This is a genomic window from Anabaena azotica FACHB-119 (assembly GCF_014697625.1).
GTDB classification, from domain to species: domain Bacteria; phylum Cyanobacteriota; class Cyanobacteriia; order Cyanobacteriales; family Nostocaceae; genus Trichormus; species Trichormus azoticus_A.
Map to the genome: position 1 here is coordinate 1 of NZ_JACJSG010000035.1, position 57,671 is coordinate 57,671.

Genomic DNA, 57,671 nt, shown 5'->3' on the forward strand with positions numbered 1-57,671 from the left:
GGATTTGTGATGGATAGAGATTAGAACGCAGCGATTAACATTCTGAAACTAGCCTTGGGTACTACGGGTCACGTAGGAACCTGGATCTATGATCCGAACGCTTCAGGAGATTCGACCTCTACTCATGCTGGAGAAATCTTGTGTGAGCAAGTTGGGTCTATGAATGAAGAATCTCCGCACTTATAGGGCGGAGAGTGTCAACATAGCTTTTAATCCTTAGCCTCTAGCCTCTCCCCTGAGTAAACCTTTACTGCATTTAAGAGGATGTTTGTCAAGTATTTTCATTAACAGCTTTCCTGTAACCTGTCCCCTATAACCTGTCCCCTATAACCTGCTAGCCTTCAGCTAATGGTAGTACCAAACGACTAACTACGCGATGATCAGGTAATTGGTAAATATCTAATTCTCCCCCTAGTTGCTGCATAAGATGTTGGCAAATCAGCAAATTTAAAATGGGTGATTGTTTAAAGTCAGATAAAGCTAGAACGTCTTTGTGTGTCTTTTGTTGTAACTGGGTGAGTAATTGGGTTTCAATCTTACCATGATCAGTAATTGACACTTCCAAAAATCCCTCATCTAAACGACGACACCAAATATCAATTCTGTCACCTTTGGGGGAACGATAACAGGCGGCGAGTAATAATTCGTGGACAATTAATTCAAATTTTATAATGTCGCCTGCGATCGCCATTACTGCTGGGTTAGCTGGGGTGGAAATGCCTTTGAGTAATGCAGCACCATTGCTGGCTTCTTTGTCTGTCACGGGTTGTGCCAAACCGTGGACACCAACCCATAGCCTTTGTTGTCTGACTAAATAGTCTACACGTTCGAGCGATCGCTTGAGCAAGCTGGCTATGGGCATAGTTTCGCAGCTGATATGCAATTGCCATTGTTCCTGTTTGACCATTGCTGTCATTGAGGTTGCAGTATGGTCTAACTGTCGCAGCAATAATTGGTAGCGCGTTTGTGTTAAGTCATTGCTGGGAATGCCCAAATCATGAATTTGCCCTAGTAAGCTGGTAGTATTGCGTTGAATTTCTTCTAGACGGCGATGTTTATACCAATTGAGTTGGCGTAATTCCTGAGTTGTGGACTCAAGACGCTGGCTAATTTGTTGTTGACGACGTAACCAAGCCAGTTGATCAATTAAAATTTCCCCAGTATTGAGACTATGTTGTGACCAGTGGCGGTCTTGATGGTCTGCTAACAATACTACTCCAGTCGGTTGATGATCAACTCCAGTGCGTAAAGCCTTCAGCAAAACTTGCCCAATTCCCGCACCATTTAACCATTTGCGTGTTTCTGGAGGTATGTGATCTATACTCACACTTAAGTAACTATTTTCCGCCAGCGCCCACTGAATTAAAGCTTCATACTGAATGGGGATAGCTGTTACCAAAACATCAAATCGACTATCAGCAATTACCCCAGGAATAATTTTTGCTGTAGAATCTCCAGGCGACCAGGAAAATAACAATGCCAAAGGACAATTGAGTACAGATGCTATTTGTTCTAGTGCTGTACATTCCAAGTGATGTTTTCTAATTTCGCTGTTTTCGCTCTCACTTCCTTCTACAAGGCTGAAACATTTTTGGATGCTTTGGAAAACTTGTTGCTGCTGTTCGTTATTTGTTTGTAAACGCCATTGTCGGACAACTACGCCAATTTGTTGCCCAACTACCCACATTAGTTCCTTTTCTTGATTTGTCCAACTACGGGGGTTAGCATGGGTAACAATTAATAATGCTTCCGCTTTATGACCTTGAGTACAATTGCTAATTAACAGCGATCGCACACCCTGTTCTAATAGTAGGGAACGCCAGTTAAAAAAGCGTAAATCTTCTTCTATATTTTCAACTGCCACCGTAACCTTGGCAGTTTTCAACATCTGTCTATCAGTTTCGGTTAATAAACTAAAAGCAGAGGTAACAGGACGGCGGTTATTAGGCTGAGTTTGGTAAATAACTTGATAATTATTTTCGTCTTGGTCATAATGTAGCAGCAAAAAGCGAGTAGCATTTAATCGATTGATTACTCTAGCAGCACAAGTGCGTAGAGTTTCTTTCAGGTCTTGATGAGTGTAAATACTCTGGGCAACTTCGCTAGTTAACTGAGAGTCTGCTTGAATTTGTTTAATAATATCTTCTGTGTTGTCATTAGGAGCTACTAAGGAAATAAACCCCGCCGCACCTTGGACAAAATTCTTATCAGCATCTGTCCATATACGTGGTTCATAACCTTCTACCGCCAGAAAACCCAATAAGTCTTTTTGCCAAATAATTGGTGCGGCTAGGAGCGATCGCACCCGCAAGCGTTGTAACAATTTCGCGGTAAACTGACCTTTGAGGGAACTACGAGCATCACCAATCCAGACTATCTGATTTACAGACAACGCATAATACAAATCATTTAATTCTTGTACCGTCATGCCTGCGGCTGACTGTTCACTGTTATTATCTCGCCCAAGGTTGACTAATTGATTACTCATGCGACACCAAAAATAGCGCCCTTGTCTCTCGAACCAGTAAACATTGGTACGACTAGGACAGACAAAATCATGGGTAGCTTCTACTACCGCTTTTAGCCTTTCTTCTAAATTATTTAAGTTGCGGACATTTTCTAATAATTTTAATAACGGTTCGTCAGGACGTTTGATTTGCTTATGTTGCAAATCTAATTCTTTTTGATAAAGTATTGCCGCCAGTTCACCTAATACAATCATTAAACGAGCTTTGGCATCTTCTGGTAGCAAATAACCCCAGCGTTCCGAACCCAGTACAACCAAACCCATACATTTGTCTTTGTAACGCATGGGCAAAATTATTGTCCCTTGGATGTTAAATTTTGTCCCGAATTCTCGCCATTCCCCAGCCCGCTTTTCGTTACGGATGTCTGCAACTCCCAAGGGAGACTGTTGAATTACTACTTGTTCTAAGAGATCACCCGGTTGCAGAACTAGCCGTTTGCGTAAGAAAGTCAGATCAGAACTAGGCGCTATACCCCCCTGTCCTAATAAAGCGTGCTTGAGGCGATCGTAACAAGCAATCCAAACTAGATTGTAAGTAAATTCCTGTTTAATATAGGCGATAGTGGTGTTAATCAGAACATCTACATTATCTTCTTCCCTGAGACTTTGCAAAACACGTCCCAGGGCCAGAATAGTTTGTTCGGCGGCTATCGGTTTCTGTGGCTGCCCCATCTGATTTTTGATGAACATAACTTGTAATATATAGGATGCCCAATTTACCCTCAGTTATATCTTTTTGGATGTTTATTGACAGTTCGGGATGAAAGGGACTGGGGGGAAGGGGAAAGGGGAAAGGGGAAAGGAGAAAGGGGGAAGGGGAAACGGGAAAGGAAAGAAATGGACTAATGACAACTGATAACTGATAACTGATAACTGATAACTGACAACTGACAATGAACATATATCAATTTACTGTTGGTGCGTTTTTATTTAATTTGCTGAAGGCTGATCCTGAGTGGTTACATCAGCAGACGATGCGGAGTTTTAGCTGGTTGTCACACACCGATCGCACTACTACCAAGTGGGTACATACTACACTACAAAAGTCACTCTGCTTACAAGATTCTCGTCTGGAACAAAATTTGTTCGGTTTACAATTTCCTAACCCTGTGGGTTTAGCGGCTGGGTTTGATAAGGATGGGGTAGCAGCTAAAATTTGGTCTAGTTTGGGTTTTGGTTTTGCAGAACTGGGAACCGTAACTTTTATACCACAGCCTGGTAATCCACCTCCTCGGCTGTTTCGCTTGCCGTTGGATCAAGCTGCTCTTAACCGTATGGGATTTAATAATAGTGGTGCGGCGGCAATGGCAGAACGTTTAGCTCCAGAAAAAGGGCAATTTTCTATACCTATAGGTGTCAATTTGGGCAAGTCTAAGGTGACACCCCTGGAAGCCGCCGCAGAAGATTATTTAAATAGTTTCCGCTTACTTAAGGAGTTGGGAGATTATTTTGTGGTTAATGTTTCTTCCCCCAATACTCCAGGGTTGCGATCGCTCCAAGATGCCTCTATGCTCAGTTCCATCCTAGAGGTATTACAAACAGAAAATAATTCACACAAGCCAATATTTGTCAAGATAGCACCGGATTTAGAATGGGAAGCGATCGCCGACATTATCAGATTAGCTAAGACCTACCAGTTAGCGGGGATTATTGCCACTAACACGACAATTCGCCGTGATGGGTTGAAAACTCAGGTGATTGAGAAAACAGGTAAACCACCCCAAGAGGAAGCGGGAGGAATTAGCGGTGCGCCGGTGCGCGATCGCTCCACGGAAGTAATACGTTTTATTTGGCAGCAAACCCAGGGACAAATACCCATAATTGGGGTTGGTGGTATATTTACCCCGGAGGATGCTTGGGCAAAAATTACTGCTGGAGCCAGCCTGATTCAAGTGTACACAGGCTGGATTTATGAAGGCCCAATGATGGTACGTAGAATTTTAACTGGGTTGCTAGCCAAATTAGAAGAACGTGGATTAAATTCCATCAGCGAAGCTGTAGGTTTAGATTTTATAACAGGGGACAGGGAATAGGGGACAGGGGACAGGCAAGAAAAGCTACTAGCTCATGAGGTTTTTTGATTGATCCATGCCCTAATCTATGTGGCAACTGCTATAAAAGTGGAGAAGTCCATAATCAACAGTCAACAGTCAACAAGCAAATTAACTTTTGCCGTTGATTAACCTTCCTTTTCTTCTAATGGGAAAAATTCCTTAGTTTTTTCGGAAAAAGTCCAAGCAATACCATCAGGATCACGACTGCGAGTCCATTCAGGAAAATCTGGATCATTGCGCCGTTTGTAGACAGTGCTGGAATAAACATTGAGCCGCTTCGCCAATTCTGATTGAATTAGAGAACCGAAAATTAACTGTCTTTCCAGATTTGGCTTAACTTCTTGATGAGTAGCTGGTGGTAATTCAGCTTCAGGTTGTTCTGGTTCAGCTTCTGGTTCCGCCACTACTGCTTCTGGTGGTGGAGGTGGTGCTAGGAGCGATCGCGCTTCTGTCGCCACTGGTTGAGGTGCAAGTTCTCTTACAGGCTCACTACTATCTAGGATGTTGCCCAGAATACTAGCTGTGATGAAATAATAAACTTCACCACCTTCTGCGGCTGGTAGTAAACTTGCACCAAACTCAGAAGCTTTACTATCTAAATAACGTTTTGCCGTCGGGCCAGGGAAATTGCCACGAATTGCCAAATCCATTGGCGTAATTTTGCCTTGGTTTTCCCGAATTAACTGACTGAAAATTGGGTTAACTCGCTGACACCACTGCTGCCATTGATATTCCTGAAAAACTCTGAAACCAATGACCACAACAATAAGCGCCAGCAAAAATCTCCAGGTAGAAACCAGGAAAATCACTAAAAACGATATTGGCAAAAGTAGAACGAGAAACGCCTTCCCGTCACTTTCTAATGTTTTTTCACTCATGCCGATTTTTGCCAAGCGAATTTTTTGGGAAATAATATATTATATTGGCAAAAATCGTGACAGGTTTTTGTATATTTTGGCAAAGTGAAGGAAAAGGCAGGAGCAGGGGTGCAGGGGTGCAGAGGAGCAGAGGAGCAGGGGAGCAGGGGAGCAGGGGAGCAGAGGAGCAGGGGAGCAGGGGAGAATAACAAGTGTCACCTGTCACCTGTCACCTGTCACCTGTCAACTGATAACTGATAACTGATAACTGAATAACTGTTCACTGAGCTAAGGCGTGTTGTTTTAAATCAGCTAGAGAACAGACTTCTAAAGCTCTAGCGTGGGTGGCTGAGAGGATTACAGGTGGTGCAACGCCGGCTTCTAGAGCTTCTTGCCAACGTGCTGCACATAAACACCAGCGATCGCCAGGCTTCAACCCTGGAAAATTATACTCAGGATAGGGCGTACTCAGGTCATTACCACGAGATTTTGTAAACTCCAGAAATTCTGTTGTCACCTGAGCGCAAACAACGTGCATCCCCGTATCATAAGCCCCTGTCTGGCAAAAACCGTCACGATAAAACCCAGTCACGGGTGAAGAACAACAAAGCTCTAAATCTGTCCCAATTACATTTTTCGCTAGTGCCATATTCAACTCCTGTTACCGTGCTGAGTGGATCTATCAGTCAACAGTTAACAGTTAACAGTAAACACAACCTGATAACTGATAACTGATAACTGTACTATCTCCCAAACACACTCCCCAAGGAACGAGTAATATTTTGCGGCTGCATCGCATCCATTGCGGCTGTGGGTTCGTAGCCACAATGAACCATACAATCTGCACACTTGGGATTACCACTGGCGCGGCCGTATTGACTCCAGTCTGTTTCTTCTAACAATTGTTTGAAGCTGCTGTAATGTCCTTCATTCAAAAGATAACAAGGTTTTTGCCAACCGAGAACACTATAACTAGGGCTACCCCAAGGTGTGCATTCATAATCTTTTTCACCCACAAGAAAATCTAAGAATAAGGGGTTATGGTTGAAATTCCAGTTTTTCTTGCCAGTTTTATAGGGCGTGAGGATTTCCCGAAACAGGGCGCGGGTTTGCTCTCGTCTGAGAAAATGGTCTTGATCAGGGGCCCACTCATAACTATAACCGGGAGAAATCATCATGCCATCGGTGTTGAGGGTTTCCAGAAAATCAAAAAACTCCTGCATTTCCTTGGGATCACAACCCTCAAAAATTGTGGTATTGGTGGTGACGCGGAATCCTCTGGCTTTAGCAGCTTTGATGGCTTTGACGGCAATATCAAACACGCCTTTTCTATCTACACATTTATCATGCCATTCTTTCAAGCCATCTAAATGCACACTAAAAGTCAAGTAAGGTGAAGGTTGAAATTTATCTAAACTCTTTTCTAATAACAACCCATTAGTACACAAATAAACATACTTTTTCCGTTCAACTAATCCCCGAACAATCTCGTCAATCTGGGGATGCAGTAGCGGTTCACCCCCAGGAATGGAAACCACAGGCGCACCGCATTCGTCCACGGCGGCAAAGCACTGTTCGGGTGTCAAATTTTGTTTTAATATTTCTGTAGGATGCTGAATTTTCCCACAACCAGAACAAGCCAAATTACAGCGAAACAATGGCTCTAACATTAACACTAAGGGAAATCTCTTGCGTCCTAAAAGACGTTGAGTTACTAAATACTTACCAATATCGATCGCTTGTTGTAAATTAACACCCATTTTTCTGATCACTCCTCATAGTCAGTTGACAGTTGACAGTTGACAGTTGTTCTCCCCTGCTGGGTTCCCCTCCTGGGAGGGGTTAGGGGTGGGTTACTTCTCATCTCCCCCTACTCCCTCATCTCCCTCATCTCCCTCATCTCCCCCATCTCCCCCCACTCCCTCATCTCCTCACTTGACATAACCCTGGGAAATAAACCAATTCACCGCATCTTTCAGGGCGATATCCACTGGAGATTGGGGTAAACCTAATTCTTTGACGGCTTTTGAGGCATCGTAGTACATGGTTTGTTGTGCCATGCGGACACCATCTAGAGGTACTGAGGGGGGTTTGCCTAAAGGTGCGAGAATTTTTTCTTCTATCCAGGCGACGGTTAGGGGTAGCCAGCCTGGGACAGTCCATCTAGGTGCGGGTAAACCTGTGATTTCAGAAAGTTTTTCTAGCAGTTCTTTGAGACTGAGGTTTTGATGTCCTAAGATATAGCGATCGCCACTTTTCCCTTTTTCCAACGCTAGTAAATGTCCCCAAGCTACATCCCGCACATCTATAAGATTGAGTCCGGTGTTGACGTATGCGGGCATTTGTCGCCGGAGGAAGCGTAAAATAATATCCCCGGTAGGCGTAGGTTTGATATCCCAAGGGCCTATGGGGGTGCTGGGGTTGACTATGACGACATCTTGCCCTTTGGCGGCGGCCTGCATAGCTTCCTGTTCTGCTAAAAACTTGGACTTTTTGTAATGTCCAATTAGTTTATGTACAGGACTTTGGTATGTTTCATTGACAACTTCACCAGAGGGATTTACACCTATGGCAGCTACGGAACTGGTATAAACTGTGCGTTCAATTCCGGCTTTTTGGGCTGCTTCCAAAACTTGCAAAGTGCCAAGGACATTATTTTGGTAAAGTAAATCACGGTCTTTTTGCCACAGGGAATATTGGGCGGCGACATGGAACAGGTAGCGACAGCCAGCCATTTGTCGCCAAAGATACTGATTGCTGAAATCGCCTTCGACGATTTCCACATCCAACCCTTTTAAATTACCGATGTTGCTGTGAGGACGGACTAAGGTTTTAACTGTGTATCCTTGTTGCAGTAACAATCGCACTAAATTAGCGCCAACAAAACCCGTCGCCCCTGTGACAAATACCCGCATTAATTCGCCTCCTTTTTGCCAAACCGAGGGAACCAATCGTCCAAAATTGAGTAGACCACGGGTATCACAATCAAACTGAGGATAGTGGAACTAACTAGACCCCCGGCAATAGCCACAGCCATAGGCGATCGCAATTCTGAACCCGCACCCAAACCCAAGGCAATGGGTAACATTCCTAACAGGGTAGAGATGGTGGTAATGATGATGGGACGCAAACGCACCGGGCCTGCTTTGAGAATTGCCTCTGTGCGATTTAAACCAGCTTGACGCAGTTGGTTAATGTAATCTACCAGCACGATCGCATTTTTGTTTGCCAATCCTAGTAAGAAGACAAAACCAATTAGTGAAATCATACCGAAATCACTCTTGGTAAAAAGTAACGACAGCATTGCTCCTACAAGTGCCAAAGGTAAAGAAACGCCGATAACTATGGGGTCTATCCAACTTCTGAACAATAAAATGAGTACGGCAACAATACAAATGGCTGACAACATTAATGTGGAAGCAAAACTACCAAAAACTTCGCTTTGCCTTTCCGAATCTCCTCCCAAATCTAAAGTGACTCCACTGGGTAAAATTGGTTTGGCTTCTGCCATTATCTTATCAGTAGCATCACCTAAAGATAAACCCTGTCCCAAGTTAGCGCTGATATACGCTACCCGTTCATTGTTGAGCCGCTCAATTTGGAAAACCTGACCCTGGACATTGTTTTCACCTGTTACCGTGACATCAGCAAATCCCGGTATTTTCTCAATGCGCTCTTTAATTGTCTTCGCGGTTTTATTGAGAGCTTGTAAATCTTCACCCTTTAACGCCACTTGTAGAGGTTTTTGTCCGCCTGTATCCACAAATTGAATATCTTCCACACTGGTAGTTACACCAGGAAGACTAGGCAAACTTTTACGCAATTCGTCTTGTAACTGGGCAGTGGGGGTTTTTCGGTCTTCCTTCAGTTTGACGTAAAGTGTTCCTTTATTCGGCTCACCCTCACGGGAACCAACTGTAGTAAACACTGTTTCCACATCTGGGTATTTCCTCACCGCCTCTTCTAGTTTTTTGGCTACTTCTAGGGAGTCGTTGAGCGGGTTGGGGATGGGGACTGGGGATTGGGGATTGGAGATTGGGGATTGGGGATTAGTTCGTTGTTGTGCTTGTAGCTGTAAAGCTGCCAAATCGGGAATTTTTGGTAAGGGTGCGGTATAGGTGATATTAAATTCGCCCCGATCTAGTTTGGGAATGAAGCCTTTAGGAATAAAAGGTATCAATGACATACCACCAATAAAGCTGAGTATTGCTAGGGCGACGACTGTTTTACGGTGATTTAAAGACCATTTAAGTAGATTTCTGTAAAATTCGGTAAATCTTACCCAAATGCTTATTTTTCGGCGTTCAGGGGTTTTCGTCGCAGGTACTAACCAGTAGGTAGCTAACACTGGTGATAAAGTACGCGCAACCAAGGTAGAAGCTATATAGGAAGCTGAAACTGTGATTCCAAATGGCTTAAAGAACTGTCCAACTACTCCACCCATCAACCCGATAGGTAAGAAAACTGCCACGGCTGCGGCTGTAGTGGCGACAACTGCCAAACCAATCTCATCTGTTGCTGCATGGGCGGCTTGACGGGGGCTTTCCCCTTCTTCGATGTGCCGCAAGATGTTTTCTACATCAAGGATGGCATCATCGATTACACTCCCAATGACCAATGCTAGCGCCAGTAAGGTGATTGTTTCCAGGTTGAAGCCAAAAATCGCCATGACGATAAACGTCGCTAACAAGGACGTAGGAATCGCCAATGCGGAGATAAAAGTAGCTCGCCAATTCCATAAGAAAGGATAAATCACCACAATCGACAAAACGATCGCTTCTATAAGTGCATCTATAGTTGATTTGGTGGCTTGGCGGATATATTCTGCTTGAGTCGCCGCTAAGGTAAGTTTGATATCCTTTAAGTTAGTCCGCAGTTTCTGCACTTCCGCTTCCACTCGGCTAACAACCTCTAAGGTATTAGCATCACCACGTTTAATCACCTGAAACGCCAGCGCTTGTTGACCGTTGAACCTGACTAATGTACCTGCTCCTTGGGCTAGGGCTGCTAAATCATTATTACCAGCATTTGCCGGAGGTGAGGTAGCAGGAGCGCCCAACAGCGAGACTTTGAGGACTCCTGGTAATTTAGCGATCGCAGGTGTAATCTGGTCTTCGGCTACCTTAGTTAAATCTGCCAAATTCCGAGAATTACTCTCAATGGCGTAACTCACCGCCGCCGACTCGTTCAAGTTCAAGGGTATAACCTTGTAACTTGCGCCTTGAGGAAGCTTTAACTGCTTGAGTGCTGAATCAACTTCGCTTTTCGATGTCTCAAGATTTGTCCCTACGCTAAAAGCCAGACTCACAGCAGCCTGGCCTGGATAACTAGATGAGCGCAAATCATCTAGCCCTTCTAAAGAACGCAGACGCTCCTCTATGGGTATGGTAAGCTTTGCTTCAGTATCTACAGCACTTGGCAAAGGAGCCGTAGCATTTACCACCACTACCGGAAAGGTAATATCTGGGAACAAAGCATACTTAAGAGAACTGAAAGCCAGCGCCCCAGCTACTGCTACAGCTATCCAAAAACTGACAGTCAGCCACGAGTACTCAATCGCCCATCGGGAAAAATTGAAGCGTTGTCGTGCCGATTTTGAGCTGTTTCGCTTTACCATCTTGGAAAATTATCATGCGGAAGACACAATTATTTGTCATGCTACAGTAATCCTTGGCACTTTGCGAGTCTTAGTAGGGGGACAGTGTACAGTGGACAGTGGACAGTGGAAATAACCTGACAACTGATAACTGACAACTGATAACTGATAACTGATAACTGACAACTGACAACTAACAAATTTTGGATTATGGCGGGACATAGTAAATGGGCAAATATTAAGCGCCAAAAGGCGGTAGTAGATGCAAAAAAGGGTAAGACGTTTACTCAGTTATCTAGGGCAATTATTCTGGCGGCTAGAAATGGAATTCCCGACCCAGCAGGCAATTTTCAACTGCGGACAGCTATAGATAAAGCGAAAGCTGCGGGGATTCCCAACGATAATATAGAAAGAGCGATCGCTAAAGGTGCAGGCACTTTTGGCAGTGATAGCTCTAATTTGGAGGAAATTCGCTATGAAGGTTATGGGCCTTGTGGTGTAGCCATTTTAATTGAAGCTCTCACCGATAACCGCAATCGCACGGCTGCTGATTTGCGCGTAGCCTTTAGTAAAAACGGTGGTAATCTGGGGGAAACTGGCTGTGTTAGCTGGATGTTTGCCCAGAAGGGGGTATGTGTCGTCCAAGGTGTGGTGGATGAAGACCAGCTTTTAGAAGCATCCTTGGAAGGTGGGGCGGAAACTTACGAAATGACCGAAGACCAGACAGCAGAGGTGTTTACTGAGATAGCCAATTTAGAAACCCTCAACCAAACACTCAAAGACAAAGGTTTTAAAGTCACAGATGCTGAGTTGCGCTGGATTCCCAGTAATCATGTAGAAATTACGGAACATGACCAAGCGCGATCGCTCCTTAAATTAATTGATACCTTAGAAGGTTTAGATGATGTGCAAAATGTCACCTCTAATTTTGAAATGTCAGAAAATCTCATGGCACTAAGTATCGTCTAAATCTAACTGTACTTCTACCCTGACATAACAGTTACAAGCGGGAAAAACTCATACGTAGATATACAAAGAAGAGTAAAGGCGGGTTTACTCAAATCTTGCACCTTCCTTGTATAACTACGTGGCTCCCTGCACTGCCCACCCTACGAAATAATTGTAATCTACAACACAAATAAACTATGACAATCTCTCTTCCCTAACCCCTACCTTCAGCTAAACAAAATTTTTGTGGCATTTTGGCAACCAAGACTCTGCCGTTGCAGTTTAAATAAGATATCAAGAGGGTAACGGGAAGGTAGAAATTCAACTAAGGGATAAATGTTGTCTACATCACCCTTAGATGCCCACCCTATCGCCAGTTGTTGATTAAATGCTGTAGATTCACTCTACAAGGGGAACAAGTTAAATCTCAGCAATAATCATCGCTTCACTACAACTGGCTAAAATTCCAACAACATACATAAGTGACTGGGGGCTAGGTACTGGGTACTGGAGGAGATCAGGACTTACGCAACCGGCACATATAGTAGTGGACTGTCTAGACTAAAATGTTGCATTATTCCTTTGTTGTAGGATGGGCATCTTGCCCGTCCGGTGCGGGCAAGATGCCCACACTACAAGATTTATTTTTATTGCACTAATTTAGTCCGGTCACGCTAGTAGGGTGCGTCAGATGTGAAAAATCCCTTCATTTGTACGAAATTATTGGGTCTGACGCACCCTACAGTTAGTTTGATGATGACACTTGCGTAAGTCCTAGAGATAAGAAACCTCCGCCTGTCAGTTCCCCACTCAGTACGTTGCTCAACGCCCCCTAATGCTAACAGCAAATTTTAACTAAGTATATTTATTTACTGCCAAGTCTGAAAGAGCAAAATAAAATAAATATAAAGAAACACTAAATAAGCAAACCTATGTGGTCTTCAGAGGGCAAACCAGCTGATACCGAAGCAGATAGACAACAACTCAACCCAAGTCCTACTAATTGGGGACAAGAGTCCGAACGTGAACAAATATTCCAACTAATTGACAGTCTCTTGCCTTTTGAGGTTTGCCTGTATCATCAAATATTACCCCTAAAATTCGAAAATCATCAGCTATCGCTAGGTATGGTTAATCTAGAAGATAGCAGCGCATTAGATTACGTGAATCGCATTTTGTCCTACATCAAAGGTACAATAAAGACTCAAGAAATTACTGCTGACATCCACCGCATCCTACTTTCTACTTACCTCAGCTATAAAAATACATCTCGTTCAGAAGCGAAACTAGCACAACAGCTAGAAGCAGAAGCTCATTTAGTAGAGAATGTAGATACTGTTTGTGTAACTTGCCGTTCAGAAAGTGATTTTCCAACAGCCAAGGATGTTTCAGAAATTCATCCTGTTGAACAAGCGCTAACAGTACCATTGAATGATGTAACTATTTTACAACTACCAGCACTAAATCTGTTCAGCCCTATTGAAACATTAGTAAATTTACCACCTAGAAGACTATGGGAAGAATTATTAGGACGTGTTTTAGGCGGGGGAATTGGTCGTTTATATTTGGAAAGACAACCATATAAAGGAAGAATCATTTGGAGTGACAATGGAGTTTTGCAGTCGATATTAGAAAACTTACCTCTGTCTGTCTTTCAAGGAGTACTTAACGAATTGAAGCGTTTTGCGGCACTTCCTTTAGGCACAGTCACAGAGCCACAACAGATAGAGAAAGAATGTCAATATCAAAACAACCGTTTATTATTACGCATCCGTGTAATGGCAGGAATAAATGGTGAAGAGGCTACAATACAGGTACTTAGAGGCGCAGCTTTAAAATTTTATCAACAGCAACAGTTGGCTCAGATGAGCCGGGATGTCATTGGCATTTCCCAACAACTCAGCTATAAGTTGCACGAACTCCAGCAACGATTACATCTAAATCCACACCTCAAATCTGAGCAATCAGAGGCTTTCGCTACCCTCACTCGCTTAGTCGAAAAGTTAGACCAACAAGTTAAAATACTCACAGCAAATCAAGAGTCAGAATCAGGCAGCAAATTATAGTACTGTCAGTATAACTTCTGATTTCGATTTTTGCCATAATTGTTATGTTGTAATGACAAGCCAGACTATCTTTTAGTAAAGTTCTGGCTAGACATATCAATAGTTGTGTGAGGCACTCATCATGAAAAATACAAAAAATATTTACATCTAAATTTCATAAAGTGTGAAATTTAGATGTAAGATATCTAATTATTTTCTCTTCTAATTGGTCAGAGCTTAGGTGTTATTGATAGTTGTTAATGGTTGACATTTATCAAGACATAACTGTTTATTTAGATTATGGAAACTGATAACATGGTTATCAAAATTTACTATTTTATAAAAAATAGTCGCCATATTTAGTTCTGAAATTTATCATAGATATCCTATTTTCCTATTAACAAATTCACTATTAGTATATATTTCATGCAAACTGAAATTTTTAGTAATATTTTTCCTCTATTGAGTACAGCCAACCCACAAACCTTAGAATGGCTGTTCAATGTTGCAATTGATCACGAATATCCAGCAGGCAGAGCGGTTTTAATGGAAGATGCTTGGGGTAACGCAGTTTATTTTGTTGTGTCTGGATGGGTCAAAGTCCGACGTACTTGTGGAGACGATTCTGTCGCTTTGGCAATTTTAGGCAAGGGTGATTTTTTTGGGGAAATGGCAATTTTAGATGAATCTCCCCGATCTACAGATGTAATTGCTCTCTCGCCAGTCAAATTGCTCAGTGTTTCCAGGGAACGTTTTATTCAAATTCTCTTTAAAGACCCACAGTTACATCATAGAATGCTGCAACTTATGGTGCGGCGATTGCGGCAAATTAACCAACGTTTACAAATTCGTTCTTCACCACCTGCTGTTAAATTAGCCCATACCTTAGTTAGTTTGGGTGAAAGCTATGGTCAGGAATCAAATACAGGTAAGGAAATTTTTAATATTCCGTTTAAGGACTTAGCAGAAGTAACAGAAATTAGTCTTGAAGAAACTACTAAAATTATGCACAAGCTGCATGATAAAGGATGGATCAAAATTGATCATGACAATAATACTATTTATCTGGTAAACTTTAAGCAACTGTCGAATTTAGCTGGAAAAGTCTGATAAAACAGTTGTCAAAATTTATATCTAGTCGCCTTTATTCAATAACCTCTTGCAATTAACTCTCACATAATCCAGTTTTCTAAATTTTTAATTTACCCATGCTTGTGCTTATCGCACGCCATATTAAATCTTGGTTTGATATGACTCCTTGTACAGTTATTGTACTATGAGCCAAACACAAGGGTTAAGGATTCGCAGGCTAAAAGCTAGTATTCAGACTCGTAGGTGCTGGACTATTACAAAAATATTAATTTTTTTATCGAAGTTAATTAATTTTAACTTAACATTTAATTATGTTACGTTTAATTAATAAATGATTTTTGGAAAATACGTTATTGATGCTACGCAATTATACTCCAAAAGAGCAAAACCAAGTTACAACCAGGTCTAGCGAGTTTTCTTTTAGTAGACTGAGTTATGCAGCCTGTGTCGTCGTCAGTAGTATAAATGCACCTCAAAATGCTGAGTCTGCATTGCTTAACTATTGACTATTGACCAGTAACTATTAACTATTAACTATGTATAGTATTGACTTTTGACTGAGAACTTATCACTTTTAACTACAGATGACTGAAGCGACAGCACCTCGTATCGATATTGGCGTTCAGGACACCGTGCCGACGATTAATTATTTGGTGGCAATGCCCCAACCAGAGACGCATCTATTTGAGGTGAGTTTGCAAATCGTAAACTATTCATCACCAATTCTTGACTTAAGAATGCCGGTGTGGACACCAGGATCATATTTGGTGCGCGAGTACGCCAAGAATTTACAAGATTTCACTGCTTTGGCAGGGGATAAAGTTTTACCTTGGCGTAAAATCAGTAAAAACCACTGGCAAATCAATAAAGGGGATGCTTTAGAAGTAACGGTACGCTACCGGATTTTTGCAAACGAACTATCGGTAAGAACAAATCATTTAGATGCTACCCACGGCTATTTTAATGGCGCAGCATTGTTTTTTAGAATACCGGGGTGGGAAAATCTTCCCATCCGTGTTGCTGTAATCCCACCGCGTCCCCAGTGGCGCGTAACTACTGCCTTGCCAACTATAGGTGAGCAATCTAATACTTTCTATGCTGCTGATTTTGATACGCTTGTAGATAGTCCTTTTGAGATTGGTGAACACCAGTCATATCACTTTGAGGTGTTAGGAAAACCTCATGAACTAGCAATCTGGGGACAAGGAAATTTCCAAGTAGAGCGGCTAATTAGCGATACCCAAAAAATTATCCAAGTAGAAGCGCAGATGTTTGGCGGCTTGCCTTATGACCGATACGTCTTTTTGCTGCATCTATTTGCCCAAGCTTACGGAGGTTTGGAACATAAAAATAGCTGTTCTTTAATTTATCAGCGTTTTGGATTTCGCTCTCAAGATAAGTACGAACGCTTCATTCAATTAGTGGCGCATGAGTTCTTCCATTTGTGGAATGTCAAGCGCATCCGTCCGCAAGCGCTGGAGGTATTTAACTATGACCAGGAAAGTTACACGCCTTCTCTGTGGTTCTGCGAGGGAACAACTAGTTATTATGATTTACTGATTCCTTTGCGAGCAGGCATTTACGATGTCAAGACTTATTTAAACTATTGGAGTAAAGAAATAACCAGGTTATTGACAACACCAGGAAGGAAGGTACAAGCACTTTCTGAGTCGAGTTTTGATGCTTGGATTAAACTTTATCGTCCAGATGCAAATACAGGCAATTCACAAGTCTCTTACTATTTAAAGGGGGAGATGATTTCTTTGTTGCTAGATTTGCTAATTAGATTGCGCTATCGCAATCAGCGTTCTTTGGATGATGTGATGCGCCAAATGTGGCAAAAGTTCGGTCAAGCGGAAATTGGCTACACTCCAGAACAGTTACAGGCGGTAATTGAATCGGTGGCTGGTGTAGATTTGACTGATTTCTTTGCACGTTATATTGACGGTACGGAAGAATTACCATTCAACCAGTACTTAGAACCTTTTGGCTTGCATTTGGTAACAGAGCGAGAGGAAGAACCTTATTTGGGGGTGAAGGTGAATACGGAAAATGGCCGGGAGATGATTAAATTTGTCGAGGCTGGTTCGCCTGCACAAATGGCAGGTATTGATGCTGGTGATGAGTTACTAGCGATCGCTGGTATCAGGATTTCATCTCATCAATTGAGCGATCGCCTTAAAGATTATCAACCAAATGATAGCATTCAGGTAACGGTTTTCCACCAGGATGAACTACGTACCTATTCTGTCACTCTCGGTTCACCACGTCCTACAAAGTATCAGTTATTACCTGTGCCAAATCCTGATGCTACGCAGCAAGAAAACTTTGCTGGTTGGCTGGGAGCTTCCATATCTACTGTTGGTTGATAACGATAGCAAAATTCCTATTTCGTGTTCCCTGTGATTCACATTCAGCTGCAGAAGTTAACTAGATACACAGGCGGGGAGATTAGTCAAGTTATACGCGATTAGTCTCCCCTATATGCTTACTAGCGGCCCTAGAATAATCTCATAGTTTGCTTTTTATAACCAGGACTTACGCAAGTGTCACAATTGCTTGTTGGTGCGTGACACTACAAGTCTCATGACTACGTTCAAATATTATCGCCAGTCACACACCCTACAGAAAAAATATGCCAGTTGCGTAAGTCCTAATAACATAAAATTCCGAGGAATTTGTTTGATTTGAGTAAGTAAATCAATACTTACCCTATACGGGCTAAAACATAGTCACGGGTGCGAGAATCGTTAGGGCTGTTAAACATTTTCTTTGTTAAACCAAATTCAACCAACCGACCAATCCGATTTTCATTAAAGTTAAAGAAAGCTGTAAAATCTGAGACGCGGACAACTTGAGGTAAGTTGTGGCTAACTATAACTATTGTCAATTCAGAACGAAAACGTAAACTTTGAATTAAGTTTTCTACCTTCATACTAGCTGTAGGATCAAGACCAAAGCAAGGTTCATCCATTAATAGAACTTTTGGCTTAACAGCTAAAGCACGCGCAATACAGAGTCGCTGTTGTTGACCAATAGAAAGGTCTAACGCTGATTTATATATTTTATGTTTGACTTCATCCCAAATATCAGCGTCTTTAAGTGCAGCTTCGACAATTTCATCTATCTCTACTTTTGGTCGCCAACCAACTATTTTAACTCCATAGGCAACGTTATCATAAACGCTCATGGGGAAAATATTGGGTTTGGAATATACAATACTTACTTGTCGGCGAAGCCGATTCAAATTAACTCGACGCTCATAAATATTTTGATTATAAAATTCTACTCTGCCTTCAACTTGCACTTGGGTTTCTAATTCATTCATGCGATTGAGGCATTTGATAAAGGTAGATTTTCCACAACCACTAGGGCCAATAATTGCCGTTACCTTACTTTCATAGATATCCATAGACACCTCTTCCAGAATTTTTTGGGTGTCATAAGAAAAGCTGAGGTTTTTGACTCTGATTGCTGGAATTAGTTTATTCATGCTCAAAAAGGTTTACCAAAAATATTGACTTGACAAAGTAGTAAAAATCAGTTCTGCTGTTTCACGGTTTGTGAAGCCAATATTGAATAATCATGGTTTCCAATCAGGAATACCAAAATATATTCATTTATAGCTAAGTAGCAGTATTTTTTAGAAAAATATTTGCATCAAAGTTCTTCTCCTCATCAAATAAATGTGGTATGATATCAGATAGTCAAAATCAAGCAATTACTACGTTGGGCAAATTTTTACTTACTTATGAGTTGAATGTGAGGTAATGTTTAGTTCATAGGTTCAAATTTGTCTACTGTTGTACTCTAAGATCAGGAAACACAATACCTCTGTTGAGTATACGCGCCAAAATACAGTGTATACATCGAGTAAATGTAGTTTTTATTGTGGGAAAAGGAAAGAAAACTAACTAAAAATCGAATATATGACACACTACTGGTGTAGTAAATTATATACTCTTCCAAGTCTTAATTTTACACGATATATAACAACTACTATTTAATTATATGTATCAAAAATTTTAATCAAAAGTTCTATCTGTCGGTTTAATGTACCAAGACTGTATAGTCTTGGTACGTAAGGTTTTTGGCTAATAAATTTGTATATTCTTAGAAAATCAGGACTTACGCAAGTGTCACAATTGCTGGTTGGTGCGTGACGCTACAAGTCTCATGACTACGTTCAAATATTATCGCCAGTCACACACCCTACAGAAAAAATCTGCCAGTTGCGTAAGTCCTAAAAATTTATGTAATTAATCATTATGAAGCGCTTATACAGGATTAATTACAACCTTGATTTGTTATCCTGGCTCATGCTGATATGTAAAATTGGCGACAAGCTTTTAACCAAAACGTCCTGAAACATAGTCACGAGTGCGGGGGTCGATGGGGTTGCCGAAGATTTGAGTTGTTGCACCAAATTCGACCATTTGACCAATGCGACTCTCATCAGTGCTAAAAAAAGCGGTGAAATCGGAGACGCGGGTTGCTTGCTGCATATTATGAGTAACGATCGCGATCGTCAATTCTGAGCGTAAACTATGGATTAGTTCTTCAACTTTCATCGTCGCGATGGGGTCAAGTGCAGAACAAGGCTCGTCCATTAACAGGACTTTTGGTTTAATTGCTAAAGCACGCGCAATACAAAGCCGTTGTTGTTGACCTCCAGACAGTCCTAAAGCTGATTTATGGAGTTTATCTTTCACTTCATGCCATAAAGCAGCGCCTTTAAGTGCAGATTCGACAATTTCATCTAAGTCTGCTTGCGGTACTCCACCCGATATTCTCACACCGTAAGCGACATTTTCATAAATGCTCATGGGAAATGGGTTTGGTCTTTGAAAAACCATGCCAATTTGGCGGCGTAGTCTATTAATATTGATACGCGGGTCATAAATGTTTTGACCGAAGAAATCGACAATTCCCTCTACCTTGACAGGGCCTTCTAATTCACTGATGCGATTGAGGGTTTTGATAAAGGTCGATTTACCACAACCACTAGGGCCAATAATTGCAGTTACTTGATTTTGGTAAATATCCATTGAAATTCCTTCAATGGCTTTTGAGGTGTTGTAATAAAAGCTGAGGTTTTTAACTTTAATTGCGGGGATTAATTGTTGACTCATGATAATTGGTTAGGTCGGTGTCAGTAATTGACGTTGTTAGTTGGTAAGTATCTTAGAGGCTAGGGGTTAGATATAACATTTTTTATCGCCTCGTTGTGGGATAGAATATTAGTTTTTTGTGTGAACTTCTAGGTTGCTTTTATTTAATCTTTTTCTTACGAGTAAATAAACGAGAAAGTAAGCTAACACTCAAAACTAAACCGAGTAAAACTATAGATGTTGTCCAGACTAGCTGGTTTCTTTCGGGGTCGGGGTCATTGTAGAGGTTATAAATTAAGACTGGTAAGGAAGCTGTAGGGCCGAATAATCCGGCTGACCAATCTAGACTAAACAAAGCTGTGAAAATTAGGGGTGCTGTTTCGCCAGCAGCACGGGCGACAGCTAGTAATATACCTGTGGTAATTGTGGGTATAGCCGCAGTAACAACGACACGAAAAGTAGTTTGAAAACGTGTCCCGCCTAAAGCGGCTGAGGCGAGGCGTTGGTCGATGGGAACGAGTTTTAAGGCTTCTTCTGTGGTTAAGGCGATGATGGGTAACATGATTGTGGCTAAGGCAAATCCACCTGCGATCGCACTAAATCCTTTAGTCGCCAAAACTATTAAACCATAAGCGAATATCCCCACCACAATCGAAGGCACACCTGTAAGGATACTGATAATAAAACGGACAAAACGAGCTAAGGGACTAGTTTGTCCAAATTCGGCTAAGAATATACCTGTGAATAAACCTACAGGAATACTAAAAACTGAACCAATAGCTACAACTGTAATTGTTCCTAAAATGGCGTTACCAAATCCGTTGTCAATTACCGATTTAACAAACATTTCTGGTTTTAAACCAACAATTCCACGGGAAATAATTTCCCAAATAATTGAGAATAAAGGAATCAAAGCTAAAGCCGAGAATGCAAATGCGATCGCATTCATGCCATAAGTAAATAACAGTCTTCTTGGTGGTAGAGGTCTGATTAATTCTGATGCTACGGCTTTATCTATTTCTGATGGTTGATAATTACTCATATTTAGAGGCGCTTAGGTGAGAGGTTAGAGAATATGAAGGAGGAGAGAAACCACTGATAACTGATAACTGATAACTGATAACTGTTAACTACCTATTTCTCCTACCAACCCACTGCACTAATAACCTTGCGCCAATGTTTACAACTAATGTAACAGCAAATAATATTAAACCTAGATAACATAAAGCACCAATATGTAACCCTGGTTGAGCTTCGGCAAATTCATTAGCTAAAACAGCCGGAATTGTATATGCTGGATCGAGTAGGGATGCACTAATTTGGGCTGAGTTGCCTATTACCATAGTCACAGCCATTGTTTCGCCTAAAGCCCTTCCTAGAGCGAGCATGGCTGCACTGACAATTCCTGAGAATCCAGCAGGTAATAATACCCTAAAAATTGTTTCCCAGCGAGTACTACCCAAGGCCATAGAAGCACTGCGTAATTCTTTAGGTATGGCGAGTAATACATCACGAGTAATTGCGGCCATTGTTGGCAATATCATAATGGCAAGAATAATTCCCGCAGTTAGCATATTCGTACCGACGGGAAATTCTGAATTAAATATTGGGAGCCATTTGAAATTACTTGCTAACCACTGTTGAAGCGGTTCTAAAACCGGAATAAAAACGAAAATTCCCCACAAACCAATGATGACGCTGGGGATAGCAGCAATTAATTCAATGACAAATGCTAATGTTGTTTGGATTGATGGAGGAAGGAATTTTTCACTTGTCACCAAGGCTACTGCTATACTCACAGGCACAGTTAAGATGATAGCGATCGCACTACTTACCAAAGTGCCGTAAATATAGGGTAATGCGCCAAAAATTTCATTAGCTGTATCCCAATCTTTTCCCCAAATAAAACTCAGCCCAAACTTCTCTATGGCTGGTTTGGCTTCTTGGAAAATAATCCAACTCATGACGAATAATACAGCTACGGCGATCGCGGCAAAGGTATAAACTAACCATGTGAATCCTTTGTCTAACCAAAAATTTTTGCCGTCGTTAGCTGTTAATCCGAGATTTTCATGATCAAAACCGGGTGGCGATAAATCTGTCATGCAAATTCAGCAATTACATTATTCAATATTTATACTCGTAAGGGTGGACAAATAGCCCACCCAACTCAGAAAAGCTAGTGTCAGAACACCAGATCAGGACTTACGCATCGAAGTTTTCTGTTGAGGCAGGGTGTAAGGGTGTAAGGGTGTAAGGGTTTGAAAGATTTACACCCCTATACCCCTATACCCCCACACCCTTGCCCAAACGCTTGATTTTTCGTTTTTATGCGTAAGTTTTACAGATTATGGTTTGACATTGCTATTAACTGTTTGCAACACACGATTAGCAACAGAAGCGGGGATTCTGGTGTAATTCAGGTCATCGTTAAATTGTTGACCGTCTTTTAACACCCAATTAATCCATTTCTTCACAGCTTGAGATTTGGCAGCATCTGCATACTGTCTATAAACCATCATCCAGGTGAGTCCCACAATAGGATAACCTTGTCCGGGATCTCCTACAAAAGTACGGAAGTTATCAGGGAAACTTACGGTTGATAGTGCAGCATTAGCTGTTTGCAGAGAAGGAGCAACAAATTCTCCTTTTTTATTTTGGATTTGTGCTGATCTGAGGTTATTTTTGGCTGCGTAGGCATATTCAACATAGCCTATAGAGCCTGGAGTACGAGCTACTAATGCTGCTACACCAGGGTTTCCTTTACCTCTGAGAACGTTGGGTAAAGTCCATTTGGGCGCAGTGTTAGCGCCAATTCTGCCTCGGAAATAAGGGCTAATAGCACTTAAATGGTTGGTGAAAATGAAGGTAGTACCACTACTATCAGCACGGACAGCAAATCTAATTGGTTGGCTTGGTAGGTTTACACCAGGGTTGTCAGCTTTAATTTTGGGATCGTTCCAATTAGTAATTTGACCAGAAAAAATGGCTGGTAATGTACCACGGGATAAGCGGAGATTATTCACACCGGGAACATTGTAAACCACCGAAACAGCACCACCTGCTGTAGGCACAAGAATCACGCCATTCTTGACTTTAGCTATTTCTGCATCGGTCATTGCGGCATCACTTCCGCCGAAGTCAACAGTTCCAGCAATTGTTTGACGAATACCACCACCACTACCAATTCCTTGATAGTTAATTTTCAGTTCTGGATGTTTCTTTCTAACTTCACGCGCATACCGTTCATACAGTGGAGCAGGAAAAGTTGCGCCTGCACCGTTGAGAGTTTGGGCTTGAGCGATCGCACCAAAAAGAGGAGTAACGGCAACAGCAGATGTTACCACAGCAGTAGTAAATACACGCTGTAAAGCGGTGGCAGAAAAATTCATATTACCTCGGAATTTAGAGATTACTTGCAGCGTTCATCACAGCATGACTATGTTAGTTTTATTACTTTTTAAATAGGTTAAAAATAGGTTAATTAAAAGTTAAGATGTATTTAAATCTATGAATTTAATCTTCATTACTTTTCAATAAACTTTAAAATAGAAGTTGATGGAGTAATAATTATTTAAACTTAAAATTCCGGTAAACAAAGTCAAGAATCAACTATTTTAAATAATTACAATAAATAAACCCAGCAGGAAGTAACTCAGCAGTCCACCTGCCAGGAAGGCACGGTATATTCTCGCCATGTTTGATCGGGGTAGTGCTTATTTATTAGAAATAATGCCTATCCGTAATCACAATAGCTGAATTGCTAATCACCCAGGGTTAAGGAAATTCAGTTATATGGTTAATTTAAAGTTAAAAATTGGGGTAGTCAGTAGTCCATTGCGGAGCATGGCTAAGAGGTGCGTAACAACATCCTTTTAGAACTTCTGTGCTGCAACCAGGGGAGATATCAACTCTAGGGTTAATATTTCTTTATAACCCCAGAAAGAGGTAGACAATGTTACTCGTGTGGAAACTTAGATATTAAAGGTGGAAAAATTCACACCTTTGCTTTAGTCACTGAAGGTTCCATGCAAAGCAATTTAGTCATGTTCCCAATTGTTGAGCTGGCAAGGCAGAGTCAGCCGGTAAAGAAAAAAAATGTTACTGAATACGACCGTGTTGAGCAGCAATTTTTATTACTTTTGGCTACTGAAGATTTAGATAATAATTTAGATCAACAAGCTGCTATTGTTAATAATTTTGCAGAGGCGGTTTCCACTGCAATTGCTGCTGCTTATGCAGCTGATAGCGATGAGTTAGCGCATCGGTTTTTGCAACGGATACTCTATCGGATTAATCGGCTGAATTTGTTTTGGTATGATGATTTGCAGCATTATACTAATGAGCGATCGCTTTATTTATCCTCCTGCCGTAATCACATTGAGGCGGCTTGGCAAAAGTGGGAACTTGCACAAGTTAATGTTGCAGCACTACAAAAATTAGATGTTAAACAAGCTTTAATTGACCGTGCTAAGGCTGATTTAGACCCGCCATTGTCAGCAGCTAGTCGTTATATCCGCGAAGAAATGAGCGAAACTGGCTACCGTCATTTGTTGGCGATCGGTTCTTTTGATGGCTTGGTGGAAGGTAGTCGTCTTTCCCGCATTTTGGGCGGTACTGCAAATGAGGTGCAGTGTACCTTGGTACGGGTACTGTTGGAAGAATATGGGAATGGGCGTTTATCCCGCAAGCACTCGACATTTTTCGCGCAGATGTTGGCTGAGTTTGGGATGAATACGGAACCGGAGGGATACTTTGATTTAGTTCCCTGGGAAGTTTTAGCTTGTGCGAACCATAACTTCTTGCTGACAGAACGCAGACGTTATTACTTGCGTTACAGTGGCGGGTTGACATACTTTGAAGTGGCTGGGCCTGCGGCTTATCGCAATTATCTTGCAGCAGCGCAAAGATTAGGATTATCGAATGCGGCGATGGGTTATTGGGAATTGCATATCAAGGAAGATGAACGCCACGGACGTTGGATGTTGGATGACGTGGCTTTACCTTTGGCGGAACGTTACCCCAATGAGGCGTGGGAGTTAGTTTTGGGGTACGACCAAGAGAAATTGATGGGCGATCGCGCGGCTGAAGCTGTTGTCCGTTCCATCCGTCAAGCCGAAGCAGTTAATTAAGAGTTTTCTTATCTTGTCCTAATCACATCATTTCTTTAGTGGTAATCCATCACTAAGGGAAGATTTTTTGTCTAAATTTTCTGCAAACTAACTAAACATTAAGGTTAAAGTTAAATCTCATGAAAGACATCTTCTTTTGTCCTGAAGAATCTAATTTCTACTCAAATTGTCTAGAGAATTTCATTTTGAGAAATTGTGATGATGCCGATTCCATTGTCGAATTTGGTTCAGGGGATGGTAGTCCTGTAATTAATTCATTACTCAGGAATAAATTTGATGGTTTAATACATGGCTTTGAGTTAAATACTTCTGCCTGGAAAGCAGCAAATTTAACAATTGATGAATATCATCTCACAGATAAATATGTAGTAAATAATTCATGTTTATTTGAGTCTTATACACCCAATGCTAACTATCTCATTGCTAATCCTCCATATTTACCAGCACCAGATGATGAAATTTATATGCCCTTATTATTTGGCGGTGAAGATGGTGCAACTATTACCAATGAGCTTTTATCTTTAGGCTACGAAAATGTCTTACTTTTAGTTTCCAGTTTCTCTAATCCTCTAAGTACCATTGAACAAGCACAGGAACATGGATATAACATTAGTAATTTCGTAATTCTCCCGTTAAAGTTTGGTTACTATAGCTCAGAACCAAAAGTAAAAAACCATATAGAAGAATTGCGAAAACATAACATGGCATTCTATTCTGGAGACTATTATTTCTTAGCTGGTGTTCTATTTCAACAAGACAAATCTACAGTTGATTTGTCTAAAGAGTTAACCCAAGTTATGACCAGTTTGTAAGATAAGCTGAAAATCACTGAGGAAAAATGATGGTGGTCGAAGCGTTTACCCATGTGCCGACCAAAATTTGGTAAACCGAAGATAGCAAGTTGATTAAAAAATGATACAATCTTACACTAACTTGATCAGTTAACTGGGCGATCGCCTAACTCTCAAGAAACATAGGCTACAGAAAGAAGAACATAGGGAATAGTTGTGTTTCTTCTATATTTTGCGGGAGCGTTCATCGCGCCCGTGGTAGGCTACCGGCTTCTTATTGACCAAATAACGGGCTGAAAAGCTAATTATATCGTAGGGTGGGCATTGCCCACCAAGTAGTTATTGAGAAGGTGCAAGATTTGAGCTAAGATGGGGCATATTTTATCGCCTTTGTTAGGGTAAGCTGATGATCAATTATTACAGTTTAAATAATTGATACATAAATGACGTTATTGATAGGTATTTTGAGGGTATACTAACTTATTCCGCATCTCCTATTCCTTCTTAAGGGCAAAGTTAGACTCTCTCATGAATCGGTTGGCAAAACTGTTTTTTTCTTTCCTGCTGTTTGTGCTACTACTATTGTATCTAACAGGATTATCTATCCCTTCATTTTCCAACTATGAACAAAAAAGCAGTGTACCAGCTACAACAGAAATTCGTGGAGTTTGGCTAACTAATGTTGCTAGTGGTGTACTATTTGTACCTTGGGGGATTAATCGCGCCATTGAGCAATTATCTGCGCTTAACTTTAATACAATTTACCCTGTAGTTTGGAATCGCGGTTATACCTTTTACAAAAGTGCTAAAGCTAAATCTGTGATAGGTGTTGATACCCAACCTCTGCTAAATTTCATGCAAGGCGGACAAGATGTTTTAGCCAAGTTAATTAAACTTGCCAAACCGAAAAAAATAAGTGTGATTCCTTGGTTTGAGTATGGTTTTATGTCTCCACCAGATTCAATGATAGCCAAGCTTCATCCTGAGTGGTTAACAAATGGTCAGAATGGTGTCATATCTATTAGCGAAATGCTACCAGAAGAAAGTGACAATGACCCAACAAATAAGCTAGTTTGGCTCAATCCTTTGCATCCAGAAGTTCAGCAATTCATTCTATCACTGATTACAGAAGTTGTCAGAAATTATGATGTTCAAGGCATTCAATTTGATGACCATTTCGGGATGCCAGTACAGTTTGGCTATGACCCATACAGTATAGAATTGTATCAACAAGAACATCAAGGTAAAAGCCCTCCTGAAAATGTTTTTGACTCAGAATGGATGAGTTGGCGAGCTAACAAAATTACTCTTTTCATGACAAAAATCACCCAAGTTGTGAGAGAACTTAAACCGAATGCTAAGATATCTCTTTCTCCCAACTCACAATCATTTGCCTATAAATACTATTTACAGGATTGGGCAAATTGGGTAAAAAAAGGTCTAGTAGATGAGTTAATTTTGCAAGTGTATCGTCATGATATAAATAGTTTTGTGAATGAATTAGAACAGTCGGCAGTCAAGTTTGCCCGTACTCAGATTCCCGTAGCTATTGGGATATCTACAGGAATTTTGCGAAAACCTGTTAAGATTGACCAAATCAAAAAACAAGTACAAGCTGTGCGCGATCGCTCTTTTTTTGGGATCTCTTTCTTCTATTGGGAAAGCCTGTGGGGTTACATCACCCCAGAATCACCCCCATACCGCCGAAAAGCTTTTCAAGAAATGTTCACCGCTAAAGCCGCTAGGCCGTTAGCGCCAATTAAGGTAGGCGGAAGATTAGGGGAGATGAGGGTAAAAGGTTAAAGGGGAAAGGGGAAAGGGAAGAATTGAAATCCTTTACCCCTCCCCCTTTCCGCCAATCCCCAATCTCCAGTCCCCAATACCAAGTCCCCAGTCCCTCGATGAAAACACCGTTGAAATTTATCTTGCTATGGATTATCGCTACTTATGGCGGATTTTTGGGTAGTTTGTTCTGGCTGGAAATTGCTGAACAGCGAGAAATTGGCATTTTACAGGCTGCTGTTGGTGGAGTGGCGATCGCACTACCCCAAAGTTTAATCCTCAAAGAGAATATCTCTAGACTCAAGTGGGTTGCGTTCACGCTGTTAGCTTGGGTGATGATGACAGCGATTGGTTTAGGTGCTATTGGTTGGGTTGTACCGCCTACTGCATCTGTTGTGTTACGCCTCCTCAACGGGGTTAGAGCCGGCGTTATCGGCGGTTTTGCTATCGGAATGGCGCAATGGTTAGCAATTCGTCAGCCAACCCCTTGGGCTTGGCAATGGATATTAGTTAATTCTTTAAGTTGGGCGATCGCTATCCCCATAGGTACTACAATAGGTTTTATGTTGCGCCGCCTGACAGGTTTATTCTTAGGCGAACTCGCAGGTTTAGCTATTACTTGGCTAATAGTCGCCATCCTCACAGGTATTAATGCTCGTAGATTATTGAAGTAGTTGACAGTTGACAGTTATCAGTTATCAGTTATCAGTTGTTATTCTCCCCTGCTCCTCTGCTCCTCTGCTCCCTCATCTCCCCCCAATCCCCACTAAAAGTTAAGAAATCATTACTTCATCAAGAAATATGACGTAAATTAATTTATAATTTGAATTGAATTAATTTTATGCAAAAATCTTAAGTAAATCTTAATAATAAATTCAGTAAAATTACCGTAGCCTTCAAAGCTGTTTTAGGCTGCAACTAGCAGTATTTTTTATCATACTGCTATTAACTTTTCTAGATTTCTGGTAAGAAATAAAGAAAGACAAAAATATTATTAGTAAAATCTAACAAAACTCCATTTTAGGCGCTAGAAAGCATTTTATACCATGAAATTCCGAGAGAAAGCGCCTAGATCAGCCAATAAAACCAGACAGGGACTCTCGCATGAATACCAACCCAGTAGACTCAACAATGAAGTTGAAGGAACAGGCGCATCCGCAGATTATTTTTGGGGAAGAGGTAGATGAACAAAGTAGTGGCGAACAGTTGCTACTGAGTATGTATGATTCTGTGCAGACATCTATATTTGTGGTAGATGTACTGGAAGATGGAGATTTTCAGTATGTGGCACTCAATCCTACTCATGAACGATGGGTTGGTATTAAATCGGAAGAGTTGCGAGGCAAAAAACCAGAGGATATTTTAACGCCAATTGATGCGGTGAAGGTACGTCAGCATTATACTGACTGTGTGCGCTTTGGCACAACTATTTCCTATGAGCAATGCTTGCAATTTCAGGGAAAAACTACTTGGTGGACTACAACTCTCACACCACTACGAGATCAGAATTCTAGAATTTATCGCTTGATTGGCACTAGTAGCAATATCACCGCGACGAAACAGTTAGCCCAAGCCAGAGAAATTCAAGCGGAGGGCGCACAAATTCTAGCTGCGATCGCCCAAAAGGTTCACGAATCTTTAGATTTAGACACAATTCTTGAGCAAACAACTGAAGATTTACGGCAGTGTTTAAATTGCGATCGCATCCTCATCTATAAAATTAAGTCCGAGAACAATGGGACAATTGTTGCAGAATCAACAGTATTTTCTGGTGTTTCCCTTTTGGGTAAAAGCTTCCGTGACCCTTGCTTAAACGGCAAATATCAACAAAGCCAAGGGCGATGTTGTCTGGAGATGGTTGAAGATATCTATTGCGCCAGGGTGAAATCTTGTCAAAGAGACTTCCTCGCTTCTATGGGAGTGAGGGCGAATTTAGTCGTACCAATTAGCTTACAAAAAGATTTGTGGGGGCTGTTAATTGCCCAGTATTGCGATGAACCTCATCAATGGCAGCAGATAGAAGTTGATTTAATCAAACAACTATCAAGCCAATTGAGCGTAGCTATCCAACAAACAAAACTACAACAGCAAATAAAACAACTGCAAACTAAATTAGATACTCACAAACAGGAGCAGCAAGCCCAGTTAGAAAAGCACCAACAGTTTCAAGCTCTAGTTTTACATATAACTGAAAAAATTCGTGAACGACCTAATAAAACGCAAGTTTTAGCAACAGTTATTCAAAAATTAGCAACATTATTTCACCTAGAATCTTGCTATATCGAACTTTATAACCCTGACTGCACTTGTGCTAGTGTAGTTGATGAATACCCAACCAGAAAGCCCATATACCAAGGACTAACTAGGAAAGTTGCAGACTTAAGCGAAATATATCAGCCCCTGTTAGAAAAACAACCTTTCCAAAGCATAGAAATAGTTCCAGGTTGGCATCCTCAGTTACTAGTCATCACACAACTAGCTTGCCCAATTTTTGATGAACAGGGTATTATTGGCAACCTATGGCTAATTCGACCAACACAACAAATGTTTGATGAGTCGGAAATCTGTCTAGTAAAAACTTTAGCAAATCATTGTGCGATCGCCATTCGCCAAGCCAGGTTAGACGCAACCAACCAAGCCAGACTACAAAAATTAGAACAACGACAAAACCTCACCAACAAATTTCTCAAACAACTGTCCCAAGAACTGCGGACACCAGTAACTAGTATTAGCCTAGCGGCGCAAACACTGGAAACTGTTCTCTCATCCAACAATACAATAGATGAAGTCATACCGCAACTGTTGCAAATTCTCCATAACGAGTGCGGTAGAGAAAGCCAATTAATTAACGACTTACTAACACTAACTTATCTCCAAGCCCAACCAGAACCCCCTACCCTCATTGCCATCGACCTGCAAACCTGGCTTCCTCCCATCGTGGAGTCCTTCCGCGACCTGACAAATGTTCAGCGACAGCAACTAAACTTGATTATTGAGCCTGGACTACCACGTTTAGAAACGGATATCACCGAACTAGAACGTGTCCTGACCGAATTACTCACCCATACCTGCAAATATACTCCAGCAGGTGAAACAATTACAGTCACAGCCCAACTCACAGACAACGCTGTGCAGTTGAGTATTAGCAATTCTGGGTTAGAAATTTCTGCCGAAATGCGATCGCGCATCTTCGAGCCATTCTATCATATATCTCACAACGACCCCTGGACACATAGCGGTACAGGCTTGGAAATGGCATTGGTCAAGAGAATGGTCAAGCACTTAGGCGGTTATATCTGCGTCGAAAGTAGCGAAGGTCAAACCACCTTCATCATCAAATTCCCCGTATCAGAAATGGGCGGTTAGAAACCGCATCCACAAAGACAAAACCCCCACTTCTTGAGCTTCAGTAACCACCTGTGCGGGTTTACAACCCCATATTTTCCGTTAGTGATTTCGTAGGGTGGGCATTGCCCACCATCAGCTTATTGAGAAGGTACAAGATATGAAGGTATATACTGACCAGATTGAGAGATATTTGAGAGATTGCCCACATTAGCCGGCTGAATCTTGGCAGCCTGGGGAAACTTTGCTAATATCGTAGTTAGTCTGGGTGACTAGCTCAACGGTAGAGCAGTAGACTCTTAATCTATTGGTTGCGGGTTCAAATCCCTCGTCACCCATGCCTTTCAGCCATCAAGCTAATAGCTTTTGACTAAATCTTGCCTAAAATCAATAATTATCCTCCTCAAAACCCTGGATTTTTAGGCTTAAGCAGCAATCGAGTTTTGACTGAATTTAATCAAAACCCTGGTTGCTACTCTAGCCCTAACAGATGCGGCTGTTCCGCCAATAACTTGGCGAATTTTCGTAACTCGTCCCAAGTTCTAGCGTTGGTGTCGAGTTCTTTGTTGTGCTGGTTGGGATGACGATCGCGTTTTCTCAACTCAGTATAAGCCGCGATCGCACCGAGAATTATTTCTTTGCTATTGCCGTGTAACAAGGCTTCTCCCTTGTCTTTAGCCCTGGCATAAGCCATGACATCGGCTTTGAGTGCTACAGGGACACGGATTGTCGTGGTGTCCCCATGTTCCCAAGTGCTACCGCTAGTCCACGTAGTCGAAGTTATTCCACCCTTACCCATGAGAAAATCCTATATTGCCGTGTTACAAGCCATTGTAGTGCAAATCTTAAATAAAGAAAACCCCCTTATTGCCTTGTAACACGGCAATAAGGGGGTTTAAATGAATCATGAATGAAACTCAACTAATACTCATCATCCCGTAGCACAAAGCCGGATTCTTTGTTGAGGAAGCCAGCAAGTTGCTTTATTAAATTACTGAGCCGTTTAAATTTATGTTCTAGTCGATTATCGAAATCGTTTATTCGATAATCGTAATGTTCCTTTTTACCCTCATACTCAGTCGTGTGGACTTTTAGCTCTTTCTCAAGAAGGTAAAGCCTATCGGCTACATTGTCCTTCAATTGATCAATCGCACTTAAAACGCTTGTTTCAACAGCTTTAATCCGAGAATTTATGCTTGCCTCTATTTGGCCCAATCGATATACTGCACCAGCAAGCATAAAAAAGAAAGAAACAACCGTAATAGTATTGTCGTCTATTCTCACAATGATGCCTTGGATATTCCTTCCCACACTTGAACTTTACAATTGCCAACTGGAGTGGCAAGAGTAAATTTAACTTGATAATTGATAATATTTGGAAGCATATAAATCCTCAAAACCTTATTAGGGAGTCTTAGCCAGTTTCCTACTTCAGCTAATCCTAATTGAGTTCTAGATATCTGCGTTAGATATCCAGCGATGTTACTAGGATTGATGTTTGTAGTATCTGCTAAAACAGCAATGGTAGGGTTATTGAATTTATATTGAAAAACTCCAGTTTTGCCAATTACAGTTGTATTTACCCTTGGCATCCATAAGTAGTCTGTATTGAGGTCTTTGCGTCCTTCAGGCGGTTCCATTAATTGGATTTCATCGTGACCTTGTTGATGTTATATTCCTTGCCTGCTACCCAAACCTTTTTTCCGTTAAGTGCGCCGCCATGTGTAACAGAATTGAGTTTATCGGGTTCGCAGAACCTAATTGTAGAGGCAGCTTTTCCCGTGCTATCTGTATAGTTAATCCTGACTTCTGCCGGCCTGGGGCTGTTAGTCCCATAAACTAGTCCTTTATCAGTGTCTTTTGCCAAAACGACACCTAAACCACTAGCGATGTTCTTATACAAGTTCTTCCTGCCCCGCCAAGCCCATCTGACTGCTCCAACGTTGGCAAGTCCTCCTCCAATGTTGATGTAATAAACTTGCGTCTTTGCTTCTGTTGCCATGCTGTTCCCTTAGTAGTTATTCCAAAAAACAGATAAATCAGGGTAAGTAAGGCATATGTAGCTTACTTACCCACAGATTTAGGGCAAATAAGCTACAGGAGTAGCCACCAACTGCCCAGCCGCGCCAATGGTAAAACTAGCTGGGGCTGAAAATGTTATGGACACTGTTCCCCCTTCTGGATCTAGCGCTACCTGAACGTTATTAGGTCGTGCGTCTGCCGGCTGGGATAATTCGGCAAGCTGGACTCGGTTGGCTACCTCGAATAACTGTCCTTCCAAAGTGGTGGCTGTTGTTTGTACTGCTGCTGCCATAGGTCTGTTTGTTTGTTTGATGTTTAGACTTACGTCCTCAGTCTAACCTTCGTAATCCTTACTGTCAGCGGATTCCTCCCATTCTCCCGATTGAGAGTTAAGGCTCAATCGGTTGCCACTTACTCAATTTTGTATAACTTTTTAAACGCTTCAACATCACTCAGGTTTAAATACCACCTGCCTCCACTCTTAAAAGCTCTAATTCTCCGCCTAATAATGTGATATCTAATAGTGCTTTCGTGTAAAAATAGATGCTTAATTGCTTCAGCTAATGATATATAAGTGGAGCCATTGTTCTCAATTTTATTTAATTTATCGGATTGACATCTAATCCTTTTAGGTAGTCTTTGAGTCATGGAAAATCAACCCTCCAGTCAGGTTTCCCATTCTTCTGACCCTGCCCAAAATACCTGCCGTACATCGGCTTAACGACAGTTTGTTTGATTTCTACATTTATCTTTCCGCCCTTGAAATAAGAACCTTCCTTAAATTCTTTAGGAATCCAAGGTTTAATAGCATTTAGAATTTTAATACAATTAGCCTCATCAGCAGCGTTAATGGTAATTTTTGAATTATCAGATAATACATAAATGCCTTCCCAGTTCCCTTTTTTATAAACTGGTAATCTGGGCTTATCGTTTGGGGTTCCTTTCCAGTGAGGAACCGTGATTGGATACATTGCACTTTTGTATTTGAGCTTTCCATCTGTATCTTTATATTGTTCGGCGCATTGTATTACTAACTGCGGAGTTCTCCCCTCATGTCTAATTTGAAAACTCAATGGTAAAGAAGCTATAGCTTCTGTATCTTTATTCCTACTAACGCACATATCTGCAAGTTGTTTAGCATTCTCGAAATGCAGTACAGCTTGCTGTTCAGCTTGTTCTTTAGTGGAAGCAAAAAATTCAAGTGTCTTGTTTTCTATTTTGGCTTCCCATTCCGCCTTTGACTCATTAAATTCACATTTACAAACTGGTACATCAATTTTAAATTTTTGCTCCTTTAAAGTGTCTTGTATTATGCGTTTGATACGAGCATAATCTATATCTTGACTCTGATTGGGACAGCACATACAACAACTTGGGTTAGGTGGTGGGTTTGCCGTAGCGGGACTAGGTGGAGGTAAGGTACAGGCTGAACTGCCAGGTTGATAAAAGAATACCTCTGGATTGGTAAATGTAGATTTTAAATAAGAGATAACATCTGAGGTTTTTGTACCATTTCCTCTTATGCCTATCGTAATAGTTCCACAGATTAATAATTCATTTTCACCACCTCTTGGTCTTTCCCCATTTAAGGTTGTTCTTACAGTTTGAGAAAATCGCACTTCAGTTTCAGGATTATTCGGAAAATCAATTTCCGTAAATCCGGCTCCATCAAATCTGTAATCGTAAAAAGTTGAGGGTTGATAACCTTCTGCCACATTGACCTTGTTTGTGATTTCGAGCCATTCTTGGGCTGGAAATGGCGAATCAATTATACTAATTGGATTGTTCCGATTAGGAATATACACTCTTTTTATGCAGTTAGTTGCATAAATAATAAATCCATTGCACTCAGAGAAATCCTTCTCTTCTAATTGCTCTGTTAGAGTTTTAGGTTTAACAAGGCGGGGTTTCGGAGTAGGTAGAGGTCGTTTAGGCTTTGGGAATGATATTTCAGGGAATTTAAATTCAGGAAATTTAGGTAATTCTATTTCCGGTATTTCTGGGATTTTTATATCTATTTTTATTTGCGGGAGACCAAATTGTGGACGATTATCCCAAAGGTCTTGCAATGCGCGTCCAGCCCTACTTGCTTCCTCCTGGGTAATTCTCCCCATCTGTCTACCTAGTTCATATCCAGCACTGTCGCCAGGTCTCAATCCTTCCTTCATGTTTTCAATTCTAGGATTGGGATTGCTTAGAGGATTTGCCCCACTCACCTGTTGGTAAAAACCTGCAAGAACCATCCCTAGAATCGCCGTACCTTCTACATCAGCCTCCGTAACTCCGGCTGGGTATCTACCATAATTAACACCGTTACTAGGGTTAACCAGTGGATCTTGCCTTGGCGCTCTGTAAGTCCCTGTTAGCGGGTCTTTTTTCATGTCAATTGTTCTATATTCCTGCGGGGTTTTGCCGTTGGCAGGGCTAGAGTTTGGTAAGTCCCTTATGTCCTTTACTGGTTGGGTAGGTGTTACAGGTGATGTGCTGGGTTGTGGCTGTGGTGCTACTCGTGGTGCTGGTGCTACTCGTGGATATGGGGTGTAGGGGACTATGCTAGAGTTCCCTACTGGGGTGGGAGTAAAATTAATCGGCGATGATTTATTAATTGAGTCGGGTATTTTGTAATCAACGGCTGGCATAATTTAAGGGAATAATTGACCAACTGTTTTTGTAATAGTTGGTATAGAGATGGTGGTAGTTACAATTGGTCTGTTACCTATAAATGAGCGAAAGTTCTGAACTCTTGCTGTTTTAAAAAATAAAGAATGGTCATTTCCTCTAAATACCAAAGTTCCTTTAATACCATTCTTGATAGCATAGCTAGGAATAGCTACATTCCCATTGAAACTTGGCATTTAGCCCCCTGTAGTTCTAATTGCTATTCCTGAACTTAAAGCGTTCCCCCAAATATAGGTATAAATCTCTTTATCAGAAACTGGGATTGTATCTCTAATCCGCATTGTGTTCGATGCGGTCACAATCAAATCATTGCAGCTTTCAAGTATCCCGGATGCTCCAGCACTGAGGATACAAAGTGGAAAAATAGAGCGTGCGTCATTATTTCGAGGATTTCCATCTTGCATTTTTGAAAACTGCATATATTCATAATCAAAGGCATTATTGCCAGATGGAGATGTAGTTCCTGCTAATCTACTGCTAGGTGGATTAGTGTTGTACTTTGTCTGAAAGGCGTAAGCAAAATCGTTCTCGTTCCACCAGCTAGGAGCAATACCTTTAGGGCGGATTACTCCTACAACTGATTGAGATGTTCCTTGTTCAATTGTCACTAATTTTGCTTCTGGATGATTGACAGAATAGAATGTTACGGCTGTTGTCCCTGCGGCAAAACCTCCTATACCCACATTAATAGTGCTATTGGTTCCCCCTCTTGCAGTAGGGGATGTGTTCCAACTTTCATGCAATTGATAACCTGTATTGAAACTGCTGTTGCAGCTTATCTGTAGATAGACGGTTCCTTTCGCTGCACTGCTGCTATTTAAAGCTAATATGCGATGTTCCGCTGAACCTACTAAAAAAGTATCAAATGATGTGTAACCAACGCTTATTAAAGCGTCTCTTAGTGCATTTACAAAGCTAACGTTATTGATGTTTCCTGACAGGGTTGTCTGTGTTATTATTGCGTTTGGCATTTTAGATTAATTGAATATAATTAAATGTCATTGTGATATTTTGAGAGCCAGAAGGATTGTTTACAACTAAAAAACAATCGCCAAACGGAAATGCAATAGCAGAGGGCAATACGTCAAGTGCTTTCGTATTGCCAGCAAATACAGACTCATAAATCAATCCATGCGACACAGGTAGACTAGTTCCTATTCCCCTAGAAATATCACTATTACCAAAAGTTTGGTTTAGATAAAGTCTGACTCTAATAGGATTATCAGCTTCAACTTTAGTTAGGGCGAACCCATTAGTCAATGTTAGATTTCCTTGAAAATCTCCATTGACATCCGTGTTCAAGCTGATACTTTTAGCTGCTAAAGTATTTTTTCCCTTAAGTGATGAGAGCCATTCCTGCTCTGTGCCTTCGAAACCATTATTCAAAGCTATTTCATAAGCACTTTTACCATTTACAGCAGTACCTATTAAATCACTAGATTCTATTAGCTTAGTAAGTGGTCTGTTCCCACTGGTGTCAATTATGTAAAGCAAGTCTTTGGCTCTTGCTTTTGTCACCCTTCTAAACTGATTAATGCTCACTGGTATACCTCTAGATAACCTTCTGTAGTAGGAGCTTTTTCAATGACAGTTCCTAGTAAGAGAACCCTATCTTCGTTCATCAGCAATCCATTACCTATATCTGTAAATCCACAGCTAATTACTGTGTCGTTTCCCACGTCAAAAGTGCCAACGTCGGTAAAGAAATTTATCAGGCTAAGGTAGTAGTATGGACGCTGATTAAAAAGAAATGCGTCGGCAACCTTTACCATTGGCGTAATGCTATTTCTAATATAAAGACGTAAGCATTTTTTAGCATTACCATTAAATGTCTCTTGGTTAGCTTGAGCTTGTTCGTCGTCTCCTGCCATGATATCAACAGGAATAGTACGCACTTCCGGTATTGATGTGATATCTACAGTTAACCTAAGTGATGTTAAGAATCCTGAATATCTGAAACTGTTGATAATATCAGTAGGTGAAATTAAACCGGGCTGATATATATCAAATATCTCTGTTTGACTACTAGCATTAAACTCACGAATGATATTTATATTTCTGTAGATGTCAGCCATTAATTAGCCGCTCCTACTATCCCATTCGTAGCGAGTGGAGTCCGCACCGTAATCGAGCCAGTTTGCATCACAAATCCGTTGACGGCAGTTCCTGAACTGGCAGGCGGGAATGCTGCAAGTCTTTCACCTATCAATTGATTAGTGTTTGCTGTGTCTTGGGCTTTTTTGGCCGCCTCTCTTAGCTCAAAAAGTGTCTCTACTACTCCCATCGCAGTTTTGGCGGTCGGATTACTTCCCAGAAATGCTCCTACCCTAATACAAATGCCGTGAGTAGGGTCAACAATAATTGCATTATTAACCCCAATAGCTGTTTCTAGTTGTTGCCAAGTTAAGTCTGTTATCTGAGGCATTGATTTTGATGAGTAACGCTATTTTATTTTCCCCGTTTTGGGTAGCGTTATAACACGCGATCGCAGATGAAAACGCGATCGCCCTTTGGTTAGTCCTCCGCCCTCACCACCCGATGAGCGTAGAATTTTTTCGGTTCAGAAAATTTTTCGTTAACAAGAACCCGAACCCAAACCCACTGTTCGTCACGATGCGACACCACACCCGCTGCCCCTACTGGTTTCTTATCCTGATAGCCGGTCATGCAGAGGACGACTTCATTAGGTTTTAAGTCTGAAGATGGCGAGTCGTGGCAGGAACGCAAATCATCTAGTGCTAATTGAGTTGGCGGGTCGTTTTCACGGAATACCGTGGCGACTGGCTTTTTAAAATTGGCGGCGGTTTGCTCATCTATTCGCAATATCTTTACACGCTGCTGAAGTTGTTCACTCCAGTAATAATGTCCTTCGATAAATTCTGGGGTTTTGGTCAAATCTACGATGCTAGCTGATGTTATGTCCAGTTGATGGTGAACGGGGTCTAAGGCGGTGGTGGAAGTTGCCTCTTCTACTTGTTGCGCTTTCCTAATTTGATGTTTTGCGAATGGGCCTATCGGCTTAACGTGCTGTCCCCGTTTTCTGTTATCCCTGACAAGCCAGCATAAATTGCTAGTGACCGAGCTGATTCTCAAGACCTGTCCTTTGAAGTCTCCGTCTGCTAGCACTTCGACCTTTTGTCCTGGGTAGTAAACGTTGTCTTCAAGGGTTGGTTTCGTCGGTTGTGACTCATCAGCAGGCGGTTCATCTTGGTCGGGAATTGTAACGGAATATAACAACTGATCACAAGTGTCGGAAGTGATCACTTGGGTGTGATCAGATAATTTTGGCTCTGTATCAGGGTTAGCGGTCGATGTGATCATCTGATCACATCGACCGCTAAATTTTTTCTCTTCACAATTTGAGTTTTCAAAATCAGTGATCACTTTGATCATCTGATCAGTTGGGGCTGAAAGTATTGATAATCCGGCATTTTCTATCTGATCAGCCATCTGATCAGTTGTGATCAGTTGATCAGTTGTAATATTGCTTAACAATTCAGTCCTAGCTTTCCTTGTGCCAACGTAGTAAACCAACGCTCGTTTGTTAACCTGGCCTCTACCGGAACTTACCAACCCCTCGGCTACAGCCCGTTTCAAGTCTCGCCTCACAGAATTGATGTTTAATCCTAATGCGTGAGCGATTTCTGAACATTCATAGGGGATGCCGCCATTTTCCTTTAGGTAGTCGATGCACTGGAACATGATCCGGGTACTTTGAGCTTCTGCGCCTGGGGCGATCGCGCTATCTTCTACCCTGCCCTTGAATTTCCAGCCCCAAACATCATCGTCATAAGTGAATTTATAGCTGGCAGGGGCGCGAGAACGAGTTTTATCTATTGTTAGGCAGTTATAAGTTTCAAGTTCTGTTTGGGTTTTGGTAAACTTCCAAACTTCATCAACCGTATTGCGGATTGCTCGACTTCCCCGCATATCGCCATTTGCGTTTGAGTGGTGGATGATCAGGAAGCTGCAACCAAATTCCTTGGCTAAGTGCCTCAGCCGCACTAGGGGACGGGCATACTCAGCTTCATTTTCGGAGTAAAGTGAATCAACGCTGATCGAGGTAAGCGAATCGATGATTACTAGTTTGGGTTGATGCTGTTTAAGCATTGCTTTTAATTTTCCAAATTCACCCACTGACCACTCATCACAAATATGTAGGCGCTGACAGTGTTCACCATCTACTAGCTCTTGCATCTCTAGCAGTTTTGACGTGATACGCGGGCCTTGATCAGTTTCAATTAGCAATGTGTTCATGGGGTCAAATTCTGTCCCCTCATATGCGAACGTCCCCCCCGTGACTGCGCTCTTAGCCAAGCTAAACGCTAATCTGGTTTTTCCTACCCCTCCATCTGCGTAGAGGACAATAACTGACTCGGCTGGAATAAAACCGGGAATGAGCCATTCTTGTTCAGATAAACCGTGTTTTTCAAAGTATTCTTTAGCTGTATATGTTTTACTTTTTGACCTGCTGTCTAACCATTTGGCATGAAAGTCTAAAAGTTCTTTCTTGTTACTAAACTTCCATTTTTTCGCTAGCTTCTTCATTAGCCAATCTCGTTGGGCTGCATTTTCAATTGCCTCAACTTCATCAAGGTCTTTACATAATCTCTCAAAGGCAACGTCATCTATCGCTTGCCAGTAACTTCTTCCTGTTTTAGCGTTCCTTAATTGCGTGACGTTTAATACTTGTTGCTCAATGTTCTCTAAAATCCATGCTAAGGGTTTGTCTTGTTCAAAAGACTGGGATTCTATTTGTGGAACCAGATTTATCAATTGTCGCCTAACAAACTTTTCTGTGAGTAGTTCAGCTAAATAGGTAGCATTGTCAGAATATATGCAGCCCCCGACTAATCGAGACAGCATTGATTGCCCACCTACTTGGGCAAGCAGTTTTTTATCAGCTAAGTAAGAGGTGACGGATAATGTATTGACTGGCTGATGTTGTTTATACAATGCAACGCAAGCCTTATATATTTCTCTGTGAGAATTAGCCGAGAATGCCTCTACCGGTAGAGACTCGGCTACTTGATAAATGACATTGGAATCGAATAGAATGGAACCAAGCAACTCAATTTCTACTTCGATATTGCTTGGTGGAAGTTTATTGTTTGCCTCTAAAATACTCATACATGAAACCTTTTTTTTGGATTGTCTCCAGCCGCTAACTGGAGTTTTTTTTGGATAGGAAATAATCAGTTTTTATGCTGATTATTAATTGTCGTCTGCTGCTTTATATATGCTCGACATTCTGGACAGTCCACGTATTCTGTATGCTGCGTGGTTTCGGAAGGACGCGCCCAGTAACCACAAGCCGCGTGTGTTTGGCGGCGTTCCGGGCTGTAATGTATTAGTCTCTTGGGTTTGCGTTTAGTCATTTGAAAAATTGGTAATTAGTCATTAGTTATTGGGTATTGGGTATTGGGGAGTCACGCCCGTTGCCTGTCAAAAATAAAAGCGGCGACAGACCAGCAGGGTCAATCGCCGCTAATTAAATTCAGCAATGAGGTTACATCTGCCGATCGCGTCTCAAGTCCCACATGACTTTGTCTAGATACCAGTCGTCTGTCCGTCCGGGATTTAATCGCTGCTGCGACTCTATCAACCGATGACCGACCTCCGCGTTGCCATTCAGCAATTCGAGCAATTCTCTTGAAAGTTGTATTTTTTTGCTGACTGGGGGCTTTTCTCGCTCTATCTGCCTTTCTAGTTCTATGCGCTTCCGGTGCGCTTGAGTGAGGACGTTGATTACTTGTTGTTCCTTGGCTTCGAGTTGGCGCAGTTGATACTGTACCGTCTCCTTCTGCCTGGACAAGTCCGATTTCTGTTGTTGCAGTTGAGACAATATCTCTTGTAGTTGCGCTAACTTGCGTTGACTCTCTGTTAAGCTGTGCATAGGAATGGATTGAGAAACACTCCAATCCACCATGCGGGCATAACGCTGATAACAGCATCAGCGAATACCCGCATTTATTTTTAAATTTTTTACTGTTCATCAAGCACCTGTATTGATTTAATAAGGGCGATCGTGCTAACAACCACCCATAAGCAAAGCCGTCTACCCGTAAAGGTGACGGCTTTACTTTTGTTGAGTTTTATCCGGGGATTCTACACTTTCTAATAGATTTGATAGTTGAACTAAACGCTTACGCAGCTTATCAGACCTAGATTCTGATTCCTGTAACTCTTCTAAGGTTTCAGAGATAAGCTGCTTAATTGTTCCCCCAGCAGTATGTCCCCCTGTCCGGCAAGGGACATCTCCCCTCTCGCTATCATCTCGACTACCTCGGAACGGCTGATTTCCAAGGTAGACGCTAATTGATCGAGTCTCTGTAGACTGGTGTCCGAAAGGCTCATGCTGACTGTTCGTTTGACCTCTCCTCTCTGGAGATGCTTGGCTTTGGGCATCTGAGAAAACCATACTTAATTTCCTATTAGGATAGCAGGATTCTATTTGCAAAGATTCTATTAGGATGTTAGTATCATATCCTAACAGGATACTTTAAGCTTAGGCGAAATTAACAGAGATAGCAGCCTGTAGCCACTGAGGCGAAGAAAGACCTGCCAGCGTGAGCGACGTGACCTGTGCAGCGCCGGCTTTACCAACCAAACCGAGGAAATCAACACATGACCGTAACAACTCAACAACTGATACAAAATGCAGTAACCCTAAAACCAGATACGCTGGTTTACGTAGTAGGCACAAGCGGAACGGACTACCCGATCGAGGAAATAGTCTTAGAAGGAGTATTGACTCTCCGCGTTGACGACGAGGGCGACGATGATGAGGAAGGCTCCGAGGAGTAGTTACTAACTCCGTCCTGTGGCTGATGGACTGCCCATCACTGAGTAAAGGAGGTTCCCCACAAACAAATTGAGTTTCTGTATCGTTCCATTCAAGTGCCCGTAGTTGCTATTCGCTACAGGCTTCCCTCCAATAGCCAATACCCAATACCCCAAATCATGCAGAGATAGCAGCCTGTAGCCACTGAGGTAGAGAAAGACCTGCTAGGGGTGACATTTGTAAACTTTCGTAAAAAGCGATAACCATGAACAGATTTGTTGAAATTAGAGAACACAGCGCAGCAAAAATCGTGAACACGTCCGACATTAGCGCTGCGTTCATGGATGGCGGATTGCTGACCCTCTACTTATATGGAGGGCAGACGCTGAAATTCCAGGGGGCATCCGCCGAAAAGCTTTGGAAAATCATGAGCGATTCCAGCTACTTGATACACAGCGATGAAAATGAAAACACTGTAACCCCCCTTCAGGAAGTGCTAGAAGACTTAGACGTTAAGACGAGGGGATGATGTTATCTCAACTGATGGCAGTACAGGAGTGCAGCTAATTTCAAAACGAGGAGTGCGATCGCGCAGTAAAAAGATGAGCCTTAACAATTGCTACGTCCTTCTGATAACGGTATCCAGCCCGGACGAAATTCCTAAGCGAAAGCGCTTACTCATTTATCCAAGCTTGCACGTCCACGGGGATCACTCGGCTAAGTTTGCAAAGTTTCAAGGCAGTTTTCAAGAGTGCCAAGAATACGTCAACGCTCACAGTTTTTAAATTGGGGCAATCGCCCTTTTGGGAGGAGCAAAATGATAGCGTTATTAATCATCAACCCACCTGAACATACCTCTTTGGTGTCCTTCGTCATTCACAATTTGAAGCTTCAATCACTCCCCCGCACGGGGGAAAAATTCAACATCTCCGTACAAAAGGAGTTGGCTGAGGCTTTTGAATTTTTGGAGGACGAGGTAGACGTAGACCTAGTTATCACTGATATCAAGCACATCTACGATGTTGGTGAAGGTGTGGAAGAACACATCATTAAGATCCATGCTTGTATAGATCCGACTTTTTGGGGAACTACTTACGGGGGAGAGATTTTTCGAGTGTGAGAGTGCGATCGCGCCACTATTTTTTATGTTATCCATAGTCCCAATTACGAGTCGAGAAGTAAATCATGCGTAAAAAACAACAAAGAAAAATTTATCCACTACGTCATTACATCGATTTTGAGTCTTACGATGACGAACAATCTGAGTACGAAGAAGATTTTGTACTCCATGAACTTGAGGAAAAATACGGACATTGCCTTGAGGACATGACTAAGTTAGAGAGGCTGTTGTTAATTGCGATGATTGCAAATGATTTATATGTTAATCGATGCGCTAAAGGATATGTCCATGAATGGATAAAGATAAAGCTCAATCCCTTTGAAACTATGGGCAAAATTTCACTTCGTCTGGATACAGAAGAAAAAGAATGCTTGCTAGAAGCATTGATTGATGGGATGGAACACGAAAAATAGGAGACAAGGATGTTCTGGGGAGTATGCAGATGAAATGCCCCGTGGGTTTAATTTGCGAATATTTTGATGAGTGCGATCGCGCCTACTGCAATTCTTTAGTAAGGCCCTGGCCATTGCCTTATTGCATTGACTCTGACGGGCAAAGTGAATGTGAGGTGGAGCTACCCGCGTATAACCACACAATAAATAACGTTGAGGATTTGGAGTATTGGGAACGCTACAACGAATGGGTTCAAAGTATACGTAATGAATATTGGCTTGGCGGCTGGTGGGACGCGGTTCTGCTACCTTATCAATCCCATCCAGCCGGAGGCTTGCTGGTCATTAAGCCCTTAAGGCTAAATAATGACATCGACTTTGCTTGTCATTCGGACTTTGCAAACGGATTCAGTAAGTACATCGATTACTGGGAAGCCTTTGAGCCAGCAGTGCCAATTCATGGCTATCAAAAAATATTTGAACGTTTGCCGCCAACTCCACCACCGGAGGCGCTACTTGTAGACAAATACTGCATCGAAAGGCATCGTAATATTCGTGATTACATAATGCTCTACTTCTCCGACTTCATCGGATGGGAATCTAATAACTTTCTAGAATGGGATTAGACAATAAATGACAATAGATAAGAGACTTAAGGAGGCAAACGGACGGCTTAGAAGTTACAAAGTTGGCATCGAAAAAATAGGCACCAGGCTTTATCTAAGAGCAACAATGCCACCCAAGCCAGAATCAACAAAAACCGACTGGTGTCAGCAAAGAGTTAGTATTGCTTCTGCTACTTCAGAAGGAGTAAAGACAGCCGAAAAGGAGGCGAAACTATTAAGATATAGACTTGACTCTAGGGAATTTAACTGGAGCGATTACACTGACTTTGCAGCGATGAAATCAGCCCCAACGATTGGTGAATTAATCGATGAATTTGAAAGAGAGTACTTTCAGCGTCGAGCTAAAAATTACAAGTCAGCTTCTACGTGGAAAGTTGATTATGTATCAGTTTTCAAAACCTTAGACGTTAACAGTCAATTAACATCAGATATTCTGAAGTCGGCTATTTTATCAACTAAACCGGACACAAGAACACGCAAGAGATTCTGCCTAGCCTTGGGTGCATTAGCTAAATTTGCTGGTTTAGATTTTGACCCTAGCCCATATACAGGTGACTACAGCCCCAAAAGCAGAAAAGTTAGAGATTTACCCACAGACGAAACCATTGTTGAGTGGTACTTCAAGATTCAAGACGCTAAATGGCAGTGGGTTTATGGAGTTCTTGCTACCTATGGGCTGAGGAATCATGAAGTATTTTTTCTCGACTTACAAGCACTGAGGAAGGGAAACAAGGTTTTAACCGTGCTTCAGGGCAAAACGGGACGTAGAACTGTCTGGCCCTATCATCCAGAGTGGTTTGACCAGTTCGGGCTACAAAATGTAAAAATTCCCGACATTATTCTTGATCGCCCTAACTCCGACATCGGCGCAACTGTCAGTCAGAGGTTTCGTCGAAATGACAAGTTGCCGTTCAAAGTCTACGATTTGCGCCACTGCTGGGCAATCAGAACCTTGGAGTACAGGATAGACATCTCGTTAGCCGCCCAGCAGATGGGGCATAGCCTGAGTGTCCATAGTAACCTCTATCACACTTGGATTAACGCTCAACATCATCAACGAGCGTTTGATTTGGCAATGAGCAACAGCGATAGACCACTGCCACCAAAAATTTAAGCCTAGACTCCGGTTGTCTGCGATTTTGTACAAAATCCGAAATGTCCAGTCACTTGTTTAGTGCTGGACATTTTGAGCTACGATAAAGTAAACGGTATGTCTCTTAATCTATTGGTTGCGGGTTCAAATCCCTCGTCACCCATGCCTTTCAGCCATCAAGCTAATAGCTTTTGACTAAATCTTGCCTAAATTGAGCAATTATCCCCCCTCAAAGTCTCAGTTTTTAGGCTTATTGAGTGCTGTAGTTTTGGCTAAATTAATAAAAACCTGTGCGATCGCGTTACTCAATTTAAGCCAAGTAGCTACCATTGTATAATTTTGGGTATTGTACAAGGTAACTGTAATTTGACGCGATCGCCATCTTCCCTTAATGGCTTCAGTTTGTCCTAATGTCAAACTAAAACCATGAAATTATTACTCAAATTTACACCATGCCAGCAAAAGACATCTATCATGATGAAGTCAAAAACGCATTGATTAAAGACGGTTGGACTATCACTGCTGATCCTTACTTAATCAAATATGAGGATGCTGAACTATACGCCGACTTAGCAGCAGAGAAACCAATTGCGGCAGAACGTCAAGGACAGAAAATTGTTGTAGAAATCAAGAGCTTTGTAGGTAAATCACTTATGTATGATTTCCACAATGCTTTAGGGCAGTACATTGTCTATCGCAACTTGATTCAACTTACTGAACCAGAATATATACTTTATTTAGCTATTGATGATGTTGTCTATGAGGAATTTTTTCAACGTAAATCTATACAAGCAGTTGTTAATCAAAATCACCTTTTTTTAATCGTCGTAGATACAGAAAAAGAGGAAATTAAACAATGGATAACCTAGATAAATATCGCATTGTTATCAAAAAGATATTAACTGAGTATTACGAATTGGCTAATGCTCAAGTTATCAGCAGTAGGGAAATTGAGGTAAGCGATCGCTTGGCATTGGATGAAGAAAGGGATCAGTATCTTTGGTTTCGGTTTGGCTGGGATAATAAGAAGCTGATACAGCATATTATCATCTATTTGTGCATCAAAGATGGCAAAGTTTGGGTAGAAGCAGACGCAACTGATTTATGCGTTGTTGATGACTTGCTATCAGCAGGAATACCCCCAAGCGATATTGTTTTAGGCTTTCATCATCCAAATAAGCGAGGTTTTACAGAATTTGCCACAGCCTAAGTAAGCAGGGATGATAGGCTATGGCAAATTGCAAAATGTACATCTATGGCACAAAAATGGCTATCGATTATCGGTATCGGTGAGGATGGAATACCAGGGCTAAGTGCGATCGCTCAATCTCTACTCGCTCAAGCTAACATCATTGTGGGCGGCGATCGCCATCTATCAATGTTACCGCCAAACGACCACCGCGAAAAAATCCTCTGGACTTCACCTATCAGTCACTCAGTAGAGGAAATTATCAGTCGTCGCGGTCAAGCTGTATGTGTGTTAGCCAGTGGTGATCCTCTATGTTACGGTATTGGTGTTACCCTGAAGCGACGCATACCCATATCCGAAATCACAATTATCCCTGCGCCTTCATCCTTTAGCCTCGCCTGTGCCAGATTAGGATGGTCTTTAACCGAAGTAGAAACCCTCAGTTTATGCGGTCGTCCCTCGGCTTTGCTGCAATCTTATATATATCCTGGGGCGCGGTTGTTAATTTTGAGCGAAGGTAAAAATACACCCGGAATTGTCGCCGAAATCCTCACACAGCGAGGTTTTGGTCATAGCCAAATAACAGTATTGGAACGGATGGGTGGCATTCATGAAAGAATATTCACAAGCACAGCCGCAGCTTGGCAGGAAACAGAAATTGCAGACTTGAATGCGATCGCCGTCTATTGTCTTGCTGATTCTGGTATTATACCCTTACCCAGAGTACCAGGATTACCAGATAACGCCTATCACCATGATGGACAACTTACCAAACGGGAAGTGAGAGCCGTTACTCTATCAACTTTAGCACCCAGCCCTGGAGAATTACTTTGGGATGTCGGCGCGGGTTGTGGTTCCATCTCCATAGAATGGATGCGGACTCATCAGCGATGTATTGCGATCGCGATCGAACAAAACGCCGCCAGACTACAATACATTGCAGATAACGCCGCCGCATTAGGTACACCCCACCTGAAAATCATCCCAGGTAAAGCACCATCAGCCCTGCAAGATTTACCTACACCCGATGCCATATTTATTGGTGGTGGAGTCACAGCAGAAGGGTTGTTTGACATTTGTTGGCAAAAACTACGTCCAGGGGGAAGATTAGTTGCTAATGTAGTCACTATAGAAGGTGAGCAAACTTTATTTCAATGGTATGAAAAAGTAGGTGGTAGTTTTACCCGTATCGCTATTCAACGAGCCGAACCAATTGGTAAATTTTTAGGCTGGCGGGCGATGGCTCCTGTAACTCAATGGAGCGCATTCAAACATTAATCTACTGCCATGCAGTAAACTTTACAGGACTTACGCAACTGGCACAATGGTAGGGTGCGTCAGATGTGGAAAATTTCTTAATTTATCCGAAATTATTCGGTCTGACGCACAATACAGTTAGTTTAATTATAACACTTGCGTAAGTCCTACTTTACCTGAAAATGTCACACCAGGGCAAAATTATGGCAGCCGAGCAGAGCTTGATTCTTGATATGACGACTGTTTTAGGAACATCTGCACTGGGAGGATATTTTGCCAATCGACTGCGCCAGCCTGTTCTGCTTGGTTACTTAGTCACTGGCTTACTAGTAGGGCCTTACGGCTTCAAGCTATTAAGTGATGTGCCACGTATTCAATCTTTAGCATCTATTGGCGTTGCTTTTTTATTGTTTGCTCTTGGTGTCGAGTTTTCTTTGACAGAATTAAAACGAGTCAAGGATATTGCTATCAAGGGAAGCTTACTACAAATAGGTTTAACTACAGCTTTTGTCGCAGCTTTAACTATTTGGCTGGGTTGGGTTGAGGGAATAACTCAAGGCATTTTTTTAGGTGCAGTCCTCTCCCTTTCTTCCACGGCTGTAGTGTTGAAATCTCTAGCGGAAACAGGCGAAACGAATACAATTCATGGTCAAGTGATGCTGGCAATTTTAATTGCCCAAGATTTGATGTTAGGCTTGATGTTAGCTATTTTACCCGCTTTAAACCAGCCAGAAAGTATTGGTTTAGCTTTAGGTAGTGCTTTATTAAAAGTGTTGATATTTTTAGCCGCCGCCTTTGCCTTTGGACGCTGGATAGTACCAACTTTAATTAGTAAAGTTGCTGCAACTGAGAATACAGAATTATTTATCCTCGCTGTAATTGCCCTATGTTTAGGAGTAGCGTTAGTTACAGCTAAACTTGGGCTTTCCATTGAAATGGGTGCATTTGTCGCTGGGTTAATGGTGTCGGAAATTGACTATGCAGATCATGCTCTAGCAAAAGTCCTTCCCCTCAGAGATACCTTTGCTTGTTTGTTCTTCGCCTCAATTGGGATGCTAATTGATCCTGGTGTCTTAATTCAAAACATTGGCACAATTCTCGGACTAGTGGCTTTAGTCATGTTGGGTAAAGCTGCTATTATTATGCCCATCATTTTGAGGTTTGGTTACTCGCTCAAAACCGCTATCATTACCAGTTTTGGGATTAATCAAATTGGGGAATTTTCCTTTGTTTTAGCTTTGGCAGGTTTGCAACTGAAACTAATTCCCGAAAGTAAATATTTACTCCTATTAGGGACAACAGCAATTACACTTGTCCTCACGCCTGTATGGCTGAAAATATCCCCTCATTTGGCATCTAGACTCTTGCAAATGCCCTTATTTGCCAATTACCTCCGACAATTTGCCGAACCCAAAATGTTATCTATTCCCGAAACCATCACTGGTCATGTTGTGGTTGCAGGTTATGGCAGAGTCGGACAAGTTATTGTGAAAATTTTACAAAATCAAGGTTATGCAATTATAGTAATTGAAAATAGCGAAGCCGCTATTCAAAGATTGAGAATGGAGCAAATTCCCTACATTTTTGGTGATGCTGATTCAGAATTAGTGCTAGAAAAAGTACATCTAGAAACAGCTAAGGCTTTAGCGATCGCTCTCCCTGATCCTGCCAGTTCTAGATTACTACTACAAAGAGCCTTAGCGATCGCCCCAGCACTAGATATCATCGCCCGCTCCCACCACAACAGTGAAATAGACATTTTGACTCAAATGGGTGCAAAGGAAGTCGTACAACCAGAATTTGAAGCCGCACTAGAGTTAAGCGCCCATTTACTAGCAACCTTGGGAGAACCAGAAAATCAAATCCGCACAGTCATCTCCAACATCCGCACCGATAGATACCGCAGTATTAGAGTGAGTCATTAGTCAACTGACCAATGACTAATGACAATTGGTATAGTCATTTAGGGGGATGTCAACAAATCAAGTTGTCATCTAGCTTGGGAAGGTCAAATGATATATGTAGATGTAGCATGATTCAACCCTTAGCTATTTCCATACCTGAACCACAAATTCCCAACCCGGAACCCAACCCCCTACCCAGTCCTGAACCCACACCAGGGCCAAGTATACCGGAGCCTGTACCCGAAACAGTACCGTCTCCTATTCCCCAAACGGTTCCGGGAACCATCCCCCAAACAGTACCAACTACCATTCCCCAAACAATACCGGGGCCTGTATAGGGTTTATTCCCTGAAAATATAGACAGATATTTCAACTATGCACAAATAACCCAGTCAACTGTGTTATAATTGGCATTGTTCAAAAAGCGTTGATCTTTGGAAAAAGGTGTAAGTCCTGATTTGAAACTGCACAGAGTTAGAATTAGCATAACAACCTGTTTCTGTGTGACAGAAAAATCTCTAAATCAAACAAATTAATACATTTCCAAAAGTAGCTAATCAAATAAGAACGAGAAAACAGGTCAAAAGTAGTCGGGAACTTATCTAGGAATATAGATAAAACCTGGTAGAGCGGCTTGTAGTTAGTCCAGTCAGGGTAAAACCTGACAAAGCTCAAAGTAATAGCCAAAGTAATATTTGTCTATGAAATTAGTAACTATAAACTCAAAATCCTACATCAAAAATGCTAAGAGCCGGAATTGTCGGACTTCCTAACGTCGGAAAATCTACTTTATTTAATGCTGTAGTCGCTAATGCTAAAGCAGAAGCGGCTAATTTCCCGTTCTGTACAATTGAACCTAATGTTGGTGTTGTTGCAGTCCCGGATGAGCGGTTAAATGTGCTTTCGCAAATTGCCAGTTCGGCACAAATTATTCCCGCAAGAGTTGAGTTTGTGGATATTGCCGGCTTAGTGAAAGGCGCAAGCCAAGGTGAAGGATTAGGTAATCAATTTTTATCTCATATTCGAGAAGTTGATGCGATCGTTCATGTGGTACGTTGTTTTGAGAATGATGATATCATTCACGTTGCTGGTTCCGTTGACCCAGTGCGAGATATCGAAATCATCAGCCTAGAACTAGGTCTATCAGATTTAGCCCAAATTGAACGCCGCATTGAGCGCACCCGGAAACAAGCACGCACCAGCAAAGATGCACAATTTGAGGTCACAGTATTAGAAAAGTTAGCTGCGGCTTTAAATGAAGGTAAATCAGCGCGTCAAGTCAGCTTAACCGAAGAAGAAGCAGCCATCATTCAAGGACTGGGACTATTAACAAATAAGCCGATTATTTACGCGGCTAATGTCTCTGAAGATGACCTAGCAACCGGGAATGAATTTGTCGAAAGAGTCCGCCAAGTTGCAGCCCAAGAAAATGCTCAAGTTGTAGTTGTTTCTGCTCAAGTAGAAGCAGAATTAGTGGAACTTCCAGAAGAGGATAAAGCTGATTTTCTGGAATCTTTAGGTGTAAAAGAAGGCGGATTAAAATCCTTAATTCGTGCCACCTACACCTTACTGGGATTGCGGACATATTTTACCAGTGGCCCCAAAGAAACCCGCGCTTGGACAATTCATGCAGGGATGTCCGCACCCCAAGCCGCAGGTGTAATTCACTCCGATTTTGAGCGAGGATTTATTCGTGCGGAAACCGTTGCTTACGATGATTTAGTAGCAACTGGTTCTCTCAATGCTGCGAAGGAAAAAGGCTTGGTTCGCAGTGAAGGAAAAGAGTACATCGTGCAAGAAGGCGATGTCATGTTATTCCGATTTAACGTTTAATTTTCCAGACGCGAAGCATCGCGTCTTTACAAAAAATTATCGCCCAACATATAAACGTAGGCTCCAAAGTTTTCATCATCTGTGCCTGCAACTATACCACCATCTGCGCCAGGAATCAACTCTATCCCTTCAACTTTATGGTAGTTAAAACGGTAGAGGGGAACTAGTTGAGAATTTTGTCGCCAAACAATTTTATTATTACTAAACCGCAACAGTAGTATTTAAAGTAATTTAGTTCTACAATACTATTGACAATTTTTTCTATTAATCTTAACATGATATTCTCATTTGGCATCGAACATGAAGTCGCTTTCCTCGATCAAGAAGGGAAGTTTGCTGATTTTACCTCGACAAAATTTGCAGACTTTAACCAAATTGTAGAAAAATTACCCATATACCCTAATGACCATCTACAATTACACGTAGGCGATGCAGGTATTAGGAAAAAGCGCTGGTATATTGAGGGTTTTGAAAGATTCGCCGATTCAGATGAAGTAATTGATTGTCTGTCAAAGGGGATAGAAATTAGAACCACTATCCACTCTGATATTCAAAGCGCTATCCAAGAATTATCAGATAGCTTTAATTTACTGTGCAATGTTGCGGCTGAATTTGGTTTCTCACCCGTTTTAACTAGTTTTCATCCTTACAGAACCAACTTTGTACCCCATCCGCCATTAAATGAATATGAGCTGCAACAATTGCAAGCTTATCCCGATGAGCTAACAGCTAACATTTACATGGTGTCATACGGGCCTGACTTAAATCTTTCCGTGGCTGATTTACCAATTGAGCGTGTAATTGATATCGGTAAAAAGTTAACCTATTACAGTCCTTATATTGTACCTTTTAGTTACAGTTCGCCTTTTTATGATGGTCAGTTATGGAATGGTTTATCAGTTAGAACATTTATTAGAACGGGAAAAAGACCTGCTACTTTAGTATTTGTTCAGGATAAAGAACAATTAGTTAATATTGTACCATCATTAACCAAAGTTGCCCGCCTACCTGCGGAAATCGGTCGGATAGAGTTTAAAGCTTTTGATAGTTGTGATGACTTCTCTATTTATGCAGGGTTACTAGCATTATTAAAAGGTTTAGTGATAGATGAAACTTTGCCAGGGAGAGCAATTACTCCTGACGCGAATTTGCATCAATGGTCAGCAAAGTTTGGCTTTGATGCAGAAGATATATTAACAAATGCGACAACAATTTTACAAGCGGCTGAAGCTGCATTGAAAGACGACCCAGATGTTAATTTATTAGCGCCATTGAAAGAGATGTTAGCGACGAGGAGAACTACATCTCATATATTAATAGAATTATTTAAGCGTGTAGGTTCCATAGAAGCAGCGTTGAATTTTACTTATAATAGGGGACAGGTGAGTCCAGTCCTGTAGGCGGGTTTCCCGCCGCAGGGAACTGGCGAACCCGGAGGGTGATAGGGGACAGGTGAGACAGCGCTGTAGGAGGGTTTCCCTCCGTAGGCGACTGCGTTCGCCCTTGGCGTGCCGGAGGCATACCCAAAGGGTAACAGGTGCAGAATTACTATAAAGATTTTGTGATTCTTCAATGTCCTAACCTATGTGGCTACTGCTATATTTGTAGGGTGGGCATTGCCCACCAATAAGCTATATTACCTCTTGCATAAGCAGTTTTTATGGGCAAGCCAGTTGCTTTAAGCCTAATCCACAAAATCAGGTCTAGCGCGTTGTGTTGCTTGTAGCTTAGTTTCCAAAACCGGCCAATTTTCCTGTGCAATTAAATCAATTAACTCATCCAGATTACGCCGATATTGTTGCAACGAACCCAACAAAGCTTGACGATTGTATTGTGCCATCATCACCCCTAACTCTGGATTACCGCCACCTACCCGACTAGTATCTCGAAAACCTGAACTAGCTAGATTTTGAGCTAATTGTAAAACTTCAGGATCATTTTCACTCATACAGGCGGCAATTAATGCAGAACTTACCATTACAGGAAGGTGAGAAATCCAACTCACCGCCAGGTCATGCTGTTCGGGCTGACAATAATAGAGATTAGCACCAAGCGATCGCACAATTTCCTCCACAACTGCGATCGCTCTTTTGGGGGTTGTCGCCTCTGGTGTTAATACATAAGGTCTACCCACATATAAATCTTTTTGAGCAGATTCTATCCCACTGTCTGCTTTCCCCGCCATTGGATGACCGCCCACAAAATTTTCCCACAGGGGAGAAATCGCTGCAACTATCGGTGCTTTCACTGAACCAACATCAGTCACCACCGTAGAAGGCGACAGATGATTAATCAACTGCTTGACTTGGGGAACAATAAGACCGATGGGTGTACATATAAATACCACCTCAGCGCCTGTTAACAACTTGATGTTTACAGAGGCTTCATCAACACTACCTAAAGCTACGGCTGTGTCACAAGTAGATTGCTTGCGGCTAACCCCTAACACATGATGACCTTGCGATCGCAAATCATAACCCAATGAACCACCAATTAAGCCTAGACCTAAAATTCCAATTTGCATTTTTGTCATTAGTCATTAGTCATTAGTCATTAGTCATTAGTCAATGGTCATTAGTCAATAGTTATTACGAATTAAATTTATGATGAATGTAGAGGAATTGTTAGCAAAATATGCAAATGGGGTAATTAATTTTATTGGTGTTGACCTGTCGGAAGCGAATTTGAGTGGTGTCAAACTCTGTGGTGTGAATTTTAGTCAAGCTAATTTGAGTGTAATTAACCTGAGTGGAGCAAACTTGAGTGACGCTAACTTCAGCCATGCCAAATTAAATGTAGCTAGACTGAGCGGTGCAAACCTGACAAACGCTATTTTCAATCATTCTAGCCTCAATGTTGCTAATTTAATTCGGGCTGACCTCAGTCGCGCTCAGTTGCGAGGGGCTTCCCTGGTGCGTGCTGAGTTGCTGCGTGCTGAACTGAGTCGGGCTGATTTGTCTGAGGCGAACCTAGAGGGTGCTGATTTGCGGGAAGCCACACTCCGCCATACCAATCTTCGCCGCGCCAATTTGAACAGCGTAATTCTCAGGGGTGCTTCAGTTATCAGTGCGAACTTGAAAATGGCTCATCTCAATGGGGCTGATTTAAGTCGTGCTGATTTAACTAGCGCCAACTTGCGAGATGCTGAACTCAAACAGGTCAATCTTTTCCAGGCTAACCTGAGTGGTGCAGATTTGAGTGGTGCTAACTTGCGTTGGGCTGATTTAAGCGGTGCAAATCTCAGTTGGGCTGATTTAAGTGGTGCAAAATTGAGTGGTGCTAATTTAGTTGGCGCAGACTTGAGTAATGCTAATTTAACCAATGCCAGTTTAGTCCATGCTAATTTAATGCAGGCAAAATTAATTAAAATTGAATGGGTGGGTGCTGACCTTACCAGCGCCGATTTAACTGGTGCTAAACTTTACTCAACCTCAAGATTTGGGTTAAAAACCGAGGGTTTGGTATGTCAGTGGATTGACTTAAGCCCAACAGGCGATCGCACCATGATCCAAAAATTTGACACAGAAGATCCACGGGACTTTTTTAACGAAACCCCGCCAACCATCCAAATCATCGTTGATGCAGCCTTAGAACCAGAAGCCAACTTTGCCTTAGCTGGCGCTTATTACCACATCGCCCAAGAATATAAATTATTGCCACAACCCCCCAGCATGGAAATTGGTCGCCGTCGCACTGTATTTACATTCCGCGTAGAAAACGATGCGGCTTTATTACCTACAGCCTGTATAGCAATACTACCCTTTCAAGATGCTAGCAATACCCAAAAAAATATTCATGCAGTTTTGGCGATGATAGAAAAAGAAAATCTATCCACCTCCAGCATAAAAACAGCCCAACGGGTGAAGCAATTGTCCACAGCGATCGCGCAAACTATAATTCAGGCAAACACCATTAGAAAAATCAAGAAAAACCTACACTTAGCAGCTAAAATCAAATTTTTTCAAACCCCAACCCAAACCATGTTAACCAATTCCAGCGCTCAAACTCTCATCGTCTATGAAAACACCAACTTTGGTAAACGATTTATTAACGCCTCAGATACTATTTTAGCAGATGTATATACTGAATCCACTACAAATACCCTACCCCCATTAAATACACTTATAGATTTTGTCAACAGTTTCCACTATGTGAATGAATAGTAGAAGGGATGAGGATAAGGGAGATGAGGGAGATGAGGGAGATGAGGGAGATGAGGAAGATGAGGAAGAAATTATTAACTTTCCCCCTTCCCCCTTCCCCCTTCCCCTTCCCCTTTCCCCTTCCCCCTTCCCCCTTCCCCTTTCCCCAGTCCCCAGTCCCCAATCCCTATCAAAGGAGGAAGCTTGATGTTTAATAAAATGATGGGTCGGACTCGTTATGTAGTAGCTCGCTTATTTCTGCACTTGAGCGGGTCTGATGTAGCGCCCATTTTGGGAGAATTAAACCGAATTGCCAGAGATGCGATCGATGCAGAAGGCGATATAGAGGCATTAGGGGAAGGATTGGTAGAACTTAGCGAAACCTTACTACGCTATGATGAATATTGGACTTCTGCTGCTAATGAAGGCGATGTATTTTGGAACGAAGGCGAAGCAGGAGATTACGTCAACGATTTATTTAGTGATTCTGCTGCCAGATATGGCGCTGATTTAGAGTTGGATAGCGATGATTTCGATCAGCCCCTGTCTTTACCTGCAACCCGCAACATCATCATCATGATTACAGTTGCTTATGAAGGTGAAGTTCCAGAATTAGAGACAGATTTGGCGAATATTCAAGCCTTAAAGGAAGGATTAAAAGCCTTAATTAATTTACATTACAAACACAAACTCAGAGCTATACAAGTGCATTTCTCACCAGCTAGGTTAGGGGATGAACTGACTAACGATCAGCTATTGCAATATTATCCAGAGTTGATACCTTTATAACTTGTGGGGTTGTCCGTACCTACGACCCATCAGAGAACTTGTTAAGCTCGAAAATAAGATGACAATGCCATGCTCATGACCATACTAAGAAAATTTACAGTGATTGTTTTAGCAGTCAGTTTGTGCTTGACAACCGTAGCCTGTGGAGGAGGAGAACAAACCACCTCCACAAATGGCACTGTGAGACAAACTTCTGCTACTACCAAACTCAATGACGGTCAGTATCAAGTACAACAAGCTACTTATGATGATGCCACCGGGGAATACACCTTATTTTTGCTCAATAGTACGCCCCCGACTTTTTCCACCGAGAATTTACAAATGGCAAGGCTGACCGATGAAGAAATCAAAGAAGGTAAAAAAAGTTACCTGAAAGTAGAAAATGGACAGCCAGCTTTTTACTTAACCGAAGATTTTAAGATTGAATACGTCCACAACGTCACCGAAAATAAAACTAATCCTCAAACTGGACAACAAGAAACAGTTGTAGTTCGCCGGGAAAATAGCTTCTGGACACCTTTTGCTGGTTCTCTTGTTGGTAGCATTGCGGGTCAAGCAATT

59 protein-coding genes and 1 tRNA gene (1 of these 60 running past the window's edge) are annotated in these 57,671 nt (G+C 41.8%); 30 read left to right on the forward strand and 30 right to left on the reverse strand.

The features are described from left to right. Positions 1–334: 334 nt before the first annotated feature. Complete coding sequence (locus H6G83_RS22775; protein WP_242044756.1) at positions 335–3,217, reverse strand: sensor histidine kinase; 2,883 nt, start codon at positions 3,215–3,217, stop codon at positions 335–337. 203 nt (positions 3,218–3,420) lie between these two features. On the opposite strand from H6G83_RS22775, the gene H6G83_RS22780 reads away from it, so the two are divergent. Next, positions 3,421–4,560, forward strand: coding sequence for a quinone-dependent dihydroorotate dehydrogenase (locus tag H6G83_RS22780; RefSeq protein ID WP_190476254.1), 1,140 nt, complete (start codon positions 3,421–3,423; stop codon positions 4,558–4,560). Positions 4,561–4,706: 146 nt separating this feature from the next. Here the strand turns inward: H6G83_RS22780 and H6G83_RS22785 are convergent, their stop codons facing one another. The 5 genes from H6G83_RS22785 to H6G83_RS22805 form a co-directional block, all read right to left on the reverse strand. Beyond that, a complete protein-coding gene (locus H6G83_RS22785; protein ID WP_190476255.1) occupies positions 4,707–5,459 on the reverse strand; it encodes a hypothetical protein in 753 nt (250 codons plus the stop codon). A gap of 259 nt (positions 5,460–5,718) precedes the next feature. After that, positions 5,719–6,087, reverse strand: coding sequence for a DUF2237 family protein (locus H6G83_RS22790; protein ID WP_190476256.1), 369 nt, complete (start codon positions 6,085–6,087; stop codon positions 5,719–5,721). A gap of 94 nt (positions 6,088–6,181) precedes the next feature. Beyond that, positions 6,182–7,198: an adenosyl-hopene transferase HpnH gene (hpnH, locus tag H6G83_RS22795; protein WP_190476257.1), complete on the reverse strand. Its 1,017-nt coding sequence runs from the start codon at positions 7,196–7,198 to the stop codon at positions 6,182–6,184. Positions 7,199–7,369: 171 nt separating this feature from the next. Next, a complete protein-coding gene (gene hpnA, locus H6G83_RS22800; RefSeq protein WP_190476258.1) occupies positions 7,370–8,353 on the reverse strand; it encodes a hopanoid-associated sugar epimerase in 984 nt (327 codons plus the stop codon). Beyond that, positions 8,353–11,055 carry an efflux RND transporter permease subunit gene (locus H6G83_RS22805; protein ID WP_190476259.1) on the reverse strand — a complete coding sequence of 901 codons (2,703 nt, stop codon included), beginning with the start codon at positions 11,053–11,055 and terminating at the stop codon, positions 8,353–8,355. The genes hpnA and H6G83_RS22805 overlap by 1 nt, the downstream gene beginning before the upstream one ends. A gap of 189 nt (positions 11,056–11,244) precedes the next feature. On the opposite strand from H6G83_RS22805, the gene H6G83_RS22810 reads away from it, so the two are divergent. The 4 genes from H6G83_RS22810 to H6G83_RS22825 all read left to right on the forward strand — a co-directional run bounded on the left by H6G83_RS22810 (position 11,245) and on the right by H6G83_RS22825 (position 17,488). Further along, positions 11,245–12,003: a YebC/PmpR family DNA-binding transcriptional regulator gene (locus H6G83_RS22810; protein WP_190476260.1), complete on the forward strand. Its 759-nt coding sequence runs from the start codon at positions 11,245–11,247 to the stop codon at positions 12,001–12,003. 911 nt (positions 12,004–12,914) lie between these two features. Next, the gene (locus tag H6G83_RS22815) at positions 12,915–14,048 is read left to right on the forward strand and encodes a GspE/PulE/PilB domain-containing protein (RefSeq protein ID WP_190476261.1); all 1,134 of its coding nucleotides are present in this window, start codon (positions 12,915–12,917) and stop codon (positions 14,046–14,048) included. Between the two features lie 405 nt (positions 14,049–14,453). Next, entirely contained in the window at positions 14,454–15,137 is a 684-nt protein-coding gene (locus H6G83_RS22820; RefSeq protein WP_190476262.1) for a Crp/Fnr family transcriptional regulator, read from the forward strand. Positions 15,138–15,703: 566 nt separating this feature from the next. After that, a complete protein-coding gene (locus H6G83_RS22825) occupies positions 15,704–17,488 on the forward strand; it encodes a M61 family metallopeptidase (RefSeq protein WP_190476263.1) in 1,785 nt (594 codons plus the stop codon). Positions 17,489–17,826: 338 nt separating this feature from the next. Here H6G83_RS22825 and H6G83_RS22830 read toward each other — a convergent pair whose 3' ends face one another. From H6G83_RS22830 to pstS, 5 genes are all read right to left on the reverse strand, one after another. Further along, positions 17,827–18,612 carry a phosphate ABC transporter ATP-binding protein gene (locus H6G83_RS22830; protein WP_190476264.1) on the reverse strand — a complete coding sequence of 262 codons (786 nt, stop codon included), beginning with the start codon at positions 18,610–18,612 and terminating at the stop codon, positions 17,827–17,829. Positions 18,613–19,468: 856 nt separating this feature from the next. Further along, positions 19,469–20,251 (reverse strand): phosphate ABC transporter ATP-binding protein PstB, encoded by a 783-nt coding sequence (pstB, locus tag H6G83_RS22835; RefSeq protein ID WP_190476265.1) that lies wholly within the window; start codon positions 20,249–20,251, stop codon positions 19,469–19,471. 139 nt (positions 20,252–20,390) lie between these two features. After that, complete coding sequence (gene pstA, locus H6G83_RS22840; RefSeq protein WP_190476266.1) at positions 20,391–21,272, reverse strand: phosphate ABC transporter permease PstA; 882 nt, start codon at positions 21,270–21,272, stop codon at positions 20,391–20,393. A gap of 88 nt (positions 21,273–21,360) precedes the next feature. Then, entirely contained in the window at positions 21,361–22,335 is a 975-nt protein-coding gene (pstC, locus tag H6G83_RS22845; protein ID WP_190476267.1) for a phosphate ABC transporter permease subunit PstC, read from the reverse strand. A 243-nt stretch (positions 22,336–22,578) separates the two neighbouring features. Beyond that, positions 22,579–23,622 (reverse strand): phosphate ABC transporter substrate-binding protein PstS, encoded by a 1,044-nt coding sequence (gene pstS / locus H6G83_RS22850; protein WP_190476268.1) that lies wholly within the window; start codon positions 23,620–23,622, stop codon positions 22,579–22,581. A gap of 636 nt (positions 23,623–24,258) precedes the next feature. Between pstS and H6G83_RS22855 the strand changes: the two genes are divergently transcribed. The 6 genes from H6G83_RS22855 to H6G83_RS22880 all read left to right on the forward strand — a co-directional run bounded on the left by H6G83_RS22855 (position 24,259) and on the right by H6G83_RS22880 (position 31,618). Continuing rightward, a complete protein-coding gene (locus tag H6G83_RS22855) occupies positions 24,259–25,362 on the forward strand; it encodes an iron-containing redox enzyme family protein (protein ID WP_190476269.1) in 1,104 nt (367 codons plus the stop codon). Between the two features lie 119 nt (positions 25,363–25,481). After that, positions 25,482–26,174: a class I SAM-dependent methyltransferase gene (locus H6G83_RS22860; protein WP_190476270.1), complete on the forward strand. Its 693-nt coding sequence runs from the start codon at positions 25,482–25,484 to the stop codon at positions 26,172–26,174. A 507-nt stretch (positions 26,175–26,681) separates the two neighbouring features. After that, positions 26,682–27,956, forward strand: a complete 1,275-nt coding sequence (locus H6G83_RS22865; RefSeq protein WP_190476271.1) for a glycoside hydrolase family 10 protein — start codon at positions 26,682–26,684, stop codon at positions 27,954–27,956. Between the two features lie 98 nt (positions 27,957–28,054). After that, positions 28,055–28,609 carry a hypothetical protein gene (locus H6G83_RS22870; protein ID WP_190476326.1) on the forward strand — a complete coding sequence of 185 codons (555 nt, stop codon included), beginning with the start codon at positions 28,055–28,057 and terminating at the stop codon, positions 28,607–28,609. Between the two features lie 430 nt (positions 28,610–29,039). Then, positions 29,040–31,301, forward strand: coding sequence for a GAF domain-containing sensor histidine kinase (locus H6G83_RS22875; RefSeq protein ID WP_190476272.1), 2,262 nt, complete (start codon positions 29,040–29,042; stop codon positions 31,299–31,301). A gap of 245 nt (positions 31,302–31,546) precedes the next feature. Next, a tRNA-Lys gene (locus H6G83_RS22880) sits at positions 31,547–31,618 on the forward strand. A gap of 134 nt (positions 31,619–31,752) precedes the next feature. Here the strand turns inward: H6G83_RS22880 and H6G83_RS22885 are convergent. From H6G83_RS22885 to H6G83_RS22915, 7 genes are all read right to left on the reverse strand, one after another. Beyond that, positions 31,753–32,079 carry a hypothetical protein gene (locus H6G83_RS22885; RefSeq protein WP_190476273.1) on the reverse strand — a complete coding sequence of 109 codons (327 nt, stop codon included), beginning with the start codon at positions 32,077–32,079 and terminating at the stop codon, positions 31,753–31,755. 122 nt (positions 32,080–32,201) lie between these two features. Beyond that, positions 32,202–32,564 (reverse strand): hypothetical protein, encoded by a 363-nt coding sequence (locus tag H6G83_RS22890; protein WP_313936792.1) that lies wholly within the window; start codon positions 32,562–32,564, stop codon positions 32,202–32,204. Then, positions 32,561–32,920 carry a hypothetical protein gene (locus H6G83_RS22895; protein ID WP_190476274.1) on the reverse strand — a complete coding sequence of 120 codons (360 nt, stop codon included), beginning with the start codon at positions 32,918–32,920 and terminating at the stop codon, positions 32,561–32,563. The genes H6G83_RS22890 and H6G83_RS22895 overlap by 4 nt, the downstream gene beginning before the upstream one ends. Continuing rightward, positions 32,920–33,282 carry a hypothetical protein gene (locus H6G83_RS22900; RefSeq protein ID WP_190476275.1) on the reverse strand — a complete coding sequence of 121 codons (363 nt, stop codon included), beginning with the start codon at positions 33,280–33,282 and terminating at the stop codon, positions 32,920–32,922. The genes H6G83_RS22895 and H6G83_RS22900 overlap by 1 nt, the downstream gene beginning before the upstream one ends. 78 nt (positions 33,283–33,360) lie before the next feature. After that, the gene (locus H6G83_RS22905) at positions 33,361–33,594 is read right to left on the reverse strand and encodes a hypothetical protein (RefSeq protein ID WP_190476276.1); all 234 of its coding nucleotides are present in this window, start codon (positions 33,592–33,594) and stop codon (positions 33,361–33,363) included. Positions 33,595–33,713: 119 nt separating this feature from the next. Continuing rightward, on the reverse strand, positions 33,714–33,950 hold the full coding sequence (locus H6G83_RS36450) for a helix-turn-helix domain-containing protein (RefSeq protein WP_190476277.1): 237 nt from the start codon (positions 33,948–33,950) through the stop codon (positions 33,714–33,716). Continuing rightward, complete coding sequence (locus tag H6G83_RS22915) at positions 33,947–35,545, reverse strand: hypothetical protein (RefSeq protein ID WP_190476278.1); 1,599 nt, start codon at positions 35,543–35,545, stop codon at positions 33,947–33,949. Before H6G83_RS22915 ends, H6G83_RS36450 begins: the two co-directional genes overlap by 4 nt. Before the next feature lie 136 nt (positions 35,546–35,681). On the opposite strand from H6G83_RS22915, the gene H6G83_RS22920 reads away from it, so the two are divergent. After that, entirely contained in the window at positions 35,682–35,846 is a 165-nt protein-coding gene (locus H6G83_RS22920) for a hypothetical protein (RefSeq protein ID WP_190476279.1), read from the forward strand. 98 nt (positions 35,847–35,944) lie between these two features. On the opposite strand, the gene H6G83_RS22925 is transcribed toward H6G83_RS22920, so the two are convergent. From H6G83_RS22925 to H6G83_RS22965, 9 genes are all read right to left on the reverse strand, one after another. Next, entirely contained in the window at positions 35,945–36,157 is a 213-nt protein-coding gene (locus tag H6G83_RS22925; protein WP_190476280.1) for a hypothetical protein, read from the reverse strand. After that, a complete protein-coding gene (locus H6G83_RS22930; RefSeq protein WP_190476281.1) occupies positions 36,158–36,952 on the reverse strand; it encodes a hypothetical protein in 795 nt (264 codons plus the stop codon). It lies immediately after the preceding gene. A 1-nt stretch (position 36,953) separates the two neighbouring features. After that, complete coding sequence (locus H6G83_RS22935; protein WP_190476332.1) at positions 36,954–37,523, reverse strand: hypothetical protein; 570 nt, start codon at positions 37,521–37,523, stop codon at positions 36,954–36,956. Next, positions 37,520–38,056, reverse strand: a complete 537-nt coding sequence (locus H6G83_RS22940; protein ID WP_190476282.1) for a hypothetical protein — start codon at positions 38,054–38,056, stop codon at positions 37,520–37,522. Before H6G83_RS22940 ends, H6G83_RS22935 begins: the two co-directional genes overlap by 4 nt. Next, positions 38,056–38,406, reverse strand: coding sequence for a hypothetical protein (locus H6G83_RS22945; protein ID WP_190476283.1), 351 nt, complete (start codon positions 38,404–38,406; stop codon positions 38,056–38,058). The genes H6G83_RS22940 and H6G83_RS22945 overlap by 1 nt, the downstream gene beginning before the upstream one ends. A gap of 89 nt (positions 38,407–38,495) precedes the next feature. Beyond that, on the reverse strand, positions 38,496–41,111 hold the full coding sequence (locus H6G83_RS22950; RefSeq protein ID WP_190476284.1) for an AAA family ATPase: 2,616 nt from the start codon (positions 41,109–41,111) through the stop codon (positions 38,496–38,498). Positions 41,112–41,176: 65 nt separating this feature from the next. Further along, complete coding sequence (locus H6G83_RS22955; protein ID WP_190476285.1) at positions 41,177–41,359, reverse strand: hypothetical protein; 183 nt, start codon at positions 41,357–41,359, stop codon at positions 41,177–41,179. Positions 41,360–41,490: 131 nt separating this feature from the next. Further along, on the reverse strand, positions 41,491–41,877 hold the full coding sequence (locus H6G83_RS22960; protein WP_190476286.1) for a hypothetical protein: 387 nt from the start codon (positions 41,875–41,877) through the stop codon (positions 41,491–41,493). Positions 41,878–42,060: 183 nt separating this feature from the next. Next, positions 42,061–42,402, reverse strand: a complete 342-nt coding sequence (locus H6G83_RS22965) for a hypothetical protein (protein ID WP_190476287.1) — start codon at positions 42,400–42,402, stop codon at positions 42,061–42,063. A 206-nt stretch (positions 42,403–42,608) separates the two neighbouring features. On the opposite strand from H6G83_RS22965, the gene H6G83_RS22970 reads away from it, so the two are divergent. The 7 genes from H6G83_RS22970 (at position 42,609) to H6G83_RS23000 (ending at position 46,017) form a co-directional block, all read left to right on the forward strand. After that, positions 42,609–42,788 carry a hypothetical protein gene (locus H6G83_RS22970; RefSeq protein WP_190476288.1) on the forward strand — a complete coding sequence of 60 codons (180 nt, stop codon included), beginning with the start codon at positions 42,609–42,611 and terminating at the stop codon, positions 42,786–42,788. A gap of 242 nt (positions 42,789–43,030) precedes the next feature. Then, on the forward strand, positions 43,031–43,294 hold the full coding sequence (locus tag H6G83_RS22975; RefSeq protein WP_190476289.1) for a hypothetical protein: 264 nt from the start codon (positions 43,031–43,033) through the stop codon (positions 43,292–43,294). 28 nt (positions 43,295–43,322) lie between these two features. Further along, the gene (locus H6G83_RS22980; protein ID WP_190476290.1) at positions 43,323–43,550 is read left to right on the forward strand and encodes a hypothetical protein; all 228 of its coding nucleotides are present in this window, start codon (positions 43,323–43,325) and stop codon (positions 43,548–43,550) included. A 32-nt stretch (positions 43,551–43,582) separates the two neighbouring features. Then, complete coding sequence (locus H6G83_RS22985) at positions 43,583–43,885, forward strand: hypothetical protein (RefSeq protein ID WP_190476291.1); 303 nt, start codon at positions 43,583–43,585, stop codon at positions 43,883–43,885. Positions 43,886–43,950: 65 nt separating this feature from the next. Beyond that, the gene (locus H6G83_RS22990) at positions 43,951–44,298 is read left to right on the forward strand and encodes a hypothetical protein (protein WP_190476292.1); all 348 of its coding nucleotides are present in this window, start codon (positions 43,951–43,953) and stop codon (positions 44,296–44,298) included. Between the two features lie 29 nt (positions 44,299–44,327). Further along, entirely contained in the window at positions 44,328–44,903 is a 576-nt protein-coding gene (locus tag H6G83_RS22995; protein WP_190476293.1) for a hypothetical protein, read from the forward strand. 106 nt (positions 44,904–45,009) lie between these two features. Further along, positions 45,010–46,017 (forward strand): site-specific integrase, encoded by a 1,008-nt coding sequence (locus tag H6G83_RS23000; protein ID WP_242044758.1) that lies wholly within the window; start codon positions 45,010–45,012, stop codon positions 46,015–46,017. A 216-nt stretch (positions 46,018–46,233) separates the two neighbouring features. Here the strand turns inward: H6G83_RS23000 and H6G83_RS23005 are convergent, their stop codons facing one another. Beyond that, the gene (locus H6G83_RS23005) at positions 46,234–46,413 is read right to left on the reverse strand and encodes a hypothetical protein (protein ID WP_190476295.1); all 180 of its coding nucleotides are present in this window, start codon (positions 46,411–46,413) and stop codon (positions 46,234–46,236) included. Positions 46,414–46,448: 35 nt separating this feature from the next. Here H6G83_RS23005 and H6G83_RS23010 point away from each other — a divergent pair, with 35 nt between their 5' ends. The 6 genes from H6G83_RS23010 (at position 46,449) to ychF (ending at position 52,179) form a co-directional block, all read left to right on the forward strand. Continuing rightward, positions 46,449–46,865 (forward strand): XisH family protein, encoded by a 417-nt coding sequence (locus tag H6G83_RS23010; RefSeq protein ID WP_190476296.1) that lies wholly within the window; start codon positions 46,449–46,451, stop codon positions 46,863–46,865. Further along, on the forward strand, positions 46,853–47,206 hold the full coding sequence (locus tag H6G83_RS23015) for a XisI protein (protein WP_190476297.1): 354 nt from the start codon (positions 46,853–46,855) through the stop codon (positions 47,204–47,206). The genes H6G83_RS23010 and H6G83_RS23015 overlap by 13 nt, the downstream gene beginning before the upstream one ends. Before the next feature lie 45 nt (positions 47,207–47,251). Continuing rightward, a complete protein-coding gene (gene cbiE, locus H6G83_RS23020; protein ID WP_190476298.1) occupies positions 47,252–48,463 on the forward strand; it encodes a precorrin-6y C5,15-methyltransferase (decarboxylating) subunit CbiE in 1,212 nt (403 codons plus the stop codon). Between the two features lie 182 nt (positions 48,464–48,645). Continuing rightward, on the forward strand, positions 48,646–50,367 hold the full coding sequence (locus H6G83_RS23025; protein WP_190476299.1) for a cation:proton antiporter: 1,722 nt from the start codon (positions 48,646–48,648) through the stop codon (positions 50,365–50,367). Between the two features lie 107 nt (positions 50,368–50,474). Next, positions 50,475–50,684 carry a hypothetical protein gene (locus H6G83_RS23030; protein ID WP_190476328.1) on the forward strand — a complete coding sequence of 70 codons (210 nt, stop codon included), beginning with the start codon at positions 50,475–50,477 and terminating at the stop codon, positions 50,682–50,684. 403 nt (positions 50,685–51,087) lie between these two features. Beyond that, on the forward strand, positions 51,088–52,179 hold the full coding sequence (gene ychF / locus H6G83_RS23035; RefSeq protein ID WP_190476300.1) for a redox-regulated ATPase YchF: 1,092 nt from the start codon (positions 51,088–51,090) through the stop codon (positions 52,177–52,179). Between the two features lie 26 nt (positions 52,180–52,205). Here ychF and H6G83_RS23040 read toward each other — a convergent pair whose 3' ends face one another. Further along, complete coding sequence (locus tag H6G83_RS23040) at positions 52,206–52,391, reverse strand: hypothetical protein (protein ID WP_190476333.1); 186 nt, start codon at positions 52,389–52,391, stop codon at positions 52,206–52,208. 63 nt (positions 52,392–52,454) lie between these two features. Here H6G83_RS23040 and H6G83_RS23045 point away from each other — a divergent pair, with 63 nt between their 5' ends. Next, positions 52,455–53,579: a glutamate--cysteine ligase gene (locus H6G83_RS23045; protein ID WP_190476301.1), complete on the forward strand. Its 1,125-nt coding sequence runs from the start codon at positions 52,455–52,457 to the stop codon at positions 53,577–53,579. A 284-nt stretch (positions 53,580–53,863) separates the two neighbouring features. Here the strand turns inward: H6G83_RS23045 and H6G83_RS23050 are convergent, their stop codons facing one another. Then, positions 53,864–54,703: a prephenate/arogenate dehydrogenase gene (locus H6G83_RS23050; protein WP_190476329.1), complete on the reverse strand. Its 840-nt coding sequence runs from the start codon at positions 54,701–54,703 to the stop codon at positions 53,864–53,866. An 82-nt stretch (positions 54,704–54,785) separates the two neighbouring features. Here H6G83_RS23050 and H6G83_RS23055 point away from each other — a divergent pair, with 82 nt between their 5' ends. From H6G83_RS23055 to H6G83_RS23070, 4 genes are all read left to right on the forward strand, one after another. Next, the gene (locus tag H6G83_RS23055) at positions 54,786–56,342 is read left to right on the forward strand and encodes a pentapeptide repeat-containing protein (protein ID WP_190476330.1); all 1,557 of its coding nucleotides are present in this window, start codon (positions 54,786–54,788) and stop codon (positions 56,340–56,342) included. Next, complete coding sequence (locus H6G83_RS23060) at positions 56,335–56,529, forward strand: histidine kinase (RefSeq protein ID WP_190476302.1); 195 nt, start codon at positions 56,335–56,337, stop codon at positions 56,527–56,529. The genes H6G83_RS23055 and H6G83_RS23060 overlap by 8 nt, the downstream gene beginning before the upstream one ends. Beyond that, entirely contained in the window at positions 56,529–57,110 is a 582-nt protein-coding gene (locus tag H6G83_RS23065; protein ID WP_190476303.1) for a DUF1517 domain-containing protein, read from the forward strand. The genes H6G83_RS23060 and H6G83_RS23065 overlap by 1 nt, the downstream gene beginning before the upstream one ends. Before the next feature lie 69 nt (positions 57,111–57,179). Further along, a protein-coding gene (locus H6G83_RS23070) for a hypothetical protein (RefSeq protein ID WP_190476304.1) crosses the window boundary here: on the forward strand, positions 57,180–57,671 show its 5' portion. It continues 387 nt past the right edge of the window; 492 of the gene's 879 nt are visible here — the first part of the coding sequence; its start codon is at positions 57,180–57,182; its stop codon lies off the right edge, out of view.

Coding starts and splice junctions, on each gene's coding strand:
- H6G83_RS23060 (WP_190476302.1), top strand. CDS start 56,335: ATGAATAGTAGAAGGGATGAGGATAAGGGAGATGAGGGAGATGAGGGA.
- H6G83_RS23000 (WP_242044758.1), top strand. CDS start 45,010: ATGCCACCCAAGCCAGAATCAACAAAAACCGACTGGTGTCAGCAAAGA.
- H6G83_RS22860 (WP_190476270.1), top strand. CDS start 25,482: ATGAAAGACATCTTCTTTTGTCCTGAAGAATCTAATTTCTACTCAAAT.
- pstS (WP_190476268.1), bottom strand. CDS start 23,622: ATGAATTTTTCTGCCACCGCTTTACAGCGTGTATTTACTACTGCTGTG.
- H6G83_RS22930 (WP_190476281.1), bottom strand. CDS start 36,952: ATGCCAAACGCAATAATAACACAGACAACCCTGTCAGGAAACATCAAT.
- H6G83_RS22865 (WP_190476271.1), top strand. CDS start 26,682: ATGAATCGGTTGGCAAAACTGTTTTTTTCTTTCCTGCTGTTTGTGCTA.
- H6G83_RS23055 (WP_190476330.1), top strand. CDS start 54,786: ATGAATGTAGAGGAATTGTTAGCAAAATATGCAAATGGGGTAATTAAT.
- ychF (WP_190476300.1), top strand. CDS start 51,088: ATGCTAAGAGCCGGAATTGTCGGACTTCCTAACGTCGGAAAATCTACT.
- H6G83_RS22785 (WP_190476255.1), bottom strand. CDS start 5,459: ATGAGTGAAAAAACATTAGAAAGTGACGGGAAGGCGTTTCTCGTTCTA.
- H6G83_RS22945 (WP_190476283.1), bottom strand. CDS start 38,406: ATGCCTCAGATAACAGACTTAACTTGGCAACAACTAGAAACAGCTATT.
- H6G83_RS22915 (WP_190476278.1), bottom strand. CDS start 35,545: ATGGTTCTTGCAGGTTTTTACCAACAGGTGAGTGGGGCAAATCCTCTA.
- H6G83_RS22995 (WP_190476293.1), top strand. CDS start 44,328: ATGAAATGCCCCGTGGGTTTAATTTGCGAATATTTTGATGAGTGCGAT.
- H6G83_RS22830 (WP_190476264.1), bottom strand. CDS start 18,612: ATGAATAAACTAATTCCAGCAATCAGAGTCAAAAACCTCAGCTTTTCT.
- H6G83_RS22815 (WP_190476261.1), top strand. CDS start 12,915: ATGTGGTCTTCAGAGGGCAAACCAGCTGATACCGAAGCAGATAGACAA.
- H6G83_RS23010 (WP_190476296.1), top strand. CDS start 46,449: ATGCCAGCAAAAGACATCTATCATGATGAAGTCAAAAACGCATTGATT.
- H6G83_RS23015 (WP_190476297.1), top strand. CDS start 46,853: ATGGATAACCTAGATAAATATCGCATTGTTATCAAAAAGATATTAACT.
- H6G83_RS22805 (WP_190476259.1), bottom strand. CDS start 11,055: ATGGTAAAGCGAAACAGCTCAAAATCGGCACGACAACGCTTCAATTTT.
- H6G83_RS22820 (WP_190476262.1), top strand. CDS start 14,454: ATGCAAACTGAAATTTTTAGTAATATTTTTCCTCTATTGAGTACAGCC.
- pstB (WP_190476265.1), bottom strand. CDS start 20,251: ATGAGTCAACAATTAATCCCCGCAATTAAAGTTAAAAACCTCAGCTTT.
- H6G83_RS23065 (WP_190476303.1), top strand. CDS start 56,529: ATGTTTAATAAAATGATGGGTCGGACTCGTTATGTAGTAGCTCGCTTA.
- H6G83_RS22970 (WP_190476288.1), top strand. CDS start 42,609: ATGACCGTAACAACTCAACAACTGATACAAAATGCAGTAACCCTAAAA.
- H6G83_RS22855 (WP_190476269.1), top strand. CDS start 24,259: ATGCAAAGCAATTTAGTCATGTTCCCAATTGTTGAGCTGGCAAGGCAG.
- H6G83_RS22790 (WP_190476256.1), bottom strand. CDS start 6,087: ATGGCACTAGCGAAAAATGTAATTGGGACAGATTTAGAGCTTTGTTGT.
- pstA (WP_190476266.1), bottom strand. CDS start 21,272: ATGAGTAATTATCAACCATCAGAAATAGATAAAGCCGTAGCATCAGAA.
- H6G83_RS23045 (WP_190476301.1), top strand. CDS start 52,455: ATGATATTCTCATTTGGCATCGAACATGAAGTCGCTTTCCTCGATCAA.
- hpnH (WP_190476257.1), bottom strand. CDS start 7,198: ATGGGTGTTAATTTACAACAAGCGATCGATATTGGTAAGTATTTAGTA.
- H6G83_RS22900 (WP_190476275.1), bottom strand. CDS start 33,282: ATGGCAACAGAAGCAAAGACGCAAGTTTATTACATCAACATTGGAGGA.
- H6G83_RS22775 (WP_242044756.1), bottom strand. CDS start 3,217: ATGTTCATCAAAAATCAGATGGGGCAGCCACAGAAACCGATAGCCGCC.
- H6G83_RS22940 (WP_190476282.1), bottom strand. CDS start 38,056: ATGGCTGACATCTACAGAAATATAAATATCATTCGTGAGTTTAATGCT.
- cbiE (WP_190476298.1), top strand. CDS start 47,252: ATGGCACAAAAATGGCTATCGATTATCGGTATCGGTGAGGATGGAATA.
- H6G83_RS22780 (WP_190476254.1), top strand. CDS start 3,421: ATGAACATATATCAATTTACTGTTGGTGCGTTTTTATTTAATTTGCTG.
- H6G83_RS22950 (WP_190476284.1), bottom strand. CDS start 41,111: ATGAGTATTTTAGAGGCAAACAATAAACTTCCACCAAGCAATATCGAA.
- H6G83_RS22925 (WP_190476280.1), bottom strand. CDS start 36,157: ATGCCAAGTTTCAATGGGAATGTAGCTATTCCTAGCTATGCTATCAAG.
- H6G83_RS22975 (WP_190476289.1), top strand. CDS start 43,031: ATGAACAGATTTGTTGAAATTAGAGAACACAGCGCAGCAAAAATCGTG.
- H6G83_RS22985 (WP_190476291.1), top strand. CDS start 43,583: ATGATAGCGTTATTAATCATCAACCCACCTGAACATACCTCTTTGGTG.
- hpnA (WP_190476258.1), bottom strand. CDS start 8,353: ATGCGGGTATTTGTCACAGGGGCGACGGGTTTTGTTGGCGCTAATTTA.
- pstC (WP_190476267.1), bottom strand. CDS start 22,335: ATGACAGATTTATCGCCACCCGGTTTTGATCATGAAAATCTCGGATTA.
- H6G83_RS22905 (WP_190476276.1), bottom strand. CDS start 33,594: ATGGCAGCAGCAGTACAAACAACAGCCACCACTTTGGAAGGACAGTTA.
- H6G83_RS23030 (WP_190476328.1), top strand. CDS start 50,475: ATGATTCAACCCTTAGCTATTTCCATACCTGAACCACAAATTCCCAAC.
- H6G83_RS22875 (WP_190476272.1), top strand. CDS start 29,040: ATGAATACCAACCCAGTAGACTCAACAATGAAGTTGAAGGAACAGGCG.
- H6G83_RS22960 (WP_190476286.1), bottom strand. CDS start 41,877: ATGCACAGCTTAACAGAGAGTCAACGCAAGTTAGCGCAACTACAAGAG.
- H6G83_RS22825 (WP_190476263.1), top strand. CDS start 15,704: ATGACTGAAGCGACAGCACCTCGTATCGATATTGGCGTTCAGGACACC.
- H6G83_RS36450 (WP_190476277.1), bottom strand. CDS start 33,950: ATGACTCAAAGACTACCTAAAAGGATTAGATGTCAATCCGATAAATTA.
- H6G83_RS23050 (WP_190476329.1), bottom strand. CDS start 54,703: ATGCAAATTGGAATTTTAGGTCTAGGCTTAATTGGTGGTTCATTGGGT.
- H6G83_RS22870 (WP_190476326.1), top strand. CDS start 28,055: ATGAAAACACCGTTGAAATTTATCTTGCTATGGATTATCGCTACTTAT.
- H6G83_RS22965 (WP_190476287.1), bottom strand. CDS start 42,402: ATGGTTTTCTCAGATGCCCAAAGCCAAGCATCTCCAGAGAGGAGAGGT.
- H6G83_RS22955 (WP_190476285.1), bottom strand. CDS start 41,359: ATGACTAAACGCAAACCCAAGAGACTAATACATTACAGCCCGGAACGC.
- H6G83_RS22895 (WP_190476274.1), bottom strand. CDS start 32,920: ATGGAACCGCCTGAAGGACGCAAAGACCTCAATACAGACTACTTATGG.
- H6G83_RS22810 (WP_190476260.1), top strand. CDS start 11,245: ATGGCGGGACATAGTAAATGGGCAAATATTAAGCGCCAAAAGGCGGTA.
- H6G83_RS23025 (WP_190476299.1), top strand. CDS start 48,646: ATGGCAGCCGAGCAGAGCTTGATTCTTGATATGACGACTGTTTTAGGA.
- H6G83_RS22990 (WP_190476292.1), top strand. CDS start 43,951: ATGCGTAAAAAACAACAAAGAAAAATTTATCCACTACGTCATTACATC.
- H6G83_RS22885 (WP_190476273.1), bottom strand. CDS start 32,079: ATGGGTAAGGGTGGAATAACTTCGACTACGTGGACTAGCGGTAGCACT.
- H6G83_RS22920 (WP_190476279.1), top strand. CDS start 35,682: ATGTCAATTGTTCTATATTCCTGCGGGGTTTTGCCGTTGGCAGGGCTA.